The sequence below is a fragment of the Vibrio sp. THAF64 genome (assembly GCF_009363455.1).
GTDB classification, from domain to species: domain Bacteria; phylum Pseudomonadota; class Gammaproteobacteria; order Enterobacterales; family Vibrionaceae; genus Vibrio; species Vibrio coralliilyticus.
Genome location: NZ_CP045355.1, coordinates 2,814,258 through 2,871,928, shown reverse-complemented (window position 1 = coordinate 2,871,928; position 57,671 = coordinate 2,814,258). Strand labels below are relative to the sequence as shown.

Annotated in this window: 47 protein-coding genes (2 of these 47 cut by a window edge); 40 read left to right on the top strand and 7 right to left on the bottom strand. The window is 45.2% G+C overall.

Annotation, left to right across the window (positions count from 1 at the left end; genetic code table 11):
• The 18 genes from FIU99_RS13360 to FIU99_RS13275 form a co-directional block, all read left to right on the top strand.
• Positions 1-131: the final stretch of a peptidoglycan glycosyltransferase FtsI gene (locus FIU99_RS13360; RefSeq protein WP_006958008.1), read on the top strand. The gene continues 1,600 nt to the left of window position 1, outside the view; 131 of the gene's 1,731 nt are visible here — the last part of the coding sequence; its start codon lies beyond the left edge, outside the window; its stop codon occupies positions 129-131.
• Between the two features lie 12 nt (positions 132-143).
• Positions 144-1,628, top strand: coding sequence for a UDP-N-acetylmuramoyl-L-alanyl-D-glutamate--2,6-diaminopimelate ligase (gene murE / locus FIU99_RS13355; protein ID WP_152472311.1), 1,485 nt, complete (start codon positions 144-146; stop codon positions 1,626-1,628).
• Positions 1,625-2,983 (top strand): UDP-N-acetylmuramoyl-tripeptide--D-alanyl-D-alanine ligase, encoded by a 1,359-nt coding sequence (gene murF, locus FIU99_RS13350; protein ID WP_006958002.1) that lies wholly within the window; start codon positions 1,625-1,627, stop codon positions 2,981-2,983. The genes murE and murF overlap by 4 nt, the downstream gene beginning before the upstream one ends.
• Complete coding sequence (mraY, locus tag FIU99_RS13345; protein ID WP_006958000.1) at positions 2,980-4,062, top strand: phospho-N-acetylmuramoyl-pentapeptide-transferase; 1,083 nt, start codon at positions 2,980-2,982, stop codon at positions 4,060-4,062. Before murF ends, mraY begins: the two co-directional genes overlap by 4 nt.
• 18 nt (positions 4,063-4,080) lie before the next feature.
• Positions 4,081-5,400 carry a UDP-N-acetylmuramoyl-L-alanine--D-glutamate ligase gene (murD, locus tag FIU99_RS13340; protein ID WP_039951262.1) on the top strand — a complete coding sequence of 440 codons (1,320 nt, stop codon included), beginning with the start codon at positions 4,081-4,083 and terminating at the stop codon, positions 5,398-5,400.
• Between the two features lie 14 nt (positions 5,401-5,414).
• Positions 5,415-6,614, top strand: a complete 1,200-nt coding sequence (ftsW, locus tag FIU99_RS13335; RefSeq protein WP_029235986.1) for a cell division protein FtsW — start codon at positions 5,415-5,417, stop codon at positions 6,612-6,614.
• Positions 6,601-7,662 (top strand): undecaprenyldiphospho-muramoylpentapeptide beta-N-acetylglucosaminyltransferase, encoded by a 1,062-nt coding sequence (murG, locus tag FIU99_RS13330; protein ID WP_039951261.1) that lies wholly within the window; start codon positions 6,601-6,603, stop codon positions 7,660-7,662. Before ftsW ends, murG begins: the two co-directional genes overlap by 14 nt.
• A gap of 12 nt (positions 7,663-7,674) precedes the next feature.
• A complete protein-coding gene (gene murC, locus FIU99_RS13325; protein ID WP_006957995.1) occupies positions 7,675-9,135 on the top strand; it encodes a UDP-N-acetylmuramate--L-alanine ligase in 1,461 nt (486 codons plus the stop codon).
• A 184-nt stretch (positions 9,136-9,319) separates the two neighbouring features.
• Positions 9,320-10,102, top strand: a complete 783-nt coding sequence (locus FIU99_RS13320) for a cell division protein FtsQ/DivIB (protein ID WP_006957994.1) — start codon at positions 9,320-9,322, stop codon at positions 10,100-10,102.
• Positions 10,095-11,357 (top strand): cell division protein FtsA, encoded by a 1,263-nt coding sequence (gene ftsA, locus FIU99_RS13315; protein WP_006957993.1) that lies wholly within the window; start codon positions 10,095-10,097, stop codon positions 11,355-11,357. Before FIU99_RS13320 ends, ftsA begins: the two co-directional genes overlap by 8 nt.
• Positions 11,358-11,387: 30 nt before the next feature.
• On the top strand, positions 11,388-12,623 hold the full coding sequence (ftsZ, locus tag FIU99_RS13310) for a cell division protein FtsZ (RefSeq protein WP_006957992.1): 1,236 nt from the start codon (positions 11,388-11,390) through the stop codon (positions 12,621-12,623).
• Positions 12,624-12,723: 100 nt separating this feature from the next.
• Entirely contained in the window at positions 12,724-13,641 is a 918-nt protein-coding gene (lpxC, locus tag FIU99_RS13305) for a UDP-3-O-acyl-N-acetylglucosamine deacetylase (RefSeq protein WP_006957991.1), read from the top strand.
• A 411-nt stretch (positions 13,642-14,052) separates the two neighbouring features.
• Positions 14,053-16,782: a preprotein translocase subunit SecA gene (gene secA / locus FIU99_RS13300; protein WP_006957990.1), complete on the top strand. Its 2,730-nt coding sequence runs from the start codon at positions 14,053-14,055 to the stop codon at positions 16,780-16,782.
• Positions 16,783-16,845: 63 nt separating this feature from the next.
• Positions 16,846-17,244: an 8-oxo-dGTP diphosphatase MutT gene (gene mutT / locus FIU99_RS13295; protein ID WP_006957989.1), complete on the top strand. Its 399-nt coding sequence runs from the start codon at positions 16,846-16,848 to the stop codon at positions 17,242-17,244.
• A 129-nt stretch (positions 17,245-17,373) separates the two neighbouring features.
• Positions 17,374-18,183 (top strand): 4-hydroxy-tetrahydrodipicolinate reductase, encoded by an 810-nt coding sequence (gene dapB, locus FIU99_RS13290; protein ID WP_006957988.1) that lies wholly within the window; start codon positions 17,374-17,376, stop codon positions 18,181-18,183.
• Positions 18,184-18,718: 535 nt separating this feature from the next.
• On the top strand, positions 18,719-19,858 hold the full coding sequence (carA, locus tag FIU99_RS13285) for a glutamine-hydrolyzing carbamoyl-phosphate synthase small subunit (RefSeq protein WP_006957987.1): 1,140 nt from the start codon (positions 18,719-18,721) through the stop codon (positions 19,856-19,858).
• Positions 19,859-19,874: 16 nt separating this feature from the next.
• Positions 19,875-23,105: a carbamoyl-phosphate synthase large subunit gene (carB, locus tag FIU99_RS13280; RefSeq protein WP_006957986.1), complete on the top strand. Its 3,231-nt coding sequence runs from the start codon at positions 19,875-19,877 to the stop codon at positions 23,103-23,105.
• Positions 23,106-23,293: 188 nt separating this feature from the next.
• Complete coding sequence (locus FIU99_RS13275) at positions 23,294-24,073, top strand: TSUP family transporter (protein WP_006957985.1); 780 nt, start codon at positions 23,294-23,296, stop codon at positions 24,071-24,073.
• On the opposite strand, the gene FIU99_RS13270 is transcribed toward FIU99_RS13275, so the two are convergent.
• On the bottom strand, positions 24,024-24,869 hold the full coding sequence (locus FIU99_RS13270; protein WP_006957984.1) for a LysR family transcriptional regulator: 846 nt from the start codon (positions 24,867-24,869) through the stop codon (positions 24,024-24,026). The two genes, FIU99_RS13275 and FIU99_RS13270, sit on opposite strands and share 50 nt — an antisense overlap.
• Before the next feature lie 134 nt (positions 24,870-25,003).
• Positions 25,004-25,381 (bottom strand): autonomous glycyl radical cofactor GrcA, encoded by a 378-nt coding sequence (gene grcA / locus FIU99_RS13265; RefSeq protein WP_006957983.1) that lies wholly within the window; start codon positions 25,379-25,381, stop codon positions 25,004-25,006.
• Between the two features lie 318 nt (positions 25,382-25,699).
• Between grcA and nfo the strand changes: the two genes are divergently transcribed.
• The 10 genes from nfo to FIU99_RS13215 all read left to right on the top strand — a co-directional run bounded on the left by nfo (position 25,700) and on the right by FIU99_RS13215 (position 39,319).
• A complete protein-coding gene (gene nfo, locus FIU99_RS13260; RefSeq protein ID WP_006957982.1) occupies positions 25,700-26,584 on the top strand; it encodes a deoxyribonuclease IV in 885 nt (294 codons plus the stop codon).
• Between the two features lie 244 nt (positions 26,585-26,828).
• Positions 26,829-27,515 carry a uracil-DNA glycosylase gene (gene ung, locus FIU99_RS13255; protein ID WP_006957981.1) on the top strand — a complete coding sequence of 229 codons (687 nt, stop codon included), beginning with the start codon at positions 26,829-26,831 and terminating at the stop codon, positions 27,513-27,515.
• A 99-nt stretch (positions 27,516-27,614) separates the two neighbouring features.
• A complete protein-coding gene (locus tag FIU99_RS13250) occupies positions 27,615-28,166 on the top strand; it encodes a hemerythrin domain-containing protein (protein ID WP_006957980.1) in 552 nt (183 codons plus the stop codon).
• A gap of 163 nt (positions 28,167-28,329) precedes the next feature.
• A complete protein-coding gene (gmtY, locus tag FIU99_RS13245; RefSeq protein ID WP_152472310.1) occupies positions 28,330-29,787 on the top strand; it encodes a gamma-mobile-trio recombinase GmtY in 1,458 nt (485 codons plus the stop codon).
• The gene (locus tag FIU99_RS13240; protein ID WP_152472309.1) at positions 29,787-32,459 is read left to right on the top strand and encodes an integrase family protein; all 2,673 of its coding nucleotides are present in this window, start codon (positions 29,787-29,789) and stop codon (positions 32,457-32,459) included. Before gmtY ends, FIU99_RS13240 begins: the two co-directional genes overlap by 1 nt.
• Positions 32,459-33,136 (top strand): gamma-mobile-trio protein GmtX, encoded by a 678-nt coding sequence (gene gmtX / locus FIU99_RS13235; protein WP_152472308.1) that lies wholly within the window; start codon positions 32,459-32,461, stop codon positions 33,134-33,136. Before FIU99_RS13240 ends, gmtX begins: the two co-directional genes overlap by 1 nt.
• Positions 33,136-33,573 (top strand): VPA1267 family protein, encoded by a 438-nt coding sequence (locus tag FIU99_RS13230; protein WP_152472307.1) that lies wholly within the window; start codon positions 33,136-33,138, stop codon positions 33,571-33,573. Before gmtX ends, FIU99_RS13230 begins: the two co-directional genes overlap by 1 nt.
• On the top strand, positions 33,570-35,735 hold the full coding sequence (locus FIU99_RS13225) for an AAA family ATPase (protein WP_152472306.1): 2,166 nt from the start codon (positions 33,570-33,572) through the stop codon (positions 35,733-35,735). The genes FIU99_RS13230 and FIU99_RS13225 overlap by 4 nt, the downstream gene beginning before the upstream one ends.
• A gap of 876 nt (positions 35,736-36,611) precedes the next feature.
• Positions 36,612-38,489: a hypothetical protein gene (locus FIU99_RS13220; RefSeq protein ID WP_152472305.1), complete on the top strand. Its 1,878-nt coding sequence runs from the start codon at positions 36,612-36,614 to the stop codon at positions 38,487-38,489.
• Positions 38,490-38,722: 233 nt separating this feature from the next.
• Entirely contained in the window at positions 38,723-39,319 is a 597-nt protein-coding gene (locus FIU99_RS13215) for a tyrosine-type recombinase/integrase (RefSeq protein ID WP_069546410.1), read from the top strand.
• A 205-nt stretch (positions 39,320-39,524) separates the two neighbouring features.
• Here FIU99_RS13215 and FIU99_RS13210 read toward each other — a convergent pair whose 3' ends face one another.
• The 3 genes from FIU99_RS13210 to FIU99_RS13200 all read right to left on the bottom strand — a co-directional run bounded on the left by FIU99_RS13210 (position 39,525) and on the right by FIU99_RS13200 (position 42,126).
• Positions 39,525-40,460, bottom strand: coding sequence for a hypothetical protein (locus FIU99_RS13210; protein WP_152472304.1), 936 nt, complete (start codon positions 40,458-40,460; stop codon positions 39,525-39,527).
• A gap of 18 nt (positions 40,461-40,478) precedes the next feature.
• The gene (locus FIU99_RS13205) at positions 40,479-41,366 is read right to left on the bottom strand and encodes a hypothetical protein (protein WP_152472303.1); all 888 of its coding nucleotides are present in this window, start codon (positions 41,364-41,366) and stop codon (positions 40,479-40,481) included.
• Between the two features lie 577 nt (positions 41,367-41,943).
• Complete coding sequence (locus FIU99_RS13200) at positions 41,944-42,126, bottom strand: DUF3545 family protein (protein WP_006957979.1); 183 nt, start codon at positions 42,124-42,126, stop codon at positions 41,944-41,946.
• A gap of 704 nt (positions 42,127-42,830) precedes the next feature.
• Here FIU99_RS13200 and FIU99_RS13195 point away from each other — a divergent pair.
• The 10 genes from FIU99_RS13195 to deoD all read left to right on the top strand — a co-directional run bounded on the left by FIU99_RS13195 (position 42,831) and on the right by deoD (position 52,569).
• Complete coding sequence (locus tag FIU99_RS13195; RefSeq protein ID WP_006957978.1) at positions 42,831-44,261, top strand: sodium:alanine symporter family protein; 1,431 nt, start codon at positions 42,831-42,833, stop codon at positions 44,259-44,261.
• A 100-nt stretch (positions 44,262-44,361) separates the two neighbouring features.
• Entirely contained in the window at positions 44,362-45,135 is a 774-nt protein-coding gene (gene yaaA, locus FIU99_RS13190; protein ID WP_006957977.1) for a peroxide stress protein YaaA, read from the top strand.
• A 12-nt stretch (positions 45,136-45,147) separates the two neighbouring features.
• Complete coding sequence (locus FIU99_RS27360) at positions 45,148-45,297, top strand: DUF5363 family protein (protein WP_006957976.1); 150 nt, start codon at positions 45,148-45,150, stop codon at positions 45,295-45,297.
• A complete protein-coding gene (locus FIU99_RS13185; protein WP_006957975.1) occupies positions 45,297-46,070 on the top strand; it encodes a TatD family hydrolase in 774 nt (257 codons plus the stop codon). The genes FIU99_RS27360 and FIU99_RS13185 overlap by 1 nt, the downstream gene beginning before the upstream one ends.
• Before the next feature lie 204 nt (positions 46,071-46,274).
• Positions 46,275-47,537, top strand: a complete 1,263-nt coding sequence (locus FIU99_RS13180; protein ID WP_006957974.1) for a NupC/NupG family nucleoside CNT transporter — start codon at positions 46,275-46,277, stop codon at positions 47,535-47,537.
• A gap of 341 nt (positions 47,538-47,878) precedes the next feature.
• Positions 47,879-48,049, top strand: coding sequence for a XapX domain-containing protein (locus FIU99_RS13175; protein ID WP_006957973.1), 171 nt, complete (start codon positions 47,879-47,881; stop codon positions 48,047-48,049).
• Between the two features lie 265 nt (positions 48,050-48,314).
• Positions 48,315-49,091 (top strand): deoxyribose-phosphate aldolase, encoded by a 777-nt coding sequence (deoC, locus tag FIU99_RS13170; protein WP_006957971.1) that lies wholly within the window; start codon positions 48,315-48,317, stop codon positions 49,089-49,091.
• Between the two features lie 82 nt (positions 49,092-49,173).
• On the top strand, positions 49,174-50,502 hold the full coding sequence (deoA, locus tag FIU99_RS13165; protein WP_006957970.1) for a thymidine phosphorylase: 1,329 nt from the start codon (positions 49,174-49,176) through the stop codon (positions 50,500-50,502).
• A 61-nt stretch (positions 50,503-50,563) separates the two neighbouring features.
• Positions 50,564-51,784 (top strand): phosphopentomutase, encoded by a 1,221-nt coding sequence (locus tag FIU99_RS13160; RefSeq protein WP_006957969.1) that lies wholly within the window; start codon positions 50,564-50,566, stop codon positions 51,782-51,784.
• A gap of 65 nt (positions 51,785-51,849) precedes the next feature.
• A complete protein-coding gene (gene deoD, locus FIU99_RS13155; protein WP_006957968.1) occupies positions 51,850-52,569 on the top strand; it encodes a purine-nucleoside phosphorylase in 720 nt (239 codons plus the stop codon).
• A gap of 81 nt (positions 52,570-52,650) precedes the next feature.
• Here the strand turns inward: deoD and FIU99_RS13150 are convergent, their stop codons facing one another.
• Positions 52,651-53,253 carry a YtjB family periplasmic protein gene (locus FIU99_RS13150; RefSeq protein WP_006957967.1) on the bottom strand — a complete coding sequence of 201 codons (603 nt, stop codon included), beginning with the start codon at positions 53,251-53,253 and terminating at the stop codon, positions 52,651-52,653.
• 103 nt (positions 53,254-53,356) lie between these two features.
• On the opposite strand from FIU99_RS13150, the gene serB reads away from it, so the two are divergent.
• On the top strand, positions 53,357-54,337 hold the full coding sequence (serB, locus tag FIU99_RS13145) for a phosphoserine phosphatase (RefSeq protein WP_006957966.1): 981 nt from the start codon (positions 53,357-53,359) through the stop codon (positions 54,335-54,337).
• Between the two features lie 36 nt (positions 54,338-54,373).
• Here the strand turns inward: serB and FIU99_RS13140 are convergent, their stop codons facing one another.
• Complete coding sequence (locus FIU99_RS13140; protein WP_006957965.1) at positions 54,374-56,719, bottom strand: PilZ domain-containing protein; 2,346 nt, start codon at positions 56,717-56,719, stop codon at positions 54,374-54,376.
• 134 nt (positions 56,720-56,853) lie between these two features.
• Between FIU99_RS13140 and radA the strand changes: the two genes are divergently transcribed.
• Positions 56,854-57,671 carry the 5' portion of a DNA repair protein RadA gene (radA, locus tag FIU99_RS13135; protein ID WP_038163566.1) on the top strand. 562 nt of this gene lie beyond the right edge of the window, so only the first 818 of its 1,380 coding nucleotides appear in the window; the start codon lies at positions 56,854-56,856; the stop codon falls past the right edge of the window.

Genomic DNA, 57,671 nt, shown 5'->3' with positions numbered 1-57,671 from the left:
TAGTCAACGAACCACAAGGGGATAACTATTACGGTGGTTCGGTTGCTGGCCCTGTGTTTTCCGAGATTTTAAAAGGCACACTACAGATATTGAATGTAGCGCCTGATGAAAACCGATTTAAAGAAGAATAAGTGAGACGTTAAATGTCCAAAGAACTCACACTGACTCATCTGCTTGCACCTTGGGTATCTCTTTCACACCAAGTTTGCAATGATGTTGCTATTCAAAGGCTAGAGCTCGATAGCCGTAAAATAAAGACGGGCTCGACGTTTGTTGCGATTAAAGGTCATACGGTAGATGGTCGACAGTTTATTCATGCAGCAATCCAGCAAGGTGCGAACGCAATTATCGCTGAAGCAGGTGAACAAAACGTGCATGGCAAAGTAGAGCAGTTAGGCAGCGTTCCTGTGGTTTATATTGCGGATTTGAGCCAGAAGCTATCTCAACTAGCGAGTCGTTTGCAACCACTCAGTTATAACCAGTTGATCGCAGTGACTGGAACCAATGGTAAAACCACCATCACACAATTGATTGCTCAGTGGCTGGAACTGTCCGGCCAGCGCGCAGCTGTATTAGGAACAACAGGCAATGGTTTTCTTGAGTCGTTGACGCCTGCATTGAACACCACAGGTAATGCGCTTGAAATTCAGCAAACCTTGTCTGAATTGGAAGACCAAGGCGCGCAATACACGGCGATGGAAATTTCTTCTCATGGCCTTGTGCAAAATAGAGTTAAGGCTCTCAGCTTTTCGGTAGGAGTGTTCTCAAACTTGAGTCGTGATCATCTTGATTATCACGGCACGATGGAAGAATACGCCCGAGCGAAACTATCACTGTTTACCGTGCATGATTGCGCTAAAGCGGTGATCAATATTGATGATACGGTCGGTGCATCGTGGGTCGAACTGCTTGATAACTGTATTCCTGTTTCTTTGTCTCCGATTCAAACGGGCAAAGGGGTCTTCGCTACACAAGTTCAATATTCTGAAGCGGGTATTACTCTGAGTTTTTCTGGTCAGTATGGTGAGGGTCGTTTTACCGTTCCTTTGATCGGAGAGTTCAACGCTAGTAATGTGATGGTGGCTTTTGCTACCTTGTTGTCACTGGGTATCGATAAGCAAATATTGGTTGAAAGTGCCAGCCAACTTAAACCAGTCTTGGGACGTATGGAGCTGTTTCATGCACAAGGCAAAGCCAAGGTCGTGGTGGATTATGCTCATACACCAGATGCATTGGAAAAAGCGCTATTAGCTCTGAAAGTGCATTGTAATGGACGACTTTGGGCCATATTTGGTTGTGGTGGGGACAGAGATACAGGTAAGCGCCCGATGATGGCTTCTATCGGCGAAAAGTTAGCTGACGTGGTGATCCTGACCGATGATAACCCTCGTAGCGAGTCGCCGTCTGCGATAGTAAAAGATATGTTGGCGGGTATGGCTTCACCTGAAAATGCCATTGTTGAACATGACCGCTATAACGCTTTGGTACATGCACTAAAGCACAGTAGTGGCGATGATATTATTTTGATCGCCGGTAAAGGCCATGAAGACTACCAAGTGCTGGCTAATGAAACGGTTCATTACTCTGATCGAGAATCAGCCCAACGACTTCTGGAGCTAACATTATGATTACTCTGATGCTGTCTCAGCTTGTTGATGTACTTGATGCCCAACTCATCGGTGATGATACCGCTATTGAATCTGTCTCAACGGATACGAGAACGATTGAGTCGGGGTCTCTGTTTGTTGCATTGGTGGGTGAGCGATTTGATGCCCATGACTTTGCAGGACAGGCTGCCTCGGCTGGAGCGAGCGCTTTGTTGGTCAGCAAAGCGGTTGACGTTCAGGTGCCTCAGCTACTGGTCGAAGATACCAAAGTCGCACTGGGTAAGTTGGGCCAGTTTGTTCATCAAGTGTGTCAAACTCCAACCGTTGCGATTACGGGGAGCTGTGGCAAAACCACAGTCAAAGAGATGGTCGCTAGTATTATGACTCAGAAAGGCCAAGTGCTGTATACCGCTGGCAACTTTAACAATGATATCGGTGTTCCACTGACTTTGTTACGTTCCCAACCGGAAGATGACTTTGCAGTCATTGAGCTCGGAGCCAACCATGTTGGAGAAATCGCTTATACGACACAACTGGTTAACCCGGATGTCGCAATGGTTAATAACGTTGCAGCAGCGCACTTGGAAGGCTTCGGCTCAATGGATGGAGTAAAACGTGCTAAAGGTGAAATTTATCAGGGGCTTAAACCTGGTTCTGTCGCGATTGTAAACCTAGATAGCAATGGTGGAGAACACTGGCGAGAAGTACTGTCTGACAAAACGGTGAAGACATTTTCACTATCTGATAACAGTGCGGAATATAAAGCGCGTAATGTAACAATGAACGTGAATGGTGAAGCTTCTTTTACCATTCAGACACCAGAGACGTCTTTCGATGTCAAACTTGGCATTATTGGTCAACATAATGTATCGAATGCATTGGCAGCGACGGCGTTGTCACTGGAATTGGGTGCAACAACAGAAATGATCGCCTCTGGCCTTGCCAACTTATCAAAAGTGAAAGGTCGAGTTGAAACTGTCGATCTAACCGATAGCATTAGACTGATTGATGACAGTTATAATGCCAGTGTCCCTGCTATGAAAGCGGCTGCAGATCTGCTGAATAGTTTTGATGGAGTGCGCTGGCTTGTTTTAGGCAATATGGCTGAGTTGGGGGAAGAAAGTCTTGCACTTCATCGCCAAGTCGGTGAACATGCTGCCCCATTTAAATTTGAACATGTGCTTACCTTTGGCGCTGATACCAAAGCGATCAGCGACGTTTGTCAGGGAATGCACTTTGATACTCATGACCATATGATTGAGTTTATTGAGCAGCAGCTCAGCCAGCAAACTGGCCCTCATACATTACTTGTAAAAGGGGCGAACAGTGCAGGAATGAGCAAGATCGCCGCTGCTTTGAAGGAGATGTATACATGATCATTTGGCTTGCAGAGCTTCTACAGCCATACTTTTCATTCTTCCGTTTGTTCGAGTACCTATCGTTTCGTGCCATCGTAAGTGTTTTGACCGCATTAGGCATATCTTTGTGGATGGGACCGCGCATGATCCGCCGTTTGCAGATGTTGCAAATTGGTCAGGTCGTACGTAACGAAGGTCCAGAGTCACACTTTAGTAAACGTGGTACCCCGACAATGGGGGGGATCATGATCCTGACTGCAATTGTGACGACCGTTTTACTTTGGACCGATCTTTCCAATCCTTACGTTTGGGCGGTGCTGGCTGTCCTGATTGGCTATGGTGCTGTGGGCTTTGTTGATGATTATCGGAAAGTCGTGCGCAAAAATACCGATGGCCTGATCGCGCGCTGGAAGTACTTCTGGCAATCGGCGATCGCTCTGGTTGTGGCTTTTGCTTTGTATGCACATGGTAAAGACACCTCGGCGACTCAACTGGTTGTGCCTTTCTTTAAAGACATCATGCCTCAGCTTGGCCTGATGTACATCGTATTGACTTACTTTGTTATTGTCGGTACCAGTAATGCGGTTAACTTGACCGATGGTCTTGATGGCTTGGCCATTATGCCAACAGTCTTGGTGGCGGCAGGCTTCGCAGCGATTGCTTGGGCAACCGGTAATGTTAACTTCGCCAACTACCTGCACATTCCTTATGTTCCTCATGCTTCCGAGCTGGTGGTCGTCTGTACGGCAATAGTCGGTGCGGGTTTAGGATTCTTATGGTTTAACACCTATCCAGCCCAAGTCTTTATGGGCGATGTTGGTTCACTTGCATTAGGCGGCGCACTGGGCACCATTGCAGTTCTTGTTCGTCAAGAGTTTGTGTTGGTGATCATGGGCGGTGTATTTGTGATGGAAACCCTGTCGGTGATTCTTCAGGTTGGTTCCTACAAGCTACGTGGTCAACGTATTTTCCGTATGGCGCCTATTCATCACCACTACGAGCTAAAAGGTTGGCCTGAGCCTCGTGTGATTGTGCGTTTTTGGATCATTTCCATTGTTCTGGTTTTAGTTGGTTTAGCAACACTGAAAGTACGTTAAGGAAAACGGAATTTGACTATGGATCGTTGGCAGAACATAGAGAGTGTTGTCGTTGTAGGGCTCGGTATTACCGGGCTCTCAGTCGTTAAATACTTAGCAAAATTGCCTTACAACCTCACCATTCGCGTCATCGATACCCGTGAAAATCCACCGGGAAGCGAAGCTCTACCTCAAAGTGTTGAGTTACATGCTGGCGGCTGGAACAGCGACTGGTTGCTAAATGCGGATTTAGTGGTGGCAAACCCAGGTATCGCGCTTGCTACTACTGAAATTCAACAGGCGCTCAACGCAGGTGTACAAGTGGTTGGAGACATCGAGCTGTTTGCTTGGCAGGTGGATAAGCCAGTTGTGGCCATTACTGGTTCGAATGGGAAAAGCACGGTTACGGACTTGACGGGTGTCGTCGCCAATGCTGCTGGCGTGAAGACAGCGATTGGCGGCAATATCGGAGTGCCTGCGCTGGAACTGTTGGATCAAGATGCTGAGTTATATGTGCTCGAACTCTCCAGCTTCCAACTAGAAACTACTTCTAGCCTTTCTCTAAAAGCCGCGGCATTCCTGAATTTATCGGAAGATCATATGGATCGTTATGACGATATGGAAGGATACCGTCAGGCAAAGCTTCGCATTTTTGAGCAAGCACAGACGTGCATTGTCAATGCAGATGATCCTGCGACCTACCCAGATAAGAAAGATGCCCCTCTAGTCGAATTTAGCCTTGAAAAAAGTTGCGAGTTCCATGTCAAAGTAGTGGAAGGAAGAGAGTATTTGTGTCACCAAGATGCAAAAATACTGGCGTCTGACGAGCTAAGCCTAGTAGGAAGACACAATGTTGCTAACGCGCTGGTCGTACTTGCCCTACTCGAACAAGCAGGTGTTGATATTTCTCTTGGAATAGATGCACTTAAGTCTTACAACGGTCTGACACATCGATGTCAGGTCGTTGCGGATAATAACGGCGTTAAATGGGTCAATGATTCGAAAGCTACCAATGTCGCGAGCACTTTAGCTGCGCTGTCAGGCTTATCACTCTCCGGTAAACTCTACTTGTTGGTTGGCGGAGATGGTAAAGGCGCTGATTTTTCAGAGTTACAGCCTGCTTTGGACCAATTGGATGTCCAGCTATGCTGCTTTGGCGCTGATGGTGACAAGTTTCTTCCTTTGCATCGCAATGCAAAACGTTTCGAGACTATGGAAGATATAGTGAAATGGGCCAGCCCAAGAGTGGAAGCCGGTGATATGATTATGTTATCTCCAGCTTGTGCCAGCTTTGACCAATTTAAGAACTTTATGGCGCGCGGCGATGCTTTCACTGCTCTAGCCAAACATTATGCGTAGATAAGCCAACGGGAATGCAGATACGACACTTGCTAGCGAATACTAAACACTGGATGACCACTTCGTCACCAGAGGCTTTATTCGACCGTCAACTGGTGTGGATCTCTTTAGGATTGATGTTGACGGGCTTAGTCATGGTGACATCCGCTTCGTTTCCAATCAGTTCGCGCTTAACTGATCAACCTTTCCACTTTATGTTCCGCCACGCGATATTTTTAGTGTTAGCGTTATCGACGGCAAGTGTGATCCTCCAGGTGCCACTGAAGAAATGGTCGCAGTACAGCACTTTATTGCTTGGGTTGTCGTTTTTCCTGCTTGTCGTGGTACTTGTTGCGGGTAAATCGGTGAACGGTGCTTCGCGCTGGATACCTCTCGGTCTGTTTAACCTTCAGCCTGCTGAAGTCGCAAAACTGTCACTATTCATTTTCATGTCGGGCTATTTAGTACGTAAGCATGAAGAAGTGCGCTCTAGCTTCTTTGGCGGTTTTATTAAACCCATTATTGTATTTGGAACCTTAGCAAGTTTGCTACTGCTTCAACCCGATCTAGGTACTGTCATCGTTATGTTGGTGACCTTGTTCGGTATGTTGTTTATTGCTGGGGCCAAGCTCACTCAATTCTTGGCATTGATGGTGGTCGGGATTGCCTCAGTTGTAGGCCTTATCTTGGTCGAACCTTACCGAATGCGCCGTGTGACGTCATTTCTTGATCCTTGGGAAGACCCGTTTGGTAGCGGCTACCAGTTGACTCAGTCACTGATGGCTTTTGGTCGCGGAGAGTGGTTTGGTCAGGGGCTAGGTAACTCTATTCAAAAATTAGAATACTTGCCGGAAGCACATACAGACTTCGTTTTTGCCGTATTAGCTGAAGAGCTTGGTTTTGTCGGCGTGGTATTGGTGTTAATACTGATATTTAGTCTGGTGGTCAAAGCGATTTTGATCGGACGAAAAGCGTTTGATCATGACTTATTGTTCGGCGGGTACCTCGCATTCGGCATTGGTATTTGGTTTGCTTTTCAGACCTTGGTCAACGTAGGCGCGGCGGCTGGTATGGTGCCGACGAAAGGCCTAACGTTACCTTTGATTAGCTACGGTGGTTCGAGTCTGATTATAATGTCGACTGCCGTTGCGATATTGCTCCGGATCGATCATGAATGTCGATTGATCGCATCGCATAGCGAGCTGCAACAGAAAGATGAAGATGAAAAAGAATAAGAGATTAATGGTGATGGCCGGAGGTACCGGTGGTCACGTATTTCCGGGTTTGGCGGTTGCCAAGAAGCTTCAGCAACAAGGATGGGAAATCCGTTGGCTAGGCACTGCTGATCGTATGGAAGCGGAACTGGTGCCTAAGCATGGTATCGAGATTGACTTTATTAAAGTCAAAGGATTACGTGGTCAAGGGCTGAGTCGCCTTATCAAAGCACCGTTTCAAATTGCGAATGCTATACTGCAAGCAAAGAAACATATGCAGCAATGGCAACCTGATGCCGTACTCGGTATGGGCGGGTACGTCAGCGGCCCTGGCGGTATCGCGGCTAAGATGCTGGGGGTTCCAGTTGTTCTGCATGAGCAAAATGCGGTGGCAGGATTAACCAACCAGTGGCTATCCCGTATCGCATCGAAGGTTTTTCAAGCGTTTCCCGGTGCTTTTCCCAACGCAGAGGTGGTCGGAAACCCTGTTCGTGAAGATGTCGTCGCTTTGCCTGAACCAGAACTAAGAATGACCGAGCGCAAAGATACAATCCGCATCCTAGTGATGGGGGGGAGTCAAGGCGCGCAAATTCTCAACCGCACTATGCCAGAAGCAATGTCGAAACTTGGTGAAGGTTATCAAGTGCGCCATCAGGCAGGCAAAAACAATCAGATTGACGTGTCAGCGGCATATCAAACGGCTGGTGTAGATAAGGCTGACACAACAGAGTTTATCGATAATGTCGCAGAGGCTTACGCTTGGGCAGATCTCATCGTTTGTCGTTCCGGTGCTTTAACCGTCTCTGAAGTGTCTGCGGCAGGTATCGGTGCGGTATTTATTCCCTTTATGCACAAAGACAGGCAGCAAGCGTTGAACGCTGATCATTTAGTGGAGTGCGGAGCAGCGAAAATGATCGAGCAGCCAGACTTGACCGTCGATAAGTTGGTGGATCAGATTCAGCAATTAGATCGAACTAAGCTGCTCGAAATGGCGAACAAAGCAAGAGCAGCAGCAAAATTAGACGCAGATACTAAAGTGGCTGATGCCATCATAGCGCTAACGAATTAACGAGATAGATTCATGACAATTCAACATACTCAAGACTTAGCGCAAATTCGCGCCATGGTGCCAGAAATGCGCCGTGTTAAATGTATCCATTTCATCGGTATCGGTGGCGCAGGAATGAGTGGGATTGCCGAGGTCCTACTTAATGAAGGTTACCAAATTACCGGTTCTGACTTAGCTGAAAACCCTGTCACAGATCGGTTAGCTAAAAAAGGCGCGACCATCTTTATTGGCCATGCCGAAAGCAATGTACATCAAGCCAGTGTTGTGGTTGTCTCGACGGCCATCAATGAAGAAAACCCTGAGATTAAAGCGGCAAGAGCGGCGCGAGTTCCTGTTGTCCGCCGAGCAGAAATGTTGGCGGAGCTGATGCGTTTCAGGCATGGGATTGCTGTAGCGGGAACACATGGCAAAACCACTACTACGGCCCTTGTGACACAGATATACTCAGAAGCGGAGCTTGACCCAACGTTTGTCAATGGTGGTCTAGTTAAAAGCGCAGGAACTAATGCTCGCTTAGGCTCTAGCCGTATTCTGATTGCTGAAGCAGATGAAAGTGATGCTTCTTTCCTTCACTTGCAGCCTATGGTCAGCATTGTGACCAACATTGAAGCGGATCATATGGATACCTATGGTGGTGACTTTGAAACGCTGAAGCAAACCTTTATCGATTTTCTGCATAACTTGCCGTTCTATGGACAGGCGATTGTGTGTATTGACGACCCGGTGGTTCGTGAGCTCATTCCTCGTATCAGCCGCCAAGTGATTACTTATGGCTTTGCTGAAGATGCTGATGTGCGAATTGAAAATTATTGCCAAGAGGGGCAGCAAGGCAAATTTACTGTGGTACGTCAGGGGCGTGCGAATCTCGATATCACCTTGAATATTCCTGGCCGACACAACGCGCTGAATGCAGCTGCAGCCATTGCGGTAGCGACAGAAGACGATATTGACGATGAGTCTATCTTACGTGCGATGGCAGGCACGCAAGGCACAGGACGTCGTTTTGAGCACCTAGGCGAGTTTGATACCGGTAATGGCAGTGCCATGTTGGTCGATGACTACGGTCATCATCCTACCGAAGTGGATGTGACCATTCATGCTGCTCGCAACGGATGGCAAGACAAACGACTCGTTATGATCTTTCAGCCACACCGCTACAGCCGAACTCGTGATTTATACGATGATTTTGCCAATGTACTAGAGCAAGTGGATGTGTTGTTAATGCTCGATGTCTACTCCGCGGGTGAAAAGCCAATAGCTGGTGCTGATGGACGGGCACTATGCCGAACCATTCGTAGTCGAGGCAAAATTGATCCTATTTTTGTTTCAGATAGCACGACCTTACCCTCTGTTTTAGCGAATGTTTTGCAAGATGGTGACTTAGTTCTAACTCAAGGTGCTGGTGATATTGGCAAAGTAGCAAAACAATTGGCGGCTTTTGAGTTAAATGTCGATAAGATGCATAAGGCGTGACTGAAAACGTGAGATTTCGATTATTTGAACGAATTAATGCAATTAAAGTGCGATTTCTCAATTTCAGTGTTTGATACTTTCAATGACGCCAGTATAATCCGAAGGTTAAAGTAATTGCTTTTGCCTTTTTTACGAAAAATGAGATAGGGATTAGAGTTGCGAGCGACTAGCAGGGACAACGGACTTGATTGAAAGCGCATTAAATGAAAGCCGTCGTTTTACTGATTCACCACTAGTTAAAAAGCATACCTTGGGTGGTGTATTTTTGCTGGTGGTTTTGCTGTTAATAGGCTCAATCCTTCACTCTACTTTGTCTTGGATGTGGGATGATCAGCGTTTACCGCTTTCTAAAATCGTCCTTGAAGGAGAGTTGAAGTACGTTTCAGCTCTGGATGTGCAACGTGCCTTTGCTACATTGCAGCATGTTGGGACCTTTATGTCTCAGGATGTAAAGGTGCTCCAAGATACAGTCGAAGCGATCCCTTGGGTTTCTCATGCTTCAATTCGCAAGCAATGGCCCGATACCGTGAAAGTATTCCTGACTGAATATAAAGCTGTTGCTATCTGGAATGGAAACGAGCTGCTTAATAGTCAGGGACAAGTGTTTAACGGTGATATTGGCAAGTTGGCAGAAGAGCGCGTAAAGCTCTATGGCCCTGCAGAAACAAGTCAGGAAGTTCTGGCGGTTTGGCGAAAAATTAGCCCGGAGTTTGCGGCGCTGAATCTGAAGATTTCCTCGCTGCTGCTGAATGATCGCCGAGCTTGGCAAATCATTCTTGATAACGGTATCCGACTTGAGCTGGGCAAAGAATCTTTAGAAGAGAGGGTGGAAAGATTCCTCTCTTTATACAAAAACTTAGGTAGTGACTCGCAAAGAGTCAGCTATATTGACCTCAGGTATGATACGGGAGCCTCAGTTGGTTGGTTCCCTGAGCAAGAGTTAGAACAAGAGAGTACAGATGACTAAGACCGCTGATGACAACATTATTGTTGGTCTTGATATAGGCACTGCAACCGTATCGGCTCTGGTTGGAGAAGTATTGCCTGATGGTCAGATAAATATTATTGGCGCTGGAAGTAGTCCTTCTCGTGGCATGGACAAAGGTGGTGTGAACGACCTTGAGTCGGTAGTGAAATCGGTCCAACGAGCCGTTGACCAAGCCGAACTGATGGCAGAGTGTCAAATCAGTAATGTATTTATTTCTATCTCTGGTAGACATATTGCTAGCCGTATAGAAAAAGGCATGGGAACTATTTCTGACGAAGAAGTTTCTCAAGAAGATATGGACCGTGCGATTCATACTGCTAAATCTATCAAAATAGGTGACGAACAGCGCATTCTGCATGTAATTCCACAAGAATTTACGATTGATTACCAAGAAGGGATTAAAAATCCGCTAGGTTTATCAGGAGTAAGAATGGAAGTTAGCGTTCACTTGATCTCTTGCCACAATGATATGGCAAGAAACATCATCAAAGCTGTTGAACGTTGCGGTTTGAAGGTTGAGCATCTGGTTTATTCTGGTTTAGCGGCGAGTAATGCTGTGATCACTGAAGATGAACGTGAACTGGGTGTTTGCGTTGTTGATATCGGTGCTGGCACTATGGATGTATCGATTTGGACTGGTGGTGCACTGAGGCATACGGAAGTCTTTTCCTATGCAGGCAATGCTGTAACAAGCGATATTGCCTTTGCTTTTGGTACGCCAGTAAGTGATGCTGAAGAAATAAAAGTTAAATATGGCTGTGCTCTCAGTGAGCTGGTCAGCAAGGATGACACGGTTAACGTTCCTAGTGTGGGAGGTCGACCATCGCGCAGTTTACAAAGACAAACTTTGTCTGAGGTGATTGAACCTCGTTATACTGAGTTGATGGGACTGGTTAACCAAACTATCGATACCGTTCAGGGAAAGTTGCGTGAAGAAGGGATTAAACATCACCTTGCAGCTGGTGTGGTACTGACTGGTGGTGCTGCACAGATTGAAGGATTGGTAGAGTGTGCGGAACGCGTATTCCGCAATCAAGTGCGAGTCGGCAAGCCTCTTGAGGTTAGTGGGCTAACAGATTATGTAAAAGAGCCGTATCACTCGACGGCGGTGGGTTTACTTCATTATGCAAGAGACAGCCAAATCAATGACGATGCAGAATACAATGAGCCGAAACGCCAATCTGTAACGACATTATTTGGACGCTTGCGTAACTGGATACAAAAAGAATTTTAACCTGAGCAGCAGGATAAACGGAGATAACACATGTTTGAACCGATGATGGAAATGTCTGACGACGCAGTAATTAAAGTCGTTGGGGTTGGTGGCGGTGGTGGTAATGCCGTTGAACACATGGTACGTGAATCCATCGAAGGCGTGGAGTTCATTAGCATCAACACTGATGCGCAAGCGCTTCGTAAAACAAGCGTTAATAGCGTAATCCAGATTGGTGGTGACATGACCAAAGGTCTGGGTGCAGGCGCTAACCCTCAGGTTGGGCGTGACGCTGCTCTCGAAGATCGAGATAGAATTAAAGAAGAGCTCGATGGTGCCGATATGGTATTTATCGCAGCTGGCATGGGTGGCGGTACAGGTACAGGAGCTGCTCCAGTTATTGCAGAAGTCGCAAAAGAGCTGGGCATTCTTACTGTCGCTGTTGTCACTAAGCCATTTAGCTTTGAAGGCAAAAAGCGTTTGGCTTTTGCTGAGCAAGGAATTGAAGAGCTGTCTAAACATGTAGACTCATTAATTACGATTCCTAACGAGAAGCTACTGAAAGTACTGGGTCGTGGTATCACTCTACTTGAAGCTTTTGCTAGCGCGAATGACGTACTTAAGAATGCAGTACAAGGTATTGCAGAGCTTATTACTCGTCCTGGCATGATTAACGTCGACTTTGCGGATGTTCGTACCGTGATGTCGGAAATGGGTCATGCAATGATGGGTAGCGGCGTTGCCAAAGGCGAAGACCGTGCTGAAGAAGCAGCTGAGATGGCTATCTCAAGCCCACTTCTAGAAGATATCGATCTCGCTGGTGCTCGTGGTGTTCTGGTTAACATTACAGCTGGTCTTGATATGCGTCTGGATGAGTTTGAAACAGTCGGCAACACAGTGAAAGCATTTGCTTCAGATAATGCTACAGTTGTTATTGGTACTTCGTTAGACCCTGATATGGCAGATGAAATTCGTGTCACTGTTGTTGCTACTGGTATTGGTACAGAGAAGAAACCTGACATCACATTGGTGGCTGGTGGAAAAACGAAAGTTGCCTCTGTTGCTCAGCCACAAACTCAGCCAGCAGCACCTACTCAGCAGCCAGCTGTCAATAAAGTGGAAGAAAAACCGGCACCAAGTTTGCAAGAGAAACCTCAGGTGACTCCTCAGCCGACAAGTTCTGCTCCTTCGAGCTCCGGTGCTGGTCAACAAAGTGCTGCACCGAAAGCTGATAAGGACACTGGGTATCTGGATATTCCAGCATTCTTACGTCGTCAGGCTGACTAAAATTAAATCATAATTTGACACTGTTCAAAATTATGGTACGATTCGCGGTCAATATTGCTTATTGACCGTGTTTTGTAGCAATTAGTACTGAGGCAAGCAGATGATCAGACAACGTACTCTGAAAGAAATGGTGAAAACAACTGGTGTGGGTCTCCACTCTGGTCGTAAAGTTACACTTACTCTTCGCCCAGCGGCTGCAAACACAGGTATTATTTACCGCCGTACGGATGTAAATCCACCTGTCGACTTTCCAGCAGATCCTGAATCCGTTCGTGACACTATGCTTTGTACCGCATTGGTTAACGACGAAGGTGTGCGTATTTCAACGGTTGAACACTTAAATGCCGCACTTGCTGGTATGGGTGTGGACAACATTATTGTTGAAGTAGACGCCCCTGAAATTCCAATCATGGATGGTAGTGCTAGCCCTTTTGTGTTCCTTCTGCAACAAGCAGGAATTGAAGAGCAAAACGCGCCGAAGCGATTTATTCGTATCAAAAAGCCTGTACGTTTTGAAGACGACGATAAGTGGGCGGAGTTTGTTCCATTCAACGGCTTCCGTATGGACTTTGAAATCGAATTCAATCACCCAGCGATTGATTCTGATGAGCAGCATTTATTGTTTGACTTCTCTTCGCAAGGCTTTGTGAAGGAAATATCCCGAGCTCGTACCTTTGGCTTTATGCGTGATATCGAATATCTACAATCGCAGAATTTGGTGTTAGGCGGTAGTTTTGATAACGCTATCGTGTTGGATGAATACCGTATTCTTAATGAAGAAGGTTTGAGATTCGAAAACGAATTTGTGACTCATAAAGTATTGGATGCTATTGGTGACCTTTACATGTGTGGGCACCCAATAATTGGTGAGTTCCGTGCGTTTAAATCTGGCCATGGTTTAAACAACCAATTGTTGCGTTCTGTTCTAGCAGATCAAGAAGCGTGGGAGTGGGTTACGTTTGAAGAAGAAGCGGTTTCACCGGTCGCTTTCGCAGAACCAAGTATGGTTGTAGCGTAAAAAGCATAAAATTTGAAAAGCCAGGCTAAAGCCTGGTTTTTTTGTTTTCGGCGTTTGCCGCGTGGCAAAGATCTGCCCAGAGCGCTTCAAAAGATCTTGCCGATCAAAGTGAGTTTTTAGGTCCAGTCGACAAATATACTCGGTTTGGCGGGTATATTTTTATTCTCAGCGGATAAACATCCATCATATAACGAACAAAAATAAAGAATGCTTCAAACAAATCACCTTGTTATTGGTCGTTAGAGGTAAAATTCCTTAAACTAACCGCCACTTAAGCCTTGAAATCTATAGTTCTCATCGCAATATCTGAGTAAAGTGATTTATCTCAGTATTCTTAGTTCAAAACTGTTAGAGACTGAAGGCATAGAATGTAGATCGGGCCCGATCTAAGTAAAGAGAGATGCATAGCAAATGATAACTAAGCTACTGACAAAGGTAATTGGCAGTCGCAACGACCGCACGTTACGTCGCCTTAGAAAAATTGTAAAAGAAATTAATAATTATGAGCCAACCTTCGAAGCGCTTTCTGATGAAGAATTGAAAGCCAAAACGGTTGAGTTCCGCCAGCGTCTTGAACAGGGTGAAACCTTAGATAAACTGTTACCAGAAGCGTTTGCGACAGTACGTGAAGCATCAAAGCGTGTTTATGGTATGCGTCACTTCGATGTCCAGCTTATTGGTGGTATGGTGCTCAACGCAGGTCAGATTGCTGAAATGCGTACTGGTGAAGGTAAGACTCTGACAGCGACGCTGCCCGCTTACCTTAATGCTCTAGCAGGAAAGGGCGTACATGTTGTTACCGTGAACGACTACCTAGCAAAGCGTGACGCTGAGACAAACCGTCCTCTTTTCGAATTTCTTGGCATGACAGTTGGCGTAAACGTGCCAAATATGCCGCCACCAGAAAAGAAACAAGCTTACCTAGCGGATATTCTATACGGAACCAACAATGAGTTTGGTTTTGATTACCTTCGCGACAACATGGCCTTCCGTGCTGAGGATCGTGTACAGCGTTCTCGCTTCTTTGCGGTAGTGGATGAAGTTGACTCGATTCTTATCGATGAAGCACGTACACCTTTGATTATCTCAGGTCCAGCAGAAGACAGTTCCGAACTATACACGCGTATCAATACCCTTATTCCACATCTTCAGAAACAAGATCAGGAAGACTCAGAAGAGTATCGTGGTGATGGTCATTACACGGTTGATGAGAAGTCGAAGCAGGTCCATCTGACAGAGACTGGTCAAGAATTTGTTGAAGAGCTGATGATCAAGAATGGTCTAATGGAAGAAGGGGATACGCTATACTCTCCGGCAAACATTAGCCTCTTACATCACGTAAATGCAGCTCTACGTGCGCATGTTCTGTTTGAAAAGAACGTTGACTATATCGTCAATGAAGATGGCGAAGTGGTGATCGTTGACGAACATACTGGGCGTACTATGCCTGGTCGTCGTTGGTCAGAAGGTCTTCACCAAGCTGTTGAAGCTAAAGAAGGCGTGAAGATTCAGAACGAAAACCAAACGCTCGCATCTATTACCTTCCAGAATTTCTTCCGTTTATACGAAAAACTATCAGGTATGACGGGTACTGCGGATACGGAAGCGTTTGAATTCCAATCTATTTATGGTCTTGAAACGGTTGTTATCCCAACCAACAAACCAATGATTCGTAACGATATGCCAGATGTGGTTTATCGTACTGAAGCAGATAAATTCAATGCGATCATTGAAGATATCAAAGAGCGTGTAGCCAGAGGTCAACCTTCTCTAGTGGGTACGGTCTCGATCGAAAAGTCTGAATTGCTATCCAACGCACTGAAAAAAGCGAAGATCAAACACAACGTCTTGAACGCGAAATTCCACGAACGTGAAGCGGAAATTGTTGCTGAAGCGGGTACACCGGGTGCGGTGACAATCGCTACGAACATGGCAGGTCGTGGTACTGATATTGTGCTAGGCGGAAGCTGGCAGGCGAAAGTGGATTCAATGCAGAATCCAACGCAAGAGCAGATCGAAGCTATTAAAGCAGATTGGAAAGAAGTACACGACAAAGTTCTTGAGGCCGGTGGTCTGCACATCATAGGTACCGAACGTCACGAATCTCGCCGTATTGATAACCAGCTACGAGGCCGTTCTGGTCGTCAGGGTGATGCAGGTTCTTCGCGTTTCTATCTATCAATGGAAGATTCACTATTGCGCATCTTTACGTCTGATCGCATGGCTAGCCTTATCCAGAGTGGTATGGAAGAAGGGGAAGCGATTGAATCTAAGATGCTATCTCGCTCCATCGAAAAAGCACAACGTAAGGTGGAAGGCCGTAACTTCGATATCCGTAAACAACTGCTTGAATACGATGATGTAGCGAACGATCAACGTAAAGTCGTGTATGAGCTTCGCGATGAGCTGATGAGTGTAGAAGATATCAGCGAAATGATTGAGCAAAACCGTGCTGATGTAATCAGCGCTGTGATTGATGAGTACATTCCGCCACAATCTCTGGAAGATATGTGGGATGTAGAAGGCCTTCAAGAGCGGCTGAAAAACGATTTTGATTTGGATGCGCCAGTTAAACAGTGGCTTGAAGAAGACGATAAGTTATACGAAGAAGCGCTGCGTGAGAAGATCCTTGATACGTCTGTTGCTGTTTACAAAGAGAAAGAAGCAGTGGTGGGTGAGCAGGTTCTGCGTAACTTTGAAAAATCCGTCATGCTACAAACGCTGGATACGCTGTGGAAAGAGCACTTGGCGGCGATGGATCATTTGCGCCAAGGCATCCACCTACGTGGCTACGCGCAGAAGAACCCGAAACAAGAGTACAAGCGCGAGTCGTTTGAGCTGTTTGAAGGTCTTCTAGATGCGCTTAAGTCAGATGTCATTACTATTCTGTCGAAAGTACGAGTTCAACAGCAAGAAGAAGTTGAACGTATGGAAGCGCAGCGCCGTGCCCAAGCGGAAGAAGCGGCTCGTCGTGCTCAAGCTCAACATGCATCAGCTGAGAATCAACTTTCTGATGAAGAGAGCAATGAAAGTGCACATCAGCCAATGGTTCGTGAAGAACGCAAAGTTGGCCGAAACGAGCCATGCCCTTGTGGTAGCGGTAAGAAATACAAACAGTGTCACGGTCAAATTAATAGCTAATTTGAAATCGTCAATGAAAAGTAAAGAGTCGCTTAGGCGGCTCTTTTTTTAAGGAAAATTACTATGAAACGTATTCATATTGTTGCCGCCATCATTTTTAATTCCGACCAATCGGAAGTGTTCATTACCAAGAGGCCAGACGACAAGCATAAAGGAGGCTTTTGGGAGTTTCCTGGTGGCAAAGTGGAGTCGGGCGAAACCATAGAGCAAGCGATTGTTCGTGAGCTGGATGAAGAAGTCGGAATTCAGGTGACAGAGCAGAGTTTGTTTGAGCACCTTGAGTATGACTACCCAGAAAAATCACTCAAGTTTGATTTCATCAGTGTGACCCGATTTGAAAACGCCCCTTATGGTAAAGAAGGGCAACAAGGGGTTTGGGTCCCAGTACCTGAGCTTGCTGACTATGCATTCCCAGAAGCTAACATGCCTATTTTACGTCGCGTGATGAACGAGTTTTCATAGAGAGAGCTGAGGGTTGATCTTTTTGAGAAAAATTTAGTCATGAAAGATCATCCGACCCTAGCCAGCAGTGCTTAATGTTGGTAGTTTTAATCCACTAAGCACAAGTAATGATAATAATGGAGAGATGCAATGGTACGTATTGCAATTGCAGGAGCTGCGGGCCGTATGGGCCGAAACTTAGTTAAAGCCACTTATTTGAACCAGCAGGCTCAGGTAGGTGCAGGCTCCGAGAGACCAGAGTCATCTTTAGTCGGTGTGGATATTGGTGAACTGTGTGGTGAAGGGAAGTTTGACATCGTACTTACTGATGATCTAGCAAAAGACATCGAGAACTTTGATGTGATCGTAGACTTTACTGCACCCTCAAGCACGCTTGCCAACCTAGAGCTCTGCAAGCAGCACGCAAAGGGCATTATTATTGGTACGACAGGCTTTACCGAGCAAGAACGTGAACAAATTGATGCGTTTGCTCAGCATGTGCCTGTGGTTATGGCCCCGAACTACTCTGTGGGTGTAAACCTAGTCTTTAAGCTTCTCGAAAAAGCTGCCAAGGTGATGGGCGATTACTGCGATATTGAAATTGTTGAAGCACACCATCGTCATAAAGTAGATGCCCCATCAGGCACTGCAATTGGTATGGGAGAAGCAATTGCCGATGCTATGGGCAATAAGCTAAGTGATGTGGCGGTCTACGCGCGTGAAGGCATCACAGGTGAGCGTACTAAAGATGAAATTGGCTTCGCGACCATCCGCGCCGGTGACATCATTGGTGAGCATACTGCAATGTTTGCTGATATTGGCGAACGTGTAGAAGTGACCCATAAAGCCACAGATCGTATGACTTTTGCTAATGGTGCAATTAAGGCAGCGGTTTGGCTTAATGAGAAGCCGGCGGGCTTTTACACTATGACAGATGTGCTGGGTCTAAACGAGCTTTAGTTTGAAGGGATTTGTCCGGCTTCTTAGTATTAAAGTGAAGCTAGAAACTAAAAATAGATAATTATGCGCTGGGCTTGCCCGGCGCTTTTTGTATCGGGCTCAAATTGGTAATCCAATAAACTAGTTGAAGTACGATATCTGCACTTGAGTTTATTGCTTATTTTGGTTGTTTCCGTGTGGATTTTTGTTTAGTTGCTTAAAAGTAGTGGCAACTGCGTGTTGTTCAACGTTTGCGCGAAAATGATAATAAAAACTGTGATCTAAGATATGTTGAAAATACCCCATTTCATAAATTGTTCACCTTATCTCCTTGTTAGTGGGACTAAACTGTATATTTTAGCCATCTAAAAACATTTTTGGTTTTAACTGCTCTAAATGTTAAATTTATTTTCGCGTCTCTGTTGACACTTCTTTATCACCTCATTAGAATACCGCCAATTTGTCTAAATAACCTGAAAGCGCTTTTTTATTGCGTGAAGGAAGGCAAGTTTGCAGTTTAATTTATTATTTTTGCATTTTTATTCTGGAGGTTGTCTTGAGTAAATCAGCACTGTTAGTCCTAGAAGATGGGACAGTGTTCCGCGGAGTTTCCATTGGAGCAGATGGGGCGTCCGTTGGTGAAGTTGTTTTTAATACCTCGATGACGGGGTACCAAGAAATCCTCACTGATCCTTCCTATTCCCAGCAAATCGTCACACTTACTTATCCTCACATAGGCAATACCGGAACCAATTCCGAAGACGAAGAATCCTCTTCCATTCATGCACAAGGCCTTGTGATTCGCGATCTCCCTCTAATCGCTTCTAACTTCCGTAACGAACAATCCCTTTCTGATTACCTCAAATCGCAAAACATCGTTGGCATCGCTGATATTGATACGCGCAAGCTAACTCGCATTCTGCGTGAAAAAGGTGCACAGAACGGTTGTATCGTTGCGGGTAACAACTTAGACGAGGCTCTAGCGCTAGCTAAAGCGAAAGAATTCCCTGGCCTAAAAGGTATGGACCTTGCGAAAGAAGTTACAACAAAAGAAGCGTATCAATGGAAACAAGGTTCGTGGACGCTCGAGGGTGGACTTCCTGAGGCGCAAGACGACAGCGAATTGCCATATCATGTTGTTGCCTATGACTTCGGTGCAAAACGAAACATTCTGCGTATGCTTGTTGACCGAGGCTGCCGCTTAACAGTAGTTCCTGCTGAAACCAGTGCAGAAGAAGTTTTGGCGCTTAACCCTGACGGCGTGTTCTTGTCAAACGGCCCTGGTGACCCTGAACCATGTACTTACGCTATCGAAGCGACCAAAGTGTTCTTGGATAAAGGTTTGCCAATCTTTGGTATCTGTTTAGGTCACCAAATCCTTGCGTTAGCGTCTGGTGCGCAAACCGTTAAGATGAAATTTGGTCACCACGGTGCTAACCACCCAGTTAAAGACCTAGATCGTAATGTTGTGATGATTACTTCTCAGAACCACGGTTTTGCTGCAGATGAAGCAACATTGCCTGAGAATCTGCGAGCAACGCACGTATCACTATTTGATGGCTCTCTACAAGGAATTCACCGTACAGACAAGCCAGCATTCAGCTTCCAAGGTCACCCTGAAGCGAGCCCTGGTCCGCACGACGCAGCGCCGCTATTTGACCACTTTATCGAACTAATCAAACAACACAGCGCTTAATTCGGAGTAGTAGAGAATGCCAAAACGTACTGATTTAAAAAGTATTCTAATTCTAGGTGCAGGCCCGATTGTTATCGGTCAGGCATGTGAGTTTGACTACTCTGGTGCTCAAGCTTGTAAAGCACTGCGTGAAGAAGGTTATCGAGTCATTCTGGTTAACTCGAACCCTGCGACGATCATGACAGACCCAGAAATGGCGGATGCCACTTACATCGAGCCAATTCAATGGGAAGTTGTGCGTAAGATCATTGAGAAAGAGCGTCCTGATGCTGTCCTGCCTACTATGGGTGGCCAGACTGCACTTAACTGTGCTTTGGATCTTGAGAAGCATGGTGTCCTCGAAGAGTTTGGCGTAGAGATGATCGGTGCAACGGCCGATGCTATCGATAAAGCCGAAGACCGTTCTCGCTTTGATAAAGCAATGAAGTCGATTGGTCTAGAGTGTCCGCGTGCGGATACGGCTAAGACGATGGAAGAAGCTTACAAAGTTCTCGATATGGTTGGCTTCCCATGTATCATTCGTCCTTCATTCACTATGGGTGGTACTGGTGGTGGCATCGCTTACAACAAAGAAGAGTTCGAAGAGATCTGTCGTCGTGGTTTGGACCTTTCTCCAACCAACGAGCTTCTAATCGATGAATCACTAATCGGTTGGAAAGAGTATGAGATGGAAGTGGTTCGTGACAAAGCGGACAACTGTATCATCGTATGTTCTATCGAAAACTTCGACCCAATGGGTATCCACACTGGTGACTCAATTACAGTGGCACCAGCCCAAACGTTGACTGACAAAGAGTACCAGTTGATGCGTAATGCATCCCTAGCAGTACTGCGCGAAATCGGTGTTGAGACAGGTGGTTCAAACGTACAGTTTGGTATTAATCCGAAAGATGGCCGCATGGTTATCATCGAGATGAACCCACGTGTATCTCGCTCTTCTGCTCTTGCTTCTAAAGCAACAGGTTTCCCAATCGCTAAGATTGCAGCGAAACTGGCTGTTGGATTCACTCTTGATGAGCTACAGAACGACATCACAGGTGGCGCGACTCCTGCGTCATTCGAACCAACAATCGATTACGTAGTAACTAAGATTCCTCGTTTTAACTTCGAGAAATTTGCAGGTGCTAACGACCGCCTGACAACTCAGATGAAGTCCGTTGGTGAGGTTATGGCTATCGGCCGTAACCAACAAGAATCTCTACAAAAAGCGCTTCGTGGCCTTGAAGTTGGTGCCAACGGTTTTGACGAAATGGTTGATCTGGATGCGCCTGACGCACTAACAACAATTCGTCATGAACTAAAAGAAGCTGGCGCAGAGCGTATCTGGTACATCGCAGATGCATTCCGTGCTGGTATGTCAGTAGATGGCGTATTCAATCTAACGGCAATTGACCGTTGGTTCCTAGTTCAGATTGAAGAACTGGTTAACCTGGAAAACCAAGTTAAGGCAGGCGGTTTTGCTGGCTTGACTGAAGATGTGCTACGTAAGATGAAGCGTAAAGGTTTCTCTGATGCTCGTCTATCTTCAATTCTTGGTGTATCTGAGAACGAAATTCGTCGCCTGCGTGACCAGTACGATATCCACCCAGTATACAAACGCGTTGATACTTGTGCGGCTGAGTTCTCTTCTGACACCGCTTACATGTACTCATCTTACGATGAAGAGTGTGAAGCGCAGCCGACAGACAAAGACAAGATCATGGTTCTTGGTGGTGGTCCAAACCGTATCGGCCAAGGTATCGAATTTGATTACTGTTGTGTACACGCTTCACTAGCTCTGCGTGAAGATGGTTATGAAACTATCATGGTTAACTGTAACCCAGAGACAGTTTCTACTGACTACGACACGTCAGACCGTCTGTACTTCGAACCAGTTACGCTTGAAGATGTGCTTTCAATCGTACGTGTTGAGAAGCCAAAAGGAGTTATCGTTCAGTACGGTGGTCAGACTCCACTTAAATTGGCTCGTGCTTTAGAAGCGGCAGGTGTGCCAATCATCGGTACTAGCCCTGATGCCATAGACCGCGCAGAAGACCGTGAACGCTTCCAGGCTGCCGTTGACCGTCTGGGTCTTCTACAGCCAGAAAACGCGACAGTAACGACAATTGAGCAAGCGGTAGAGAAATCGAAAGAAATTGGTTTCCCACTGGTTGTACGTCCTTCATACGTACTAGGTGGTCGCGCAATGGAAATCGTTTACGACGAGCAAGACTTGCGCCGCTACTTCAACGAAGCGGTGAGCGTATCGAACGAGTCACCAGTGCTTCTGGACCGTTTCCTAGACGACGCAACTGAAGTTGATATCGATGCTATCTGTGACGGTGAGCGCGTCGTTATCGGCGGTATCATGGAGCACATTGAGCAAGCGGGTGTTCACTCTGGTGACTCGGCATGTTCACTACCTGCTTACACACTAAGTCAGGAAATCCAGGATAAGATGCGTGAGCAAGTAGAGAAGCTAGCTTTCGAGCTTGGTGTACGCGGTCTGATGAACACTCAGTTTGCTGTTAAAGATAACGAAGTTTACCTAATCGAAGTAAACCCTCGTGCTGCTCGTACAGTACCATTCGTATCTAAAGCAACGGGTGCTCCACTAGCGAAAATCGCTGCACGTGTTATGGCGGGTCAATCTCTAGAGTCTCAGGGCTTTACTAAAGAAATTATCCCACCTTACTACTCAGTGAAAGAAGTGGTACTTCCGTTCAACAAGTTCCCTGGTGTTGATCCGCTGTTAGGTCCAGAAATGCGCTCTACTGGTGAGGTAATGGGTGTAGGTGCAACGTTCGCAGAAGCTTACGCGAAAGCAGAACTTGGTTGTGGCGCAGTTTACCCAGAAGGTGGTCGTGCACTGCTGTCAGTTCGTGAAGGCGATAAGCAGCGTGTGGTAGACCTGGCGTCTAAGCTAACTAAGCTTGGTTACCAACTGGATGCAACGCACGGAACAGCAGTTATCCTAGGCGAAGCAGGTATCAACCCACGTCTGGTGAACAAGGTACACGAAGGTCGTCCACATATTCTTGACCGTATCAAGAACAACGAGTACACCTACATCGTCAACACCGCGGCAGGTCGTCAAGCGATTGAGGATTCAAAAGTACTACGTCGTGGCGCATTGGCTGAGAAAGTGAACTACACAACGACACTGAATGCAGCGTTTGCAGTGTGTATGGCACATACGGCTGACGCTAAAACGTCAGTGACTTCAGTTCAAGAGCTGCACGCTAAAGTGGCACAGAACGAAGCGTAATAAAAAACAGTAGGCTCGCAACAGAGCCTATATGACAACCTCATTGCCCGCTCTTTTGAGCGGGCTTTTTTATGCGGTGTATTAGAATGATGAAAAAATGGAATAGGTCAATTTCGATGCTTTCCTTATCCGACTGGAAAGCTCAGTGTTATGGTTATGGCCATTGTTTCGCCGTTTAGACATACGTCATGGAAATCTCCCTCGAAATACTGACCATACTTTTCTTTGTTGCTACTGCTGCAGGCTTTATCGATGCCATGGCTGGTGGCGGTGGTTTATTAACGCTACCTGCGCTACTAGCGGCCGGTGTTCCCCCGACTCAAGCCTTAGCGACAAACAAGTTGCAAAGCTCATTTGGGAGTTTTTCTGCTAGCTGGTATTTCGTGCGTAACGGTATTGTTAGCATTAAAGAGATGCGCTTAGCCATCCTGTGTACTTTCATCGGCTCGGCGATTGGCGCAGAAGCAGTGCAGTATATTGACGCAAGTACCCTGACCAGTCTTATTCCCATTCTTCTTGTCGCTATCTCGCTTTACTTTTTGCTGATGCCAAAAACGAAACAACACTCGGGGCAAGCCAAGCTGTCAGAAGCGATGTTTGCTTTGTCCGTAGGCGGTGGGGTTGGGTTTTATGATGGCTTCTTCGGCCCAGGAACAGGCTCCATTTTTACTGTGTGTTTTGTTGCCATTGGGCATTTTTCGTTGGTCGATGCGACCGCTCGCACCAAGGTGTTGAACTTTACTTCTAACATCGCTGCATTACTGTTTTTTGTGCTGGCAGGATTACCGATCTGGGAATTAGGATTGGTGATGGCGGTCGGTGGGTTCTTTGGGGCTCGTATGGGAGCAAAAGTGGTCGTGAACAAAGGCCAAAAATTGATCCGTCCCCTAGTGATCGTGATGTCGATGGCGATGGCATTTAAACTGCTTTGGGAACAGCATCAACAATGGTTTCTATCAGCTTTTTAACCCGAGGCGACTGATACACACTCTGTCTGACGCAAATATGGATAGGTCGGATTAGGTGTTGTAATTGTTTGAAATGAAAACAATGTTTATCGGGAATATTGAGCGCTTTAATGATTGAGTGAGGGATCAACGCTGGCGCTGTTCCGCCTAACGCCAGCTGGGCTGCAGCGGTGTAAGCATCCATTTCCATGATTGGCTTGATACCGAGCTTTTCTAGTGTGATGAGTTGATAGCTGTTGGCGGGATTGGTCAAATCGTTGGTGATGATCTTATCGGGTAATTGCTTTAAAGGTGCATCGTTTACGACAGCGAAAGGTTCATCAAATAAGTGAAAGGTCATCAAGCCATGGTGGGCTGGTAGTAAACCCGCGCAGAGGCCCAGCGTTGCTTTACCTGATTGAACATGTTCTACAATACGAGGTGTGTGGTTGGTCGTGATAGTAATGTACTGATCGCTTTTAATGTAGTTGCCAATGGTCTTGCCTAGGTACCCTGCAATCAAAGACTTTGAGCTATCGAGTTTGATGAGGGAGGTATCTTCCAACTCTTGTTGTTCATAGATTAGACCTCGCAGCTCATTAAAAGAAGGACCTATGTTGTCAATCAGAGCCTGCCCATCGGGTGTTAGTTTGATTGAACGGCCAGAAGGTTCGATCAATTTCTTACCGAGTTTTTTTTCCAGATTGGCGATTCGTTTACTGACTGCTGATTGACTGATATACAGTAAGCTGCCAGTTCGGCTCATGGTTTTCGCTTTACTAAGAACTAATAAAGTTTCGATGCCTTCAAGTAACATAGCTACTGATGAAAACTAGGAATGGGTCAATTAATGTAACGGAAAAAAAGCTTGCTTGCACTGCTTCTTTCTAAAGTCATAAAAAACGACGCCATTAAGGCGCCGTCATCATGTTCAATGTACCACTCACTGAATTATAGAGACTCAGTAAATGTACGCGCAATTACGTCTCGTTGTTGTTCAGTCGTTAGTGAGTTGAAACGAACAGCGTAGCCAGAAACGCGGATAGTTAGCTGAGGGTATTTCTCAGGGTTTGCAACTGCATCTTCTAGAGTTTCACGCTTAAGAACGTTAACGTTCAGGTGTTGACCACCTTCGATGCGAGGTGCTTTCTCGATCGCAACTTCGCGGCTTTCGTATTCGCCAAGTTCGTTGATTGCTACAACTTGGTCAGTTTCAAAACCTGAGTTTGCAGCCACGCAGCGTGCTTCATTTTTTTCACTATCAAGTAACCAAATAGAGTTCAGTAGTGCATCGTTTGCCGCTTTAGTAATTTGAATGCCTTGAATCATCACAGTCTCCTATCCACATTAGTGGTTTTATTGGTGTTAATTTCCGAATCTCGTCGAGCTGCGTATTATATAACCCGAAATTACTTTGATGGTTTTGATTTAAGTCAAATAACTACTAATATCATTATTAAGTTAGTGGTTAATGTGTTGATTTGAATCAATAATATCATATATAGCAATGATTTGTGGTCTTGGCGATAGATTCGGATTTTTTGTTTTGTTGTAATATTACTACAAAAGAGGTGTGGTTGTTGAGGTGAGTCCAATAACTTGCTGTAATTCGTGCCATATATTGAAAGTAAAAAGTGATAAAGCAACATGTTAGAAAAGTCGTATGGTAACAAGTTTATCGGTGCTCATGTTTCCGCAGCAGGTGGTGTTGATCAGGCACCACTGAGGGCAAAAGAGATAGGAGCAAATGCGTTTGCCCTATTTACTAAAAATCAGCGCCAGTGGAGTGCCAAACCGCTTGATGAAACAACCATCGCCGCATTTAAGTCTAATTGTATAAAGCTAGGCTTCACCGCTGATAAGATACTCCCACACGATTCGTATTTGATTAATCTTGGCGCTCCAGAAGAAGAAAAGCTTGAGAAATCCCGCGCTGCATTTATAGATGAAATGCATCGTTGCCATCAACTTGGACTAACCTTGCTCAATTTTCATCCTGGGAGTCATTTAAAGAAAATTTCTGAGAAGGAGTGCTTAGCTCGAATTGCGGAATCGATCAATATTGCCCACCAAGCGGTACCAAACGTGATAGCGGTGATCGAAAATACGGCGGGTCAGGGTACCAACCTAGGTTGGCGATTTGAACATTTAGCTGAAATCATTCAACTAGTTAATGATAAATCCCGAGTTGGTGTGTGCATTGATACCTGCCATACCTTCGCAGCAGGGTATGACTTGAGCAGCTTTGATGCTTGTGAGGCTACTTTTGCTGAATTTGAGCGTGTTGTGGGTATGCCTTACTTAAGGGCAATGCACATTAATGATTCAAAGATCGCCCTAGGTGGGAAGGTCGATCGTCACCACGCATTAGGCAAAGGAGAAATTGGTTGGTCGTGTTTTGAGTATATCGCCAAAGATCCTCGATTTGACCATATCCCATTGATTCTAGAAACAATAGAACCGGAAAGTTGGCCTGACGAAATTGAGTTTATACGTCAGCATCATGTTACTCGGCTCAAGGAAATGGCCTAACTATTTAAAAGTGGCATTAATTTTTCATAGTGAGTGTAGGTACTCAGACAAATAAGGATGCCATTATGCCTTACACTTCTTTTTATACTACCGCACGTTCGACACGTCTTCCTGTTCCTAATCGCCATGTGACGGGGCAGGGGCATTATCGGATCCCACAAAAAAGCTAGTTCACTTTATCGCTTTGTTCCTTCATGACTTTTTGCGACAATTGCTTGAGCGTAAATAGCAGAAGGAACAAAACATGAACCTGTCACTGACATGGCAAGACGTCATTGGGGCTGAAAAGCAGCAGGACTATTTTCAGCAGACGTTGAATTTTGTTGAATCGGAAAGGGCATCAGGTAAAGCGATCTTTCCTCCGGCAAAAGATGTGTTTAATGCCTTTCGGGCGACTGAGTTCAATGATGTGAAAGTCGTTATTCTGGGACAGGATCCTTATCACGGCCCTCGACAGGCTCATGGTCTTTGTTTCTCTGTTTTACCAGGTATCAAGACTCCTCCCTCTTTAGTCAATATGTATAAAGAGCTAGCACAGGACATTGATGGTTTTCAGATTCCGGCGCATGGTTACCTTCAAAGCTGGGCTGAGCAAGGTGTTCTGTTACTAAACACTGTTCTTACGGTCGAACAGGGAAAAGCCCATTCGCATTCTAAAACCGGTTGGGAAACCTTTACCGACAAAGTCATTGAAGCGGTTAATCAGCATCAGTCTGGCGTGGTGTTTTTGCTTTGGGGCTCTCACGCGCAAAAAAAGGGGCGCTTCATCGATCGCAATAAGCACCATGTATTAGCTGCGCCACACCCTTCTCCGTTGTCAGCGCATCGTGGGTTTTTCGGTTGCCGACACTTTTCGCAAGCAAATCAAATTCTTAACGCCCAAGGTAAACCAACGATCGATTGGCATCTTCCAGCTCAGGTTAGTGTTTAGCTCCTGCCAAGGCTAATTGCCCAATTTTCGAGCAACATCAAGACTTGAATGGCACTTCTTTTATACACTTACTAAAAGTAGGTGTTAAGGAGAAGCGCTATGATGATTGAAAGGATAAGGCGAGAGCATGGTTACATGGTTCGTTTGCTGGCAGTATTGAGGCAAAAGATTGCCCTACTAAAGGAAGAACAGACCATCAATTACAGTTTAGTGAGAGAAATCGTGGACTATCTGGCTCACCACTCTGAGCGTGTCCATCACCCTAAAGAGGATATTCTCTACCACTATTACCTAGAGCATTATGGCCATCACACGGATATCGAGAATCTTGAACTAGAGCATGAGACATTATCACAAAGGACTCATGCTTTTCTCGATACTGTTGATATGATCCTCCAAGATGCAGTGGTTCCTCAAGACCTGTTTGTGCAGCAACTCGAAGATTTTATCCTGACGCAAAAACGCCACTTGGATCTTGAAGAGCAGTCTATATTACCTCTCATTAATAAGAGATTTACCTTGCACGATTGGCAAGCCGTCGAAAAACGTTGGAACGTCACTGAAGACGACCCTGTTTTTGGTGACACCATTGCAGAGCAGTATCAGCAATTAGCGCAACGCGTTAGGCAAGTCGATCAAGAGTGTGTCTGACACCCTAGATATCAGCAAACAAAAAGAGGCGCATAAGTTATATATAGTAACTTAAAGGGTGTATATTGTGTATTAAGGCAGAGAAATCTGCCTTTTTATTGCACAATTAACGGTGTAGGTATATAGTCAATTGTGTGTTCCATGTGTATAAAGAAAGCATGATTTGTCATCAGTAAAAGTCAGAGCAACGATTGTTGAGGACAATACGGGCATCAAAAGCCAACTGCCTATCTTGCTAACTGAACAAGGAGAGCTGAGTACGGTCACAGACTACCTACTCAAGCTAGAGGCGGACGGTGTGAGCAACTCCGTCATGAATGGATTTATTCAAGCGGTGTCCTTGTTGCTGGATTATATGGAAGCCAATAGAGGATTGTTTGACGATCCGAAGTTGCTCTTTCAGACCTTTTCTAAGCGGTTGTATACAGGAACGATTGGTGAAGATGGACTTGACCCATCTGGTTTGTATTGGGTGCCAAGTTCAACCAATAACGTCAATAAGCACATTCACCGACTGACGGCATTCACCGATTGGTTGGCAAACAAGCACGGCACTGCACCGATGAATCCCTTGCGTGATGCTACCCCGCATGAGCAACGATTGAATTACGCTGCATGGTATCGAAAAAACCAAAACGATTTCCTTGGTCATATCGAAGATAAGACTGTGAACAAGACCATCCGTAAGGCGCGAACCATCAAGGGGCGCACTCCTCTGACTAAAACCGAAGATGACGCTATCGCCTTTCCTGAAAAGCACTGGGAAGACTTTTATATGAATGGCATTGGTGGTGCGAGCGACCCACGAGTGGCACTCAGGGACAAATTAATACTCCTACTCATGCACGGTGGCGGACTACGCGGAAGCGAGGCTTTAACCCTTTGGGTGACAGATGTGTTTGAAGATCCCTATAACCCAGATAGTGCCATCGTTCGAATTTACAATGAAGTCGATGGCAAAGCGCCAAATGACCCTGAAGTTCGTTCTAAAAATCAGAATAGAGAAACGTACTTAAAAGAAAAGTATGCGCGCATCCCTCGCCAGCGCATGAAAGGTACAGCATATCTTGGTTGGAAAAACCGTATGGTTGACCATAAAGATAACTACATACAGGTTCAGTGGTTCCCAATCGACTACGGCAAAGTGTTTATGTCACTTTGGAAAAACTACCAAAAGTACCGAGCCAGCATCGACTGTCATCACCCTTATGCGTTTATTTCGTTTCATCATAGCGCTTTCGGCAACCCTTACACTATCAACGCCTTCCATGATAACTATGCCAACGGCTTGAGGCGCATAGGTTTAGAGCCAAACAAGGCTGAAGGTAAAGACCCTCACGGGCATCGTCATAATTACGGTAGACGATTAGAACGCTCAGGATTGAACCCGTTGGTGATTCGACGCTGTATGCACCATAAGTCCTTAGATTCACAAATCCCCTACACAGGCAAAGGTCAGCAAGAAATTTCTGATGAACTGACCCAAGCGACACTGCAACTTGAAAATCCTGAATCCAAAGTCAAAGTGCTCGACTGGAAAGCGCTGGTTGAACATGGCTTTGATAACATCGATCCACAGGGGGTCTTCACTGGCAAGCATCCAAAATTGAGAGGTAAGTAATGGCGAAAAAAAGAATACGTGACGGACGCGCTTCGGATACAACCTTCTCTTGGATGCTTACGACACTCGGTGCGGAGTGGCAACAATGGCAGGAACTGGCAGCCGAGTGGATGGCAGAACAAAACACAGGGATTGACCATAAACAAAAAGCTATAACTCGATTCTTCGAATCCTATATCTCTGAATATGCACCTTATGCCATCGGCAATATAGATTTGTTTTTCAAGGGCTACCAAGGACATCAATGCTCCAGTGAAGAGTTGGAAAAACTGGTTAGAAAAACTCAAAATAGCCCCGATAAAATCCAGTCGGGCGTGAACATCCCATATGACTTCACCGACTTTGTGATTGAAAAAGTGTTCTCCGAAGAAGATGACCATGGCAGACTTGTTCCACTGGTTCAAAACCCGCTGAGCAAAATCAAACAACAAGCTAGTGCGACTGAAACCGTGCGCAATCCTCTGCCGTATCGCTATATTCAAAACCTGCGCCAAATCATCTGTCCGTTGCCTGATAAAACTGAACTGACCGTCATTGAGCAAAACCTCAAGGACGATGAGTCTTTGCTTCCTACCTATCACTATCGACATTTCAAGCACTGGACATGGGCGCAGCGGCAAACAGGGCAAGCAAAAAGCGATGGTGACTGGTTCGACGTGGAGCCTGAACTGATTGATAAAACAGACCCTGACTGCGTATGGCGCAGCAAAGAAGTGACTCGCCAGATTAAAGGTGAAGGGAAAAAGAAAATCACCCTTCACCAAATCTGGTCGCCCGTCAAAGCGATGGCGATTTTCATGAAACTCCATCTACCGCTGCGTACCTATCAGGTGCGTATGTTAGACAGTGGTGAAGCCGATACATGGCGCTATGAGCAAGGTCAATGGGTGGTGAATACCAAGCATAATTACGCGCTTGGCAGTGAAAAACGCCCATTTGGGAAAGGTATCTTCCGCCGAATTCACGACACCATGACAGGGCTGTATTCAACAGGCTTGTATATCAACACCAACAAGACTGCTGACCAGAACAAAGACGAACAGGAGCGGGGTTACATTATTCCTTGGCAAAACGAGGAAGTATTGTACTGGTTGGAAAAGTTACGTAACTGGCAAGAAAAATACAACTCGATAGCAAAGCCCACTCATTGCACCACATTGTTAAATAAGCACACTAGTGTAAAGAAATCGGATAAGCAACTACAAAGCATGGGTGAGATTGCCTTTTTGTTTCGTGACGCATCTGCAAAAGGTGAGGATAAATTAAAACCTATAAGGTACAACTCGCTAGATGCTTTCTGGTATCAACTCTTATTGGTGCTAGAAAACCAACTGGCAGAGCGTGGGAATACACTCGATAACGGCGAACGCTTAAAACTGGTTGTGGATTATCCAGATGGTGCGCCAGAATACTCAAAGGTTGCCACCCTGTTTCCATTGCACAGTTTGCGCGTCTCACTCATCACGGCGTATACGATGGATACCCAACTGCCACTGCCTGTGATTTCTAAGTTGTTAGCAGGGCATACACGCCTACTGATGACTATCTACTACAACAAAATCACCCCATCAGTGATGGTAGAGAAAATGGATGAAGCACATAATGCGCTGGATGCCAAATCCAAACAGTCAGTGCGCAATTTCCTTAAAGATGCCTCGATGGAGCAAATCCAATGCAAGATGGTGTATCACAGCGATGACAGCATTCAGGCGGCACTGGCTAACCGTAATCCGATTGGTTGGGAAGAGCGCTCGTGTGGGATGTGTTTGGTCGGCGGTAACACCATTAAATCGGATGAAGTCAGTACCCTTGGAGGGTGCTGGAACGGTGGTGAGTTGATTAGGGATGCAAAAGCCGCTCAAGGTCGCGTCTACGCAAGTGTGCCGCACGGCCCTGAAAACTGTCCTCGTTGCCGCTGGTTTATTACCGAGGCACGATACCTTCCTGCGCTCAACGCCCACTTCAATCAATTAAGTTACAAAGCACATCAGGCCGCGAACCTATCGATTGAGATTGAAGGTGAACTGGAAGACCTCAAAGACGAACAATTCTTTTGTGAAGAGCAAGGTAAGCCATTTATCAAGCACGATGAACTTCAAGCCCTACAGCGCCGCTATGAAAAGCAGCAAGTCGAAACTGATGAATACACAAAAGACCTAGTGGCTTGCTTTGAACTTGTTATCAAAATCATGCGTGTCGAAGAAGCCAGAGTCGAGGGCGACACCAAAGATAAACTGATTGCGGTTGGCTCTGAGCAAGATGTCAGCCATGCCTTGAAGTTTATCGAGACCGATTCTGAGTTGTTACACCTATCACTGCTTTGTGATGATGCGGAGTTCTATCCTGATTTGCAGGACGAACTTCGTAAAACTTCTGCTATAGAAAAGCGCTCACGCAAGCTCAGTCGTGTACTGATGAAAAAAGGCTTCGAGCCGATTTTCATGGAAATGGACGACAAACAACAACTCATTGCCGCCAATGCCATGCTGCGCCAAATGGCAAAAATCGCCGACCCTGACGACAAACTTGAAGGCTACCGCAAGGTGGCTAACTACATCGAAGCGGGTGAATACCTGACTGATAACAAGCTGTTCGCGGAGGGTGTCAGTGCATTGACTGATAACGCCATTAATCTAAATGGTATCGCACTACCGAAATTATTGGAGGACTAATGGAACTCGATATTGATGTCATTTTGGCTGACTTAAAAGAAGGCAAAGTACCTCGCACGCAGCAAAACCTCGATAAGCTCAACGACACGCTGAAAGCCTATGCAGAATCAGGTCAGCGTGACTTCTCCATTACCCAGATTGGACGGGTGTCTGCCGAAAATGGCGGATTGGCGTATGAAGCTTTGCGTGCTACCCGTAATAAGCACTATCGAACACTCATCGAAGCATGGGCGGCAAAGTACAATACCAATACCAAAAAACCGCTATCTAACACCTCACGGTCTAAATCTATCCCTGCGGATAATAAGCTCTTAGAGCGAATCCCGGACCCTGCGGTACGCGCCTTGTTTGGTCAAATCATTGCCGAGCGTAACCGCTACCGCAAAGAGGTCAATTTGCTCAAGCAGCACGCTAATATCACCATCGATAAACGCCCTGTGCGCCAGTTTGATACCACCGCAGAGCCAAGTGTTGAAGTGCTGCCATCCCTATCAGGTGTGCTCACCGAATCAGAGAAAAAAGCCTTAGCGTATGCTATCTCTGATGAGTGCATGGAAAAGAACGACTGGCAAGCCACTCAGGCAGGACAGGTGAAGAACATGGAGGACAACAGCGAAGTATTTCCTAGAGGCTTTGTCACAGGGCTTCGCAAGCTGTTGGGTGAGGTCGATGACTAATGGCAAGTGGGCAGCAGAAAGCACAGCAAAACCTTGAGGCATTTGAGGTCTGGAAAGCCACACAAACGGACGATGACTTTAAACAAATCGTGTTCAGAGGTCAGCTTAATCGTATTGAAGTGGCAAAGGGTATTGGTTGTGAAAAATCGGCTTTAAACCAAAATCCTGCCCTCAAGAAAGCACTCAAAGCCTTAGAAGATGAGCTGCGCGGTAAAGGTGTCCTGCCACCGTTGACCGACGCCGCTAAGAAGAATGAGGACAAACCTCAAGCCTACGACAACACAGCCAATCGGAAGCTTAACGATTCAAAACGGGTGTCGTCATTAGAAGCTGAAAACATTGAGTTGAAAGCCAAAGTCAAGGAGCTTGAAAAGCGACTTGAGCGCTTTGGTGAGCTATCTGAAACCTTATCCGAAATGGGGCTGATGCCACGATGAATGCTGCTTTGCATAAAGACCAAATGCGCGTCACCAGTATCCCTTATCGCTCGACCAAGATGGTGATATTCAGCGGTGTACCGCTGGCGAAGGACTCTTATAAAACCAATAGTGGCAAGTATTACGTCACTATCAAAGCCGACCCCGACAGCATCCCTGTGCTACCCACGTTGGGTCAGCATTGGTCAGTCAAGGGTGCTCGCCAGATAGAAGGTATGGAGATGGGTGATTATGTGATGCAGCAGCACACGTATGAATCACCCAAACATATTGAATGCACCTTGCCCGAAACGGGTGAGCAACTGATACGCTTTATCGCCAGAGAAAGTGGCTTCAAGGGCATTGGCGAAAGCAAAGCTAGGGCGCTCTGGCAGCTCTTGGGTAAAGACTTCCATGCCACACTGAGAAACGACACCCCAGAGTCCAGAAAGCGTCTGACATCGATTTTGAGTGAAGATTCAGTGGAAGCGCTCTTTAAGGGGTACGCCAAATATAAAAATCTGGCGCATTGCAATTGGATGAGTGAGCACAACATCCCCGCCAGTGTGCAGCAACGGCTGCTCAAGCATCACGGTGACGCCTCCATAGAGGTAATTAAGGATAATCCTTATGCTTTGATGGGCTTTGGTCTTTCGTTCAGTGCCATTGAAGATATTATCAAGGTAACGGATTTTAAGAGCGATGTTGCGAAGGATGACCCAAGAAGGCTCAGCGCGGCTCTGGAAATGGCGATTCGCAAGGAGATTAAAAAAGGTCACACCTATACCACTCATGCCAATGTGCGCCCTTACCTCAACAAGCTACTGAAAGACAAAGCACTGGTCACTCAGGCGTTCCAATCAGGTCATGATAAAGCGCAGTACATTTTAAGCCCCGACACAGGAACCTACCATCCAACGGCGCAACTTCTGATGGAAAGTGTCGTTGCCAAGCGCTTAAAAACACTGATTAAGCGAAATGACTTGTTTGATGAAAACGCCAATGCTGCGTATTGCTCTGCGGTTGCGGAGCTTCCCTACGAATTAACTCCTAAACAAATCGAAGCCGTCACAACGTGTCTGGACAATTCGGTAAGCTGTATTACGGGCGGTGCAGGGACAGGCAAGACAACCGTACTCAGAACAGCTCTCAGGGCATATCATCAACTTGGATTTGAAATACACGCCGTTGCGCTCAGCGGTCGTGCTGCAATGAGACTTCATGAGTCCATCGGTTTTGTTACTTCAACCATTGCCAAATTGCTGCGTGAAGCCCCCATAGAACCCAGTGTAGAGAAAACAAATCATCTACTGGTGATTGATGAGGCAAGCATGATTGACTTGCCAACTATGTATCGTCTTGTGAATCACATTCACCCCTCTATACGATTGATATTCACTGGCGACCCCGACCAACTTCCACCCATCGGCTGCGGCAAGGTGTTGGCAGACATCGTTGAAGCAAGAACTGTGGCTAATACGATGTTAGATATCGTCAAGAGACAGGAAGGTTCAACGGGTATTCCCGAATACTCAAAGCTCATCAATCAAGGAGTGGTTCCTGAACAATTAAGTACAGGTGCAATACACTTTCATGAAACCAGTAAAACAGACATTGCCAAAGTCTGTTGTGAGCTTTACCAACAGTCCCCTGATAGCAGTCGTGTCATGGCTCCAACCAAGGCACTCGTATCAGAAATCAATCAACTCACCCAGCAAGCCGTTAACCCAGATAGCTCCAGCCTTGAGTTCGAAATCAATGATGACAAGTTCTTTTTGCCACTTCGCATGAATGATGCTGTGTTATTTACGCAGAATCATTACGACAACGGCATTCAGAACGGCTCACTTGGTATGCTAACCAACGTCAAACCTTCTGGTGATAGTTACGGTGAAGTGACGCTAGATACAGGTGAAAAGGTCGAGATAACACAATCCGTTCTCGACTGCATGGAGTTGGGTTACGCAATCACCCTACATAAAGCCCAAGGGTCACAGTTCCCGCGCATCATTATTGCCCTGCAAAAAGGTAGGATAGTCGATAGAGCATGGCTCTATACGGCAATCACGAGAGCTGAAAGTGAAATCCATATCGTTGGTAGTAGTGATGACATGAAGCAGATCACCGAGGCACCTAGTCACTCTCATAAGCGGAATAGCTATCTGAAAGAGCTGTTGAGTTAGCAATTTCAAACTCGTTTATGCCCCAAATCTTGTTACGAACTGTATATGAACGTGGCAAATTTGAAGGTGAGAATCTTAGCTTTCTAATACACAGATACGACATGAGCCACTTGTAGTGGCTCTATTACGTGCTACCTGTGGTCAATACTCTATGAGCGGAAGAGAACCGGGCTATTGAAAATGCGGAGGTCTTTGGTTATCGCGGCGCGGCCTGCGGCTACTTCAGAGTAGACTTCAATGTACTAAAAAGTCCCGCTGTCATTGATAGCGTCTAGTCTATCCCTAAACTCAATAACAAAGCAACCTGAGCTTGAGCTCGTTAACGGATTCACGTAACTCGATAGGTCTTTATGCTGCCTTCAGCCATAGCCTTCATGTAAGCAGCTTTAATTGCCTTCATACTTTCAATTTTTGCATTTCGAGCTTTTGTGTTTGGTTTCGTTGACTCCATAGCTATGCCTATACCTGTAAACTACTAGTCACAGCATACCACACTACAAGCATTGGTGACTTTGTTAGTCACTCTGAGTCAAGTCGACTCATCTATGCCCCAAAATGAGTTTCGACCATGATTGAAACCCATAACCAAATCTAATTCGAAAAAAGCTCCACACTAGGCGAAGTTCTATGAATATTCAGATTGAAAGTTAAGCTAACTCATTTCTTGTTGTCGTGCTCATCTTGAATGGTTAGCTCAAGAGATAGACCGTACTTAGTTTTTAGTTGAGTGAACTTCAAAGATCTAGTTTAGTGATTTGATATGATGTAAAAATAAAAGTTTACCATTAATTATCAGATAATTAACGCATATAGCGTAGTATGTTATATGCCTAAATTATCAAGTGAGCGAGAACGTAGTAAGTGAACGATATAGTTATGGGTATGCCGATCATCCCCTTTAGAAAAATGGCGTTATCTATCCTGCCTGAAATTGAGAGAAGAATACAGGGCTGTAGCGATAAAGCTAATTATGTTTGGGCAAACGAATATCAAAGAGCTTATCAAGAGGTCAGTAATTATGTGGATGATGGAATCATACCTCCAAACGGATTTTGTGTAGCGTTAGGAGGATTTACAGGTGCTTTCAAGCGACCTGTTCTTGAAGCTTATAGCTTTCAGTTTCCTATGCCTACTGGAAGCTTAGAGGCCTTTTACGCTATTTGCACTTCCAGTGCTCATACAATTGAAATAAGAAGCAAAGTTGACTACAACGACCCTATTCAATTTGATCGAGCTTTATCCGAGCCATTGGCATATAGCACTGAATACTATAAACAATATATCAAAGGTCGATTCCTTACTTACAAAGTTGAGAGAGCACCGAGGTTAAATCCACCTTTCGACATTGAAAATAAACTTGGCTACTTTGAATTTGGCACGATTAATTCGCTAACAATCAGCGTAGAATCATCCCTTGAGAGTTCAATCGATAAGCTCCGCTCAAGTGTACTTGATCTGTACAAGAAGGTCCCTGCACCAGAGGTTCCAAATCACTGCAATGAACAAGTTATACGTCTGGACGTGTTTACGCTTGATAACCATTTGTGTATCGGTGACCACCCTATACCGCAGCATATCCAAAAATCCCAAAAATACGTACATACTTGTATTCACTCAGTATTAAACTCCCTTCATGGTATGAAACTATCAGATGATAGAAAACTCAATGTTAAGCAGGTGCTTAGAGGTAGCTATAACGACGAGTGGTATATTCCGAACTACCGAGTGACGATTACCGATGACAAGGAATCCATAGAATGTTACCTGATAATGCGATTTATCCCTCTTCCATCATTTGCTGACATGATTTCGTTTCGAGCAACCAGCTTGTGTCGTTCTTTAGCAAACATCGCTCCCCATTCAGGGTATGTGCCTGATAAATTGATTAGATACTTTCTGTGCGATCTGAATACCTTGTTACATTACAGAAGTGAACTTCGTAAAACTGCCCCATTCATTGACCTCAGAAAATATGACCCGTTTATTCACCGAGGGCGCATTCCAGGTCGCCTAGAATACAACAAACAGATGGATTGGGATGTAATTCCGAAATATGTATTCCATGCTGCCTATACATTACTAGAGACTTACAATCACCATCTGGCACTAGATGCTACACCGCTAGTACTGCCTGATAACGCAATCAGCGATGATCAAAGATTGGATGCTCTGCAAACTCATATAAAACACCGATTAGCAAGCTTTGGCAAAGACCCTTCAAACTACCTAACCGAGTCTTCAGCTTTCAAAGGCGAAGTGGCGCTTACTAAGAAGTTAGTGACATACCTTGAAAGTCCGAATGACTATAGCGTGCATGGTGAGGCACATGAATCGACAGGTCGGCTAGATATAAAAATAGAATTTAAGTACTGCGATACTGATCCGTTAATGATTGAGGCCAAGATAGTTAAAGCCACTGAAGACAAAAAGATGCCAAGTCCGTCAAAGGTGTTTAAGAGCTTCACTGATGCCGTAAAACAAATTAGAGAATATACAAATCACACTGATGCTCATGGGATGCTATTATTCTTCACTCTTGATTTACATGAGGCTCAGGTGGCCAATGTCATTGATGAAGAACTTCAACGCAAGTTAGAAATTGATCCTAATGCCTTTGACTTTGACTTTCTAAAAATTCGCAACCCCATTAACAAGATCACTCACATAGTTAAGATAAAAACTACGACGGGCGACGGTGCCATTTACTATGTGAGATTTATGAAGTTGAAATCAAAAGCACCATCCGTGGGGTGATTCTATTTTCTTGAAGGTGCTCTGCACCATCAATACTGGACAACACACTAAGAAATTTTCAATAAGATAAGTTATCCGTGTGAAGCTAAATTAGTTGAGCGACTAACTCGGAAATGTCCACGGATGATTCTGAGCACCCTGAACGACTGCGTGATCGATGGCTATCAGGCTGGAGCAGTTTCAGTTTATAGCCAGACTTTATGTTGACCAATAATATCGAAGAGGAGGTCAACATGAGAAAGTTATCTTCAGGAAAATGCAGCGGCATTAAACGACCATTCAAGTTGGAAGAAATTTGGCGAATTAGAACTAGGCTAGAGCTTGAAAGCGACCTAATGCAGCTTGCACTATTGAACTTAGCCATTGATAGCAAATTAAGGGCAAGTGATTTACTAAGGCTGCATGTATATGATGTTTCTTCGCAAGGTGTAATCTATGAAAGGGTTCAATGCATCCAGCAAAAAACTGGCACCGACGTCCACTACGAGATTACCCCGAGAACGCAACAAAGTATTAGCCGATGGATCTACTCGGCATCCTTAGAGGCAAGCAGTTTTTTGTTTCCAAGTGGTCGCCGAAAAGGACAACCTATCAGCTACTCATTCTATCGATCGATTATCAGGAACTGGGCAGTAAAACTTGGATTGAATGCGGACTACTATGGCACTCATTCCATGCGCCGTACTAAAGCAACCTTGATCTATGCCAAAACAAAAAACATCAGAGCGGTACAGATTTTACTGGGGCACTCGAAGCTAGATAACACTATTCGTTACCTTGGAGTGGAACTGGAAGACGCTCTGAGGCTCTCAGAGCAAACAGACTGCTGAGGCTTGCTGATACAGGCTTTTCTCCTGAAAAGCCTGTGCCCCATTATTGGTTAGAGCGAATATAATTCCCACTTTGTAAACGTAATTTTGATCTACTATGAATAATGCTTATCAAAAGGCAAGATCTGCCCGTATTTACTGTAAATTAACAAAACCCACAGCTAATTACTTTGGGCGTTTTCGTATATACGAGCGTTGCTATGAATTAGCTAATTTTTTTCCAAATTGCATTCACTTTTTGTATTTTTTCATCAGCCGTGTAATTATCAGGATCTGAATCATACGTGAAAAACTCACTAATATTTTCCGATTTAATTTCACTATAAGCATCAAATTTTTTCAGAACATCAACCTTCACTGAATGACCAACAATATCAAAAATATAAGATCCGGACTCCAACACAACATGATTTTTAAGATCTTCATAGGTGCAGTCACCGGAGAAAATCATCCGGTAATTGAAATCTGTATAGATTTGTGAGCTACAAGATACATCGTCATACATGATATGTTTATCTGTATAGTAGTATTTGTGTAATGCCTGAACCGCTTTAAGTTCATCTGTAACGCCTAAATCTCTGGTTATCTCTTTCGTTTTGGCATAATAGGGCTGATCCATTTTTGCCAGTGCGATAAGACGACAGACTTTACCCCAGATACCACTATTTGATTTATCAGGTATCACATTAAAGTAGCGCGTTAAATCATCTTCTTCAGGTATTAAATTATTGATGGCGACAATCCATTCAGTATTACTACCGATGGATTCAGTATCGTAGTATTTCACCCCATCCTTGACTCTCAGTAGTTGGTACTGGTGTAAAAATACTTGTTTCAGCCTTAATAAAATATCTTTCTGGCAATAAGTGCTATCAGTGTAAGCCTTAATTTTGGTTTCTGCATCTATGCAAGAATTCGGATGAATGATCTTGTGGATAGAACAACCCAGTTTTTGTTCTAAGCAGGCCAGTAGTTGGGTCTGGGTTGTCGCATCTTTAAGTAAAGCTTTTATCGAAGCTGCCGTTTGTTTCTCCACTGGTAACAATTTGACAAGTGGTTTTTTGCTGTCTGCTGCGGGAAAAATTTGCTCATATAAAATTTTACTGACAATCAGCGTCTTGGTATTCTCATCGTATATCATGGTTCATCGCCTTCTATATTACCACTCATCATCACCAAATAACTTGCCGGTGGAGTATATAGCCTCATGGGCTTTACCGGTATCACACATGGCATCCCAGAATTCATCAAGTGTCACCAGTTCAGAAAGAGGGATCCAGCTTAAGCGTTCTTCTCCGGAACCATCTTTGAATATACCCATCCATTGTTTGACAACTCTCCCCAAGCTACCGATTGTTACAGATGGAGCGAGTAGAACAAATGGTTTAGATGGGGAACTGTTATGTTTCATTGCTTCCAGCCAATCATCCAGCTCTCTCTTTTGTAAAGGTTTACCACCAATACCATGCAGCAGACCAGCATATAATTTTGTGCAATCTTCAAATGGCGAGCCATACTGGGTAAGGGCGCTAGCATTCATTGACTTGCCTATCATATGAGTGTCGCTCCAGCTTTTTAAACAAAGTTTTTTATTCTCAGAGGCTGCATCTTTGCCCTCAAAGGCTGCAAATGGGTCGAGTCCGAGTAAAAGCTTTGTGTCACTCTTCCACTTGTTACGAATATGGGCTTCAGGAACCCGAACCGTTAAAATGATGTCACAGCCGCCGTCGACGGTTTTAGGTGCTCGTTCAAATTGATCATTCTGATTCTCAAGAACTCTTTCATTCAATGTTGTTGTCCACTTGTCCAGATGATAAGTGGATCTATGTCCGTCGTTATGGGCAAAGTCGCCGCGATAGACATAATTGAAATAAGACTTCTGACTAACATGAAGGGTTAAGTTCTGAAGATTAAATACGGTGGCTAAATCTAATGCATCAAGGAGTGATTTCAGCTCACAGATTGAATTTACTTCGGCATCACTGTGCTCATCTCTGACCCAATATCGGATCGCATCACCTTCTTTTCGATAAAATCCTTCTAGCATAATCATGCTCCATCTAGTTTAATCAGTGTTGGTAATTATTTTTAAAATAAAGGGATGAAAAAACTTGGCGAAATAGAGTAGAAATGAAGGGGAAATAGCGGACACTTTAGAGTAAAAGAGGATAAACACAATCAATCCTCTTTTCCCCAACGAAAAGGGAAGTTTCAACTATTGTGGCTGAGAAAAATTGACCACAATTTTATATGTTTCTTTATCCAAAATGTGTTGAGTTCAACATTAATCCTAAATGATTTCTGTCCAGAATGTGTTTCAGCGGATGGTCAAGAAAAATCATAAATGCCTAGCGAGTAGTGAGCTGCGCGAGCGTCAGGAGTGGCTTTATTATTTTACTTTACCATCATGCCCCTTGAGTACCCTTTTGGCAGGGTGAGGGTTTCACGCAGTGAGGCCATCTCCTTGCTAAGCCTTCAGGGACAAAAAAGCGTACACACTATTATACATAGTATGTACACTTATAAGTTTCATAAGAAGCATTGCTATTAAAGGGCTGTCACTCACTCACACGCGAATAGACATTCTTTTTACTATATACTCCAACCACGCCTCTTTTTTAATGTCAGTAATCTAGGTTGTCGATATCGTCGAATCCGATGTCCATATCTTTTAATTCGCGTTGAAGTCTCTGCCTGTCCTTTATTGCTTCGATTTCACGCCATTTACGCTTTGCAGGTTTTGAGCGTGTTGCCCGAGTTTTTGGAAAATCCATTTCCATGATTTCTTCAAAGTTTAAGCCTTCCATAAGCTACCTCTTTTAATTATTACTCTTTGAAGGGGTACTGTTTAAATACCATTCCGTTTGGAGAGTAACTTTGATTCGTTTCTCATTTGTTACGATTTAATGAAGTTTTCACGCTGTTTTAGACTTTGCTTCACAGAAAAATGGGCGTTGATTGATGTTTTTTTGTTCGAACGACTTACCGAAAACGATTAAATTCTTAAGAAATGAATGTTAACGCAGTGTGTGAAAAAACAGCGGTTCGTTTTGCTATGCAATTAGATTTATTTAGAGCAGTTGAGTAACAGATTTTGTGAATTGATTGTCTGGGCAAACTCTTCTCTCAGTCCTTGGTGATAAAGGAGTGTCAAATATTTGAGGCTATGTGATTTCATATGGAGTTGCCTGTTCTGTATTGTTGTTAAATTTTAATGTTAATGTTCTGTATTTGTGGTTTTTATGTTCTTTTTTGTGTTAACTAATGGTGATTTTATAGTGAAAAATAACAATGTTATTTGTTAGGTTGCATATTGATTTTTGATATTCTTGATTGCATTATCCGCCCGTCAAAAAATACGCTGGTACGTAAAATGGAAGCATGAGGCGCGTTTTACATATCTGAGTTGCACAATAATTACACAATAATACTGAGCAGAATTGACACTTGGTTTGCAACTGGATGGAAGGCTGGGAAGCAGAGATCAGCGAAAACTCACTACGAGGATCTTATGACAGATTTAATTAATTTGATGAATGACCTACTTTGGGGCTCTATTCTTGTTTATCTCCTAGTCGGTGTCGGTGTGTATTTCACATTCAGACTGGGCTTTATCCAGTTCCGCCATTTTGGCCACATGTTTTCGGTACTTAAGAACAGCCGTAAAGCGGATAAAGCGGGTATCTCATCATTCCAAGCTTTGTGTACTAGCCTAGCTGCCCGTGTGGGTACAGGTAACATGGCGGGTGTTGCTGTTGCTCTGACGGCTGGTGGCCCAGGTGCAATTTTCTGGATGTGGCTAATTGCCATGCTGGGTATGGCAACGTCGTTTGCCGAGAGTACATTGGCGCAGTTGTACAAAACCAAAGATGATGACGGTAACTACCGTGGTGGTCCTGCGTACTACATGGAGAAAGGTTTGGGTATGCGCTGGATGGGCGTATTGTTCTCTATCTTCCTGATCATCGCTTTTGGTTTGGTATTTAACGCGGTTCAAGCTAACTCAATTGCTGGTGCAATGAATACGGCATTTGGTTGGGATGAAACCTATGTTGGTATTGCCGTTGTTTTGTTATCTGCTGTGGTTATCTTTGGTGGTATCAAGCGTATCGCTCGCGTAGCAGAAATGATTGTTCCTGCCATGGCGCTGCTTTACCTATTATTGGCACTGTTCGTTATGTTTATGAACATCGACAAGTTGCCGGCTGTACTGAGCTTGATCTTCAAGAGTGCCTTTGGCCTACAAGAAGCAGCGGCGGGTGGTTTAGGTTACGCGATTGCACAAGCAATGATTAACGGAATCAAACGTGGTCTGTTCTCAAACGAAGCCGGTATGGGTTCTGCGCCAAACGCAGCGGCATCAGCAACACCTTATCCGCCACACCCTGCGTCTCAGGGCTATGTTCAGATGTTAGGTGTGTTTATGGATACTATCGTGATCTGTTCAGCAACGGTGGCAATTATCCTGATGTCCGGTGAGTACGTACCACATGGTGAGATCACGGGCATTGAACTGACTCAGGCAGCGTTGAGCTCTCAGGTGGGTTCGTGGGGTGGTATCTTTGTAGCCGTAGCGATTTTCTTCTTCGCCTTTACGTCTATTATTGCTAACTACTCATACGCGGAAACAAACCTTATTTTCCTTGAGCATAACCATAAAGCAGGCCTGGGCGTGTTCCGTCTGGTTGTACTGGCGATGGTGATGTTTGGTGCTGTTGCATCACTACCTATCGTTTGGGCATTAGCAGATGTTTCTATGGGTATGATGGCGATTGTCAACCTGGTGGCGATTCTGCTTCTTTCTGGCATCGTGATTAAGCTGGCGAAAGATTACAACCGTCAGTTAAAAGAAGGCAAAGTGCCAACATTTGATTCGAACGATTTTCCTGAGCTGAAATCTCAGCTTGAGGATGGTATCTGGGATCAGAGCAAAAAAGATTAATAGCCAATCTCTATTAAAACGATTCAAAAAGCCATGCAGACATTGCATGGCTTTTTTTGTAATCTATAGCCAACAAAAACAGAACGAATAGAGTAAAGCTATGCTAATCGTCGTTTCACCAGCGAAAACCTTAGATTACGAATCTCCACTGGCTACAGAGAAATTTACTCAGCCAGAACTGATCGAGTATTCAAAACAACTGATTGATGTCTGTCGTAAGCTGACGCCTGCCGATGTCGCTAGCTTGATGAAAGTCAGTGATAAGATCGCTGACCTGAACGTTGGCCGCTTTCAGGAGTGGAGTGAGACGTTTACGACGGAGAACTCACGCCAAGCGATTCTGGCTTTTAAAGGCGATGTATACACTGGCTTAGACGCCCAAAGCTTGTCAGGCGATGACTTTGATTATGCTCAACAGCACTTACGTATGTTGTCTGGTTTATATGGTTTACTTAAACCGCTTGATTTGATGCAGCCTTACCGTCTGGAAATGGGGACGAAACTTGCCAATGAAAAAGGCAGTAACCTGTATCAGTTCTGGGGTAATGTGATTACTGACAAGATTAATCAAGCCATTGCAGAACAGGGTGATAATGTTCTGATTAACCTTGCTTCAAACGAGTACTTTAAAGCTGTAAAACCAAAATCACTGGATGCTCAGGTGATTACGCCAATTTTCAAAGACTGCAAAAATGGTCAGTACAAAGTGATCAGCTTCTATGCGAAGAAAGCGCGTGGCATGATGGCACGATACATCATTGAGAATCGTATCGAGAGCGTTGCGGACCTGACTAAGTTTGATACAGCAGACTACTATTTTGTTGAGGATGAGTCTTCGCCGACCGAATTGGTTTTTAAACGCGAAGAGCAATAAAGGAATCAACAGATGCTAGCTTGGTTTAAACAGTGGATTACGCGATACGATGAGTGGTGTCAGTCGATGGGGCTGACACCGGAGAATAAACGCAGCTGTGTTCCTTATCGCACAGATCCCGTTCACCAAGCTTCTCAATCCAATAAAAAGGCGCAGCGATAATGCGCCTTTTTGATACCCACTGTCATTTCGATTTCGCCCCTTTTTCAGATGATTTCTCGGCTCAACTGCAACTGGCAATGCGAGCAGGCGTTGAGCGGTTCATGATTCCGGCAATTGGCCCCTCCAATTGGCAGCAATTAATCTCACTGTCTTCTTCATATTCATCTCTTTACATTGCGCTGGGTATGCACCCCTATTTTTTAACGAAAGATAGTCAGCAACAGTTACCTGAGTTACGCACTTTGTTTGAAACAAAGTTTGAAGGTTGTAAAGCCATTGGTGAGTGTGGCTTAGATGCGATGGTCGATGTTGACGAAGAAATACAACGACAGGTGTTCATTGCTCAGATTGAACTGGCGAAAACACTCAAGTTGCCGCTGATCCTCCACGCGAGGAAAACCCACAATTTGGTTCTTCAGTTGCTGAAGCGCCATAAATTTCCTTACGGTGGAGTTTTACACGGTTTTTCGGGTAGCTATCAGCAGGCAATGCAATTTGTCGAGTTGGGTTTTTATATTGGTATCGGTGGCGTTATCACTTATCCAAGAGCACGGAAAACGCGCCAAGCGGTGATGAACTTACCCATCGAATGTATCGTACTGGAAACGGACGCACCGGACATGCCTCTTTACGGGCACCAAGGCAAACCTAATCATCCGGAAATGTTAGCTCAAACCTTGTCCTGTCTCGCAAAGCTGAAGGATATTAATGAGCAAACGATTGCTGAAAACGTTTGGAAAAATAGCAATTCGGCGTTCGGTATTTGTGAATAGTTTCTAAAGAAAATGTTCTTTTTATGATTTACAGAATAGAGAAGGGTGATCTTCTTCACGTAAATGAGTGAACGCATGATGAATCTTATTAGAAACTGTGAAGGCAGCATTACTTTATCATTGGACGGATGAGTATAATTGCCTCCGCTTTAGAGCTCCATTTTGTAACACGCCAACAAATAACATATAAGGAAATCATAAACTATGAGCCTGTTTATGAGCCTAGTCGGTATGGCAGTATTGCTAGGAATTGCATTACTACTGTCTGATAACCGCAAAGCTATCAATCTAAGAACTGTGGGTGGCGCATTTGCTATCCAATTCATCATCGGTGGTTTCGTTCTTTACGTACCATGGGGTCGTGACCTTCTAGCTGGCTTCTCTGCTGGCGTACAGAATGTAATCGACTACGGTAAAGACGGTACTGGTTTTCTATTTGGCAGCCTAGTTAACTTCTCAGTTGACGGTATTGGCTTCATTTTCGCGTTCCAAGTACTTCCAACGCTAATCTTCTTCTCTGCACTTATCTCTGTACTTTACTACGTAGGTATTATGCAGTGGGTAATTAAGATTCTTGGTGGCGGTCTACAAAAAGCGCTTGGCACTTCACGTGCGGAATCTATGTCTGCAGCAGCGAACATTTTCGTAGGTCAAACTGAAGCACCTCTAGTGGTTCGTCCGTTTGTTCCTAAGATGACGCAATCTGAACTATTCGCTGTAATGTGTGGTGGTCTAGCTTCTGTTGCTGGTGGTGTACTAGCTGGTTACGCTTCTATGGGTGTTCCTCTAGAGTACCTAGTTGCTGCATCATTCATGGCTGCACCTGGTGGTCTACTATTCGCTAAGATCATCAAGCCAGAAACTGACGCTCCAGACGAAGAGCTAGGCGCTGACATCGACGGTGGTGACGACAAGCCTGCTAACGTTATCGACGCAGCGGCTGGTGGTGCTTCTGTAGGTCTACAGCTTGCTCTAAACGTTGGTGCAATGCTACTAGCGTTCATCGGTCTAATCGCACTTATCAACGGTATCCTAGGTGGCGTTGGCGGTTGGTTCGGTATGCCTGAGCTAACACTTGAAATTTTACTAGGTTACATCTTCTCGCCTCTAGCATTCCTAATCGGTGTGCCATGGGAAGAAGCAACGCTTGCTGGCTCGTTCATCGGTCAGAAACTGGTTGTTAACGAATTCGTAGCTTACCTAAACTTCGTACCTTACGTTGGTGACGCAGCACAAGTTGTTCCAGCAACAGGTGAAGTAATGTCTACTAAGACAGCTGCTATTATCTCGTTCGCTCTATGTGGTTTCGCAAACCTTTCTTCAATTGCGATTCTACTAGGTGGTCTAGGTGGCCTAGCACCAAACCGTCGTCACGACATCGCTCGTATGGGTGTTAAAGCGGTTTGTGCTGGTACGTTATCTAACCTAATGGCGGCGACAATCGCTGGCTTCTTCCTATCTTTCTAATTAAGTAAGCGAAAGATTATATAGACGCCGTTTTAAAAAGCCCCGTAGACACACATTGTGTGCTACGGGGCTTTTTTGTTTTTCTTTCCCTGATTATTGCTTCTTAAGTTTGTTAGTAGGGAAAGACTCGAATACAAGCTTTATTGAATATTTGGCTTGATTCGAGATGAGTCTGGAGTGGATTCAGACAACTGGATTCATAGCGTTTGTCGGTCATGAAGATTGAACAAACGTTGCACGGAATCTTTTTTGAGATACAAACCGTTTGCGCTCTATGAGCCACTACAGTTCTGCGACGAATATCTATAATGTATGTAAATATAGAGAGTAGGGTAAAACTCATGAATGAAGTTTTCCTCGCAGCCCTTGCGGGCTTTGTCGTTGGAGTCCTGTTTTCTGCCATTAAGTTGCCCATTCCTGCACCGCCTGCACTAGCTGGCGTTATGGGAATCGTTGGGGTTTATCTTGGTGGTGTGACTTATCAATGGATTATTGAAAAGTTTTTTAGCTAGCGCCCGTTAATACAAGGAGTATGATTGGTGCTAGTTGTAGCGATGTCAGAACATTGGGCAATCGGCTACAGATACCGTTAGACACCGCAATCGCAGATTGTTGTGCCATAGACCAAACTGGTACTGTGCGGTGACAAGGATAGCAATTGGGGGCAAATTCGCTGTTTGTTCCTAAGTCTTCAGGGAACCAAGTCCGTTCATTAATGACTGTACAACCTACATTGGGTTGAGCAGATAATTTTATGAATATTGATCGGAGATAGAAATGAGCGATTTAAAAGCAGCAGCACTACGTGCACTTAAACTTATGGATCTTACTACGCTAAATGATGATGACACTGATGCAAAAGTGATCTCACTATGTCATGACGCAAAATCAGCTGTCGGAAACACAGCTGCGATCTGTATTTATCCTCGCTTTATTCCTATTGCTAAGAAGACACTTCGCGAGCAAGGTACACCAGACGTTCGTATTGCGACAGTAACGAACTTCCCACACGGTAATGACGATATTGATATCGCTGTTGCTGAAACTAAAGCGGCCGTTGCTTACGGTGCGGATGAAGTGGACGTTGTATTCCCATACCGTGCTCTAATGGCAGGTAACGAGGAAGTAGGCTTCGAGCTCGTTAAGCAATGTAAAGCAGCGTGTGGTGACATTCTTCTGAAAGTTATCATCGAAACCGGTGAGCTGAAAGAAGAAGCACTAATTAAGAAAGCCTCTGAAATTTCAATCAAAGCAGGCGCTGACTTCATTAAGACTTCAACGGGTAAAGTGCCAGTCAATGCAACACCTGAATATGCACGCATGATGCTAGAAGTTATTCGTGATATGAATGTTGCAGAATCTGTTGGTTTCAAACCAGCAGGTGGTGTACGCACGGCTGAAGATGCAGCAGCGTATCTAGCAATGGCTGATGAGATTTTGGGCGACAACTGGGTTGATGCTCGTCATTACCGTTTCGGTGCGTCAAGCCTGCTAACTAACCTACTAAATACATTAGAAGTAACAGACGAAACTGCAGACCCTGCAGCGTACTAATTAAAAGTCTGAATGTGGTGAGCGAAAGCTCACCACATTACCTTTTACTCTACTAACCACCTTGTTTGTGTGGGAGGAACTAATGTATTTACCTCAAGAAATCATTCGTAAAAAACGCGACGGCGAAGTCCTGACTGCCGACGAAATCAATTTCTTTATCCAAGGTGTGGCTAAAAACACCGTTTCTGAAGGTCAAATCGCAGCCTTTGCGATGGCTATCTTTTTCAATGAAATGACAATGCCAGAGCGTATTGCGCTGACGTGTGCGATGCGTGATTCCGGTATGGTTATCGACTGGAGCCATAAAGAATTTGGCGGTCCAATTGTAGATAAGCATTCAACAGGTGGTGTTGGTGACGTGACGTCATTGATGCTTGGCCCAATGGTCGCGGCATGTGGCGGTTTTGTTCCAATGATCTCTGGCCGAGGTCTTGGCCATACTGGCGGTACGCTAGATAAATTGGAGTCGATTCCCGGCTACAACATCACGCCAACCAATGAAGTGTTCGGTGATGTCACGAAAGACGCAGGTGTTGCCATCATTGGTCAAACAGGCGACTTAGCGCCAGCCGATAAGCGTGTTTACGCAACCCGCGACATTACCGCGACGGTTGACAACATTTCACTGATCACGGCTTCAATCCTGTCTAAGAAACTCGCTGCTGGTCTTGAGTCATTGGTTATGGATGTGAAAGTGGGTTCTGGCGCATTCATGCCAACCTATGAAGCATCTGAAGAGCTCGCTAAATCTATCGTAGCAGTAGCAAACGGCGCAGGTACCAAGACAACAGCTATCCTAACTGACATGAACCAAGTTCTGGCTTCTTCCGCGGGTAACGCAGTCGAAGTACGTGAAGCAGTTCAGTTTCTGACGGGTGAATACCGCAACCCTCGTTTACTTGAAGTTACGATGGCGTCATGTGCAGAAATGTTGGTGTTGGCTAAACTGGCTGACGACACAGAAGATGCACGCGCCAAACTGATGGAAGTTTTGGATAACGGTAAAGCTGCTCAGTGCTTTGGCAAGATGGTCGCAGGCCTAGGTGGCCCGGCCGATTTTGTTGAAAACTACGAAAACTATCTGGAAAAAGCAGAAATCATTAAACCAGTCTTCGCTGATGAGGACGGTGTGGTATCGGCAATGGACACTCGTGCAATCGGTATGGCGGTTGTCTCCATGGGTGGCGGTCGCCGTGTTGCAACAGACGAAATTGACTATGCTGTGGGTTTTGACGGGTTTATCCGCCTTGGTGAAAAAGCATCGAGTGACAAACCACTGGCCGTGATTCATGCACGTAGTGAAGAGCAATGGCTTGAAGCGGCTGAAGCGCTGAAGCAGGCTATTACTATCGGCGGTGAGTATACTCCAACGCCTGAGGTTTATCGTCAGATCCGCGCAGAAGACGTTTAATCAAAAATTACACTAAGGCCCGCCATATAAAAATGATTACCGGTGGGCCTGAGGAAGAGCAATGAAAAGAGCATTTATATTAGTACTGGATTCTTTTGGAATCGGTGAGACAGCAGACGCTGAGAAATTTGGTGATGTTGGTTCAGACACTCTGGGCCATATCGCAGACCAATGTGATAAAGGTCTAGCGGACAACGCTGATCGTAAAGGGCCACTGACGTTGCCTAATCTGTCAAAGCTTGGTTTAGCAATGGCCCACAAAGAATCAACGGGTCGCTTTGCGCCAGGTTTGGATACTGAGGCGGAGATCATTGGTGCTTACGGCCATGCTGCCGAGCTATCTTCAGGTAAAGACACGCCGTCAGGCCACTGGGAAATTGCTGGTGTTCCGGTTCTGTTTGACTGGGGCTACTTCACCGATAAAGCCAACAGCTTCCCGAAAGAGCTGACAGATCGCATTCTTGAGCGTGCTGGTCTAGACGGTTTCCTTGGTAACTGCCATGCGTCGGGCACTCAGGTACTGGATGATCTTGGTGAAGAGCATATGAAGACAGGGCAACCTATCTTCTATACGTCGGCGGATTCGGTATTCCAGATCGCTTGCCATGAAGAAACCTTCGGCCTAGATCGTTTGCTTGAGCTTTGTCAGATCGCACGCGAAGAGCTTGAAGACTACAACATCGGCCGTGTTATCGCTCGCCCATTCATTGGCCCGGGTAAAGGCCAGTTTGAGCGTACAGGTAATCGCCGCGATCTGTCTGTTGAGCCACCTTCAGCGACGATTCTACAGAAGCTTGTTGAGGAGAAGGGCGGTGAAGTTCACTCGATCGGTAAGATCTCTGACATTTACGCTGGCTGTGGTATCACCAAGAAGACTAAAGCAACAGGTATTCCAGCGCTCTTTGAAGCTACAAAAGAGGCAATAAAAGAAGCGGGCGACAATACTATCGTCTTCACAAACTTTGTTGATTTTGATTCTGCCTATGGTCACCGCCGTGACGTAGCTGGCTATGCTGCTGCGCTTGAGTACTTCGATGGTCGTATCCATGAAGTGATGGAGCTGATGGAGGAGGACGATGTTTTAATCCTGACGGCCGACCACGGTTGTGACCCAACTTGGCCAGGTACTGACCACACACGTGAACACATCCCTGTGATCGTTTATGGTCAGAAAGTGCCAGCTGGTTCTCTAGGCCTGCGTGAGTCTTTTGCGGATATTGGTCAATCATTAGCGACGTACTTTGGTACTTCACCAATGGATTACGGTAAAAACTTTTTGTAATGAGAGAGTTAGAGAGGTAAACCACCTCTCTGACAACATTTAACTTAGTTAAGGAATTAACAGACATGGCAACTCCACATATTAATGCTGAAACGGGTGCATTCGCAGATGTCGTTCTTATGCCAGGTGACCCGCTACGCGCGAAGTACATTGCAGAAACCTTCCTAGAAGATGTCGTTCAGGTCTGTGATGTACGTAATATGTTCGGTTTCACAGGAACTTACAAAGGTCGTAAAGTGTCTGTGATGGGCCACGGTATGGGTATCCCATCTTGTTCAATCTATGCTACTGAGCTGATTAAAGACTACGGTGTGAAGAAAATCATCCGTGTAGGTAGCTGTGGTGCAGTTAGCGAAGACATCAAAGTACGTGATGTTGTGATTGGTATGGGCGCTTGTACTGACTCTAAAGTAAATCGCATTCGCTTTAAAGGCCATGACTTTGCTGCTATTGCTGACTACAAGATGGTTCGAGCAGCAGAAGAGGCGGCTAAAGCACGTGGTATCGAAGTGAAAGTCGGTAACCTGTTTTCCGCGGAACTGTTCTATACGCCAGATCCAGAAATGTTCGATGTAATGGACAAGTACGGTATTGTTGGTGTTGAAATGGAAGCGGCTGGTATCTACGGCGTTTGTGCTGAGTACGGTGCGAAAGCTCTGACTATCTGTACTGTATCTGATCACATCAAAACGGGCGAGCAGACTACGTCGGACGAGCGTCAGACGACTTTCAATGACATGATGATCGTTGCCCTAGACTCGGTTCTACTTGGTGATGAAGCGTAAGATGCTGTTGGCTATCTGAGCTAGTGCAACCGTACGAACAAGAAAGGGTTGACCTAATGGGTCAACCCTTTCTTTATCGCTCTACATATCTTTTAACAGCAGGTTTTCGCCTTTTTTCTTTGGCTTTCGACGAATGACGACCGCAAGCAATAAACCCGCAATAAAGCTCATCCCAACCATGGTATACATATAGCGATCACTTTTGCGGTAATAATGATCGGAGAACGCGGTTACTTTACCTGTTTCAAAAGTAATGCGTACAAAACCAAGAACAGAGTTATCGTGCATAATTGGCTCGACAAGTTGCTGTTTACCGATCCGAGCGGTTTCAAGCGGCGTATCTAAACCAAGAATTTCGCGCACACTTTTGCCTTTATCGCTGGATGCTAAACGAATACCTTCCGCATCGTAAATGGTGGCATCAAACACCAAATTATCTTGAGCTAACTGGTTCGTCAGCTTCAATAATCGCTCTTGGTCTTGATTGACGATCATATCGCCTGCAGATAATGAGGCTTGCGATACCAGAACTTTAATCAGCGTTTCCAGCTGATTTTTCTGAATCTGCTCATTACCTTTTGTAATTTTAACGCTGTTGACGCCGATAACTGCCACCATGGCAATCAGGGAAAGAATGGCGAGTGCTCTTACGGCCATACGAAATGAAAACAGAGAGGATTCCATACACACCCAAACCGAGGTTAATTTTGCTATAGAGCATATTGATACTTGCGCTGCTAAATTGCAATAGGTTAACGTGTGAGGAGATTTTTTAGGAATGATTTACATGGAAACGTTTAAGACTCTTTCTATTCAAAGGCATACATCACTTTATAACCGACTGCCAGAAACGCGCTTAGCGAACAATTTCGACAAAGCCAAAGCAAATTGGATTGTGTTTGCGAAATATTTGTCGCCAAAACTGTTTGAAGATATCGACTTTTTTACTGGCTGCTATAACGCAGTCGTTGATGTGTGGAAGGTTGGTCAATATGAAGTAGCCCTGATGCAAGGTGAGTTGACAGCGGAACACGAGAAAATCCTTCAAGGTATTGAGCTTGATTATGCGCCGCTGAACGATCTGCCAGATCTATCGAAACCTGGCTTGATTGTCATGGATATGGACTCGACCGCTATTCAGATTGAATGCATTGATGAAATCGCCAAACTGGCGGGAGTTGGTGAAGAAGTCTCCGAAGTGACCGAGCGAGCCATGCAGGGTGAGCTCGACTTTGAACAAAGCCTACGCCAGCGAGTTGCGGCGCTGACTGGAGCGGATGAAAGCATTTTATCCAGTGTCCGCAATGAACTTCCCCTGATGCCAGATTTGCCTGAGCTTGTACATACCTTGCATCAGTTTGGCTGGAAAACGGCGATTGCTTCTGGTGGATTTACTTATTTCTCCGACTACCTCAAGGAGACGTTGAAGCTCGACCATGCTCAATCCAATCAGCTGGAAATCATTGACGGTAAGCTGACTGGTAAGGTGCTGGGTGATGTGGTTTCTGCACAAACCAAAGCGGATATTCTTGAAGAACTGGCGGAGAAATATGAGATTGAACCACACAATACCATAGCAGTTGGAGATGGCGCGAACGATCTCGTTATGATGTCAGCTGCTGGTTTGGGCATTGCTTATCACGCCAAACCTAAGGTCGAGCAGCAGGCACAAACCGCGGTGCGATATTCTGGACTGGGTGGTGTCTTGTGTATCCTTTCAGCGGCATTGGTGAAACAGAAGAAGATAAGCTTCAAGCCTGCACCATAACAAACACAAAAAAAGCGAGGGTGTACCCTCGCTTTTCTATTTTGTCAGCTCAAGGCGAATCAACACTTCTTCTGTAATATCGGTAATTTCGCCGTAGCCCATTATGCCGTTGATCTCTTTTTCCAAACTTCTTGCCTGATGCATACTGATTGGTGCCAGCTCTTTAATATCTTCTTGCAGTAGGGCACTCATAGGATCAAATACTGGGGCACTGCATACCCGTAAGGCATAAAACTCACCCATAGACTGGGCATTCTTAATAAAGGCCACACGCTCTTTAAGAGAGTCAAACTCACTCACCAATTTAGACTCGTATGACTGAATCCGTGTGCCAAATTGAGAAATCGACAAATAGACTTCCTGAAATTTTGGCTGTGTACCGTCTATGCGACGCATCGGTTGTGCCAGTAAGGTATTAGTGTGACCTTTATAAATAGGTTCCAGAGAAAAATTCTCGTCCTGTCCAAGCTTTGCCAGTACGACCAAGTGTGGAGCTAGAGGGAAATTGACTCCAATAACTCGAGGCTTGAGGTTTTTTCCGCGTTTTTCGACGAAAATTGGAGAACTGACAATTTTATCCAAGAGGATGTCATGCAGCCCTTCGAGCAAAAGGTTACTTGGCAATAACTCTTTCTTGGCAATAAGCTTGTCTTGATTATGCTCGATCAGTTTGCCGAAAAAGGCGATGGTACGCATTGTGTTGCTGTCTTCTTGCATCACCAACTGAAGACGTTTTCCTCCAGGGGAAATTCTAACTACCGAGTAAGGCACACAATCGAGAGGGAGCTTTTTGTCATAAAGGCTGAGTTCTTTAAAGTTAACCGAACACATCTCCCCTGCTTTTAGTGAACTCGGAGAAGTCAGCGCAACACTAATACCACGCTTTGATATATCAAGCGTCACACCAGCATGGGCAATATTTTGATTACAAGTCATCTCTATTGGCGAACGGAATTGAAAGCGAGGTTCTTTGCGGCGAGACTTTGCATCGAAATAGAGGCAAACCGGATTGCTTTCCGGGTTACGTGCATGGCGGAAGCGATTTAACTCGCTGCTCGGTAAGCGAGGTTTTTCTGTTAACAGATAATCTTGATTGGTAGCCTCTGTTGAAAGCTCCTGCAAGATACCGCAATGAGTCAAGGTTTTGGTGTCAAAATCCAGCTCAGTGGAGTGATTGGCTAACTCGCTTCGTTCGCTGTCTGACAACTCAAAAACATGCAGGCGGAATGCGCGCCAGCTTTCTTTTTTCGCCCCAACATGCCAGAAAAGTTGGCGCACTTGGCGGGTGGCTTCTGGCATCATCATCGAGAAGAACAAGGTTTTTCCCTGATGTTCATGAGTGAATGAATAAAACACGTTGTTGCTGCCGCGCATGCCCGGCTTCGTTAGGTGCTCGATTCTTTCCTTGTTAAATAAGGTCGTCAGGGCTTGTTGATTGCGTTCATCCTGCCAGTACTGCCAGATAGGTTGGTTGTTTTCAGTCATCAACGCCAATTTGAGTTCACTGCCACTGAAGAATACAGGTAAATTGCAGGTGTGTTTCAGGAAGGTATGCTCGTATCCCCTAGAACGTGCTCGGATGACCTTGTCTTGATTGTCGTGACGGGAACGTTGGGTGTCATTTTTTAGTTGGTCTTCGATGACCTCTTCGACCACTGTTGTTTCATCTAGCTTGAGCAGACGTAGGTATTTTACTGCATCGTTTTCATAGGACTCATCGATACCGACAATTCGGTAGTTGATGGGAGTGTTCAATCCTTCTACTTCACTGTTTTTCGCGAGCTCAACAAAGCGAACAGCAATGATTTCTCCAAGTTTGTAGTTAAAGGCAGAAGGTACTTTAAATTTGGCGCCAGAGGGAGATATATCCACGGTTGTGGCGTGGACTAATTGGTCTTTATTGACCTGAAATTCAATTTGGGAGGAAAGTTTTAGACGGTTTTCACGTCGCTTAAGGTCGTAACCCAAGTTAATCGCTTCAACATCGTAGGCTGTGCTTTTTTCTGAAAACTCAATGCCTTGTGGTTTGCCACGTTTTTGCATGACGCGAAAGTTATTATGGGTGTTGCACAGTGCTTCCCAAACGCCTTCGGTATAGCCACCAAACTTACGGGTATTTTTGTGGTAAGCATTAAAAGCTACGTCGTCTAGCCAATGTTTGACACCATCGAGTTCATACTCACGGCATTCGCCCTTGACGCGTCCGCGCAGGTCAACACTTTTAGTACAGGGAGCCATCACACGGTTAAGTTCCATCTTAACCAGAATTTTGACCGATGGAGCCTCTCCTTCGGTCATTTGGGCGAGAAGGTATTCAAAATCATCGGAGTTGTAAGCAGGAATCAGTCGTTCTGCTAAAGATAAAATCTCTGGCTGCTGCATATATTTTTGTTAGCTTGTCCCTTACTCTGAATATCGGCCTTGATATAAAGATCTTTAATGATATGTTACACCGAATCAAGGTGAATAGGTGACGAATGATAACGGCATTGTCACAAATACAGGTCCGAGGTGATATGGCAAAGGCAAAAAGAGCATACGTATGTAATGACTGTGGCGCGGATTTTCCACGTTGGCAGGGACAATGTAATGCTTGTGGCGCATGGAATACGATTAGTGAGGTCAGGCTAGCTGCATCCCCTGCGGCAGCAAGAAACGAGCGACTGACTGGCTACGCAGGAAATTCAGGTGAAACTCAGGTTCAGACGTTATCTGACATCGATCTGCAGGAAGTTCCGCGCTTTACCAGTGGTTTTAAGGAGCTGGACCGAGTACTTGGTGGGGGCGTTGTTCCTGGAGCTGCGATTTTGATCGGTGGTAACCCTGGTGCAGGTAAATCAACGCTGTTGTTACAGACCATGTGCTATTTAGCATCTCAGATGCCGACTTTGTATGTCACCGGTGAAGAGTCGCTTCAGCAGGTTGCGATGAGAGCTTCCCGCCTGGGGTTGCCTAAAGACAATCTAAAAATGCTATCAGAAACCAATGTTGATCGAATTTGCCAGATTGCAGAAAAAGAACAACCAAAGATTTTAGTGATTGACTCGATTCAGGTGATGCATGTGGCGGATGTTCAATCTTCGCCGGGCAGTGTGGCGCAAGTAAGGGAGTCAGCGACCGCGTTAACCCGTTACGCTAAACAAAATAATGTCGCAGTGTTCATTGTTGGCCACGTGACTAAAGATGGCACCTTGGCTGGGCCTAAAGTGCTTGAGCACATCATCGATTGCTCTGTGCTGCTTGATGGCGGTACAGATAGTAGGTTCAGAACGCTTCGCAGTCACAAGAACCGTTTTGGTGCTGTGAATGAGTTGGGCGTGTTCGCCATGACAGG

Excerpts from the sequence above, each read along its gene's own strand:
- FIU99_RS13210 (WP_152472304.1), bottom strand. The coding sequence starts at position 40,460 with ATGATATACGATGAGAATACCAAGACGCTGATTGTCAGTAAAATTTTA.
- FIU99_RS13275 (WP_006957985.1), top strand. The coding sequence starts at position 23,294 with ATGGAAATCTCCCTCGAAATACTGACCATACTTTTCTTTGTTGCTACT.
- murG (WP_039951261.1), top strand. The coding sequence starts at position 6,601 with ATGAAAAAGAATAAGAGATTAATGGTGATGGCCGGAGGTACCGGTGGT.
- FIU99_RS13220 (WP_152472305.1), top strand. The coding sequence starts at position 36,612 with ATGGGTATGCCGATCATCCCCTTTAGAAAAATGGCGTTATCTATCCTG.
- FIU99_RS13160 (WP_006957969.1), top strand. The coding sequence starts at position 50,564 with ATGAAAAGAGCATTTATATTAGTACTGGATTCTTTTGGAATCGGTGAG.
- mutT (WP_006957989.1), top strand. The coding sequence starts at position 16,846 with ATGAAACGTATTCATATTGTTGCCGCCATCATTTTTAATTCCGACCAA.
- FIU99_RS13195 (WP_006957978.1), top strand. The coding sequence starts at position 42,831 with ATGACAGATTTAATTAATTTGATGAATGACCTACTTTGGGGCTCTATT.
- gmtX (WP_152472308.1), top strand. The coding sequence starts at position 32,459 with ATGGAACTCGATATTGATGTCATTTTGGCTGACTTAAAAGAAGGCAAA.
- FIU99_RS13215 (WP_069546410.1), top strand. The coding sequence starts at position 38,723 with ATGAGAAAGTTATCTTCAGGAAAATGCAGCGGCATTAAACGACCATTC.
- secA (WP_006957990.1), top strand. The coding sequence starts at position 14,053 with ATGATAACTAAGCTACTGACAAAGGTAATTGGCAGTCGCAACGACCGC.
- FIU99_RS13140 (WP_006957965.1), bottom strand. The coding sequence starts at position 56,719 with ATGCAGCAGCCAGAGATTTTATCTTTAGCAGAACGACTGATTCCTGCT.
- lpxC (WP_006957991.1), top strand. The coding sequence starts at position 12,724 with ATGATCAGACAACGTACTCTGAAAGAAATGGTGAAAACAACTGGTGTG.
- ftsW (WP_029235986.1), top strand. The coding sequence starts at position 5,415 with ATGCAGATACGACACTTGCTAGCGAATACTAAACACTGGATGACCACT.
- ftsA (WP_006957993.1), top strand. The coding sequence starts at position 10,095 with ATGACTAAGACCGCTGATGACAACATTATTGTTGGTCTTGATATAGGC.
- FIU99_RS13250 (WP_006957980.1), top strand. The coding sequence starts at position 27,615 with ATGATGATTGAAAGGATAAGGCGAGAGCATGGTTACATGGTTCGTTTG.
- FIU99_RS13185 (WP_006957975.1), top strand. The coding sequence starts at position 45,297 with ATGCGCCTTTTTGATACCCACTGTCATTTCGATTTCGCCCCTTTTTCA.
- serB (WP_006957966.1), top strand. The coding sequence starts at position 53,357 with ATGGAAACGTTTAAGACTCTTTCTATTCAAAGGCATACATCACTTTAT.
- FIU99_RS13175 (WP_006957973.1), top strand. The coding sequence starts at position 47,879 with ATGAATGAAGTTTTCCTCGCAGCCCTTGCGGGCTTTGTCGTTGGAGTC.
- FIU99_RS13205 (WP_152472303.1), bottom strand. The coding sequence starts at position 41,366 with ATGCTAGAAGGATTTTATCGAAAAGAAGGTGATGCGATCCGATATTGG.
- ung (WP_006957981.1), top strand. The coding sequence starts at position 26,829 with ATGAACCTGTCACTGACATGGCAAGACGTCATTGGGGCTGAAAAGCAG.
- grcA (WP_006957983.1), bottom strand. The coding sequence starts at position 25,381 with ATGATTCAAGGCATTCAAATTACTAAAGCGGCAAACGATGCACTACTG.
- FIU99_RS13230 (WP_152472307.1), top strand. The coding sequence starts at position 33,136 with ATGGCAAGTGGGCAGCAGAAAGCACAGCAAAACCTTGAGGCATTTGAG.
- nfo (WP_006957982.1), top strand. The coding sequence starts at position 25,700 with ATGTTAGAAAAGTCGTATGGTAACAAGTTTATCGGTGCTCATGTTTCC.
- murC (WP_006957995.1), top strand. The coding sequence starts at position 7,675 with ATGACAATTCAACATACTCAAGACTTAGCGCAAATTCGCGCCATGGTG.
- FIU99_RS13225 (WP_152472306.1), top strand. The coding sequence starts at position 33,570 with ATGAATGCTGCTTTGCATAAAGACCAAATGCGCGTCACCAGTATCCCT.
- carB (WP_006957986.1), top strand. The coding sequence starts at position 19,875 with ATGCCAAAACGTACTGATTTAAAAAGTATTCTAATTCTAGGTGCAGGC.
- FIU99_RS27360 (WP_006957976.1), top strand. The coding sequence starts at position 45,148 with ATGCTAGCTTGGTTTAAACAGTGGATTACGCGATACGATGAGTGGTGT.
- murE (WP_152472311.1), top strand. The coding sequence starts at position 144 with ATGTCCAAAGAACTCACACTGACTCATCTGCTTGCACCTTGGGTATCT.
- dapB (WP_006957988.1), top strand. The coding sequence starts at position 17,374 with ATGGTACGTATTGCAATTGCAGGAGCTGCGGGCCGTATGGGCCGAAAC.
- mraY (WP_006958000.1), top strand. The coding sequence starts at position 2,980 with ATGATCATTTGGCTTGCAGAGCTTCTACAGCCATACTTTTCATTCTTC.
- deoD (WP_006957968.1), top strand. The coding sequence starts at position 51,850 with ATGGCAACTCCACATATTAATGCTGAAACGGGTGCATTCGCAGATGTC.
- FIU99_RS13240 (WP_152472309.1), top strand. The coding sequence starts at position 29,787 with ATGGCGAAAAAAAGAATACGTGACGGACGCGCTTCGGATACAACCTTC.
- FIU99_RS13180 (WP_006957974.1), top strand. The coding sequence starts at position 46,275 with ATGAGCCTGTTTATGAGCCTAGTCGGTATGGCAGTATTGCTAGGAATT.
- FIU99_RS13200 (WP_006957979.1), bottom strand. The coding sequence starts at position 42,126 with ATGGAAGGCTTAAACTTTGAAGAAATCATGGAAATGGATTTTCCAAAA.
- deoA (WP_006957970.1), top strand. The coding sequence starts at position 49,174 with ATGTATTTACCTCAAGAAATCATTCGTAAAAAACGCGACGGCGAAGTC.
- deoC (WP_006957971.1), top strand. The coding sequence starts at position 48,315 with ATGAGCGATTTAAAAGCAGCAGCACTACGTGCACTTAAACTTATGGAT.
- FIU99_RS13150 (WP_006957967.1), bottom strand. The coding sequence starts at position 53,253 with ATGGAATCCTCTCTGTTTTCATTTCGTATGGCCGTAAGAGCACTCGCC.
- murD (WP_039951262.1), top strand. The coding sequence starts at position 4,081 with ATGGATCGTTGGCAGAACATAGAGAGTGTTGTCGTTGTAGGGCTCGGT.
- murF (WP_006958002.1), top strand. The coding sequence starts at position 1,625 with ATGATTACTCTGATGCTGTCTCAGCTTGTTGATGTACTTGATGCCCAA.
- yaaA (WP_006957977.1), top strand. The coding sequence starts at position 44,362 with ATGCTAATCGTCGTTTCACCAGCGAAAACCTTAGATTACGAATCTCCA.
- FIU99_RS13270 (WP_006957984.1), bottom strand. The coding sequence starts at position 24,869 with ATGTTACTTGAAGGCATCGAAACTTTATTAGTTCTTAGTAAAGCGAAA.
- ftsZ (WP_006957992.1), top strand. The coding sequence starts at position 11,388 with ATGTTTGAACCGATGATGGAAATGTCTGACGACGCAGTAATTAAAGTC.